56 protein-coding genes and 5 pseudogenes (2 of these 61 only partly in view) are annotated in these 54,667 nt (G+C 68.0%); 29 read left to right on the top strand and 32 right to left on the bottom strand.

The genetic code is table 11. The annotated features are described in order from the left end of the window. The 3 genes from gcvPB to ACP7AI_RS06835 form a co-directional block, all read left to right on the top strand. Positions 1 to 991: the 3' portion of an aminomethyl-transferring glycine dehydrogenase subunit GcvPB gene (gene gcvPB, locus ACP7AI_RS06845; protein ID WP_426165456.1), read on the top strand. 566 nt of this gene lie to the left of the window's left edge; 991 of the gene's 1,557 nt are visible here — the last part of the coding sequence; its start codon lies off the left edge, out of view; the stop codon is at positions 989 to 991. An 86-nt stretch (positions 992 to 1,077) separates the two neighbouring features. Continuing rightward, entirely contained in the window at positions 1,078 to 1,443 is a 366-nt protein-coding gene (locus tag ACP7AI_RS06840) for a BlaI/MecI/CopY family transcriptional regulator (RefSeq protein WP_426165454.1), read from the top strand. Then, a complete protein-coding gene (locus ACP7AI_RS06835) occupies positions 1,440 to 2,753 on the top strand; it encodes a M56 family metallopeptidase (protein ID WP_426165452.1) in 1,314 nt (437 codons plus the stop codon). Before ACP7AI_RS06840 ends, ACP7AI_RS06835 begins: the two co-directional genes overlap by 4 nt. A gap of 13 nt (positions 2,754 to 2,766) precedes the next feature. Here ACP7AI_RS06835 and thpR read toward each other — a convergent pair whose 3' ends face one another. Both thpR and ACP7AI_RS06825 read right to left on the bottom strand, forming a co-directional pair. Further along, positions 2,767 to 3,318, bottom strand: a complete 552-nt coding sequence (gene thpR / locus ACP7AI_RS06830; RefSeq protein WP_426165450.1) for an RNA 2',3'-cyclic phosphodiesterase — start codon at positions 3,316 to 3,318, stop codon at positions 2,767 to 2,769. Beyond that, a complete protein-coding gene (locus ACP7AI_RS06825; protein ID WP_426165448.1) occupies positions 3,315 to 3,971 on the bottom strand; it encodes an arylesterase in 657 nt (218 codons plus the stop codon). The genes thpR and ACP7AI_RS06825 overlap by 4 nt, the downstream gene beginning before the upstream one ends. Positions 3,972 to 3,993: 22 nt before the next feature. Here ACP7AI_RS06825 and ACP7AI_RS06820 point away from each other — a divergent pair, with 22 nt between their 5' ends. The 4 genes from ACP7AI_RS06820 to ACP7AI_RS06805 all read left to right on the top strand — a co-directional run bounded on the left by ACP7AI_RS06820 (position 3,994) and on the right by ACP7AI_RS06805 (position 8,764). Further along, positions 3,994 to 4,713 carry an ABC transporter ATP-binding protein gene (locus ACP7AI_RS06820; RefSeq protein ID WP_426165446.1) on the top strand — a complete coding sequence of 240 codons (720 nt, stop codon included), beginning with the start codon at positions 3,994 to 3,996 and terminating at the stop codon, positions 4,711 to 4,713. 15 nt (positions 4,714 to 4,728) lie between these two features. Further along, a complete protein-coding gene (locus ACP7AI_RS06815; protein WP_426165444.1) occupies positions 4,729 to 5,436 on the top strand; it encodes a dienelactone hydrolase family protein in 708 nt (235 codons plus the stop codon). After that, positions 5,433 to 7,916, top strand: coding sequence for an ABC transporter permease (locus ACP7AI_RS06810; protein WP_426165442.1), 2,484 nt, complete (start codon positions 5,433 to 5,435; stop codon positions 7,914 to 7,916). Before ACP7AI_RS06815 ends, ACP7AI_RS06810 begins: the two co-directional genes overlap by 4 nt. A gap of 101 nt (positions 7,917 to 8,017) precedes the next feature. Then, entirely contained in the window at positions 8,018 to 8,764 is a 747-nt protein-coding gene (locus tag ACP7AI_RS06805) for a Bax inhibitor-1/YccA family protein (protein WP_426165440.1), read from the top strand. A 59-nt stretch (positions 8,765 to 8,823) separates the two neighbouring features. Here the strand turns inward: ACP7AI_RS06805 and ACP7AI_RS06800 are convergent, their stop codons facing one another. The 10 genes from ACP7AI_RS06800 to ACP7AI_RS06755 form a co-directional block, all read right to left on the bottom strand. Beyond that, positions 8,824 to 9,408: a 2-hydroxychromene-2-carboxylate isomerase gene (locus ACP7AI_RS06800; protein ID WP_426165438.1), complete on the bottom strand. Its 585-nt coding sequence runs from the start codon at positions 9,406 to 9,408 to the stop codon at positions 8,824 to 8,826. Between the two features lie 12 nt (positions 9,409 to 9,420). Further along, positions 9,421 to 10,143, bottom strand: a complete 723-nt coding sequence (locus ACP7AI_RS06795; RefSeq protein ID WP_426165436.1) for an SDR family oxidoreductase — start codon at positions 10,141 to 10,143, stop codon at positions 9,421 to 9,423. Then, on the bottom strand, positions 10,140 to 10,625 hold the full coding sequence (locus ACP7AI_RS06790) for a PaaI family thioesterase (RefSeq protein ID WP_426165434.1): 486 nt from the start codon (positions 10,623 to 10,625) through the stop codon (positions 10,140 to 10,142). The genes ACP7AI_RS06795 and ACP7AI_RS06790 overlap by 4 nt, the downstream gene beginning before the upstream one ends. Next, on the bottom strand, positions 10,622 to 10,921 hold the full coding sequence (locus ACP7AI_RS06785) for a CC_3452 family protein (RefSeq protein ID WP_426165432.1): 300 nt from the start codon (positions 10,919 to 10,921) through the stop codon (positions 10,622 to 10,624). Before ACP7AI_RS06785 ends, ACP7AI_RS06790 begins: the two co-directional genes overlap by 4 nt. Before the next feature lie 15 nt (positions 10,922 to 10,936). Next, complete coding sequence (locus tag ACP7AI_RS06780; RefSeq protein WP_426165430.1) at positions 10,937 to 11,407, bottom strand: MarR family winged helix-turn-helix transcriptional regulator; 471 nt, start codon at positions 11,405 to 11,407, stop codon at positions 10,937 to 10,939. Positions 11,408 to 11,454: 47 nt separating this feature from the next. Beyond that, the gene (locus tag ACP7AI_RS06775; protein ID WP_426165428.1) at positions 11,455 to 12,399 is read right to left on the bottom strand and encodes an ornithine cyclodeaminase family protein; all 945 of its coding nucleotides are present in this window, start codon (positions 12,397 to 12,399) and stop codon (positions 11,455 to 11,457) included. A 9-nt stretch (positions 12,400 to 12,408) separates the two neighbouring features. After that, complete coding sequence (locus ACP7AI_RS06770; protein ID WP_426165426.1) at positions 12,409 to 13,305, bottom strand: dienelactone hydrolase family protein; 897 nt, start codon at positions 13,303 to 13,305, stop codon at positions 12,409 to 12,411. Positions 13,306 to 13,666: 361 nt separating this feature from the next. Then, positions 13,667 to 15,265 carry an NTP transferase domain-containing protein gene (locus ACP7AI_RS06765; protein WP_426165424.1) on the bottom strand — a complete coding sequence of 533 codons (1,599 nt, stop codon included), beginning with the start codon at positions 15,263 to 15,265 and terminating at the stop codon, positions 13,667 to 13,669. Beyond that, positions 15,262 to 16,212 (bottom strand): XdhC family protein, encoded by a 951-nt coding sequence (locus ACP7AI_RS06760; protein ID WP_426165422.1) that lies wholly within the window; start codon positions 16,210 to 16,212, stop codon positions 15,262 to 15,264. The genes ACP7AI_RS06765 and ACP7AI_RS06760 overlap by 4 nt, the downstream gene beginning before the upstream one ends. Beyond that, positions 16,212 to 16,826 (bottom strand): CoxG family protein, encoded by a 615-nt coding sequence (locus tag ACP7AI_RS06755; RefSeq protein ID WP_426165420.1) that lies wholly within the window; start codon positions 16,824 to 16,826, stop codon positions 16,212 to 16,214. Before ACP7AI_RS06755 ends, ACP7AI_RS06760 begins: the two co-directional genes overlap by 1 nt. Before the next feature lie 209 nt (positions 16,827 to 17,035). Here ACP7AI_RS06755 and ACP7AI_RS06750 point away from each other — a divergent pair, with 209 nt between their 5' ends. The 6 genes and pseudogenes from ACP7AI_RS06750 to ACP7AI_RS06725 form a co-directional block, all read left to right on the top strand. Further along, the gene (locus ACP7AI_RS06750; RefSeq protein ID WP_426165418.1) at positions 17,036 to 17,599 is read left to right on the top strand and encodes a cold-shock protein; all 564 of its coding nucleotides are present in this window, start codon (positions 17,036 to 17,038) and stop codon (positions 17,597 to 17,599) included. Next, positions 17,596 to 18,048, top strand: coding sequence for a DUF192 domain-containing protein (locus ACP7AI_RS06745; protein WP_426165416.1), 453 nt, complete (start codon positions 17,596 to 17,598; stop codon positions 18,046 to 18,048). The genes ACP7AI_RS06750 and ACP7AI_RS06745 overlap by 4 nt, the downstream gene beginning before the upstream one ends. Before the next feature lie 74 nt (positions 18,049 to 18,122). Next, positions 18,123 to 20,072 carry a TonB-dependent receptor domain-containing protein gene (locus ACP7AI_RS06740; RefSeq protein ID WP_426165414.1) on the top strand — a complete coding sequence of 650 codons (1,950 nt, stop codon included), beginning with the start codon at positions 18,123 to 18,125 and terminating at the stop codon, positions 20,070 to 20,072. A gap of 57 nt (positions 20,073 to 20,129) precedes the next feature. Continuing rightward, a complete protein-coding gene (locus tag ACP7AI_RS06735) occupies positions 20,130 to 20,519 on the top strand; it encodes an NADH:ubiquinone oxidoreductase subunit NDUFA12 (protein WP_426165412.1) in 390 nt (129 codons plus the stop codon). After that, entirely contained in the window at positions 20,519 to 21,037 is a 519-nt protein-coding gene (gene mlaD / locus ACP7AI_RS06730; RefSeq protein WP_426165410.1) for an outer membrane lipid asymmetry maintenance protein MlaD, read from the top strand. Before ACP7AI_RS06735 ends, mlaD begins: the two co-directional genes overlap by 1 nt. Further along, a pseudogene (locus ACP7AI_RS06725) lies at positions 20,997 to 21,431 on the top strand (DUF2155 domain-containing protein); the annotation flags it as partial. The gene mlaD and the pseudogene ACP7AI_RS06725, both read left to right, overlap by 41 nt. 35 nt (positions 21,432 to 21,466) lie before the next feature. Here the strand turns inward: ACP7AI_RS06725 and aat are convergent. From aat to aroQ, 4 genes are all read right to left on the bottom strand, one after another. Continuing rightward, the gene (aat, locus tag ACP7AI_RS06720; protein WP_426165408.1) at positions 21,467 to 22,174 is read right to left on the bottom strand and encodes a leucyl/phenylalanyl-tRNA--protein transferase; all 708 of its coding nucleotides are present in this window, start codon (positions 22,172 to 22,174) and stop codon (positions 21,467 to 21,469) included. Between the two features lie 61 nt (positions 22,175 to 22,235). Beyond that, on the bottom strand, positions 22,236 to 23,585 hold the full coding sequence (gene accC / locus ACP7AI_RS06715; protein ID WP_426165406.1) for an acetyl-CoA carboxylase biotin carboxylase subunit: 1,350 nt from the start codon (positions 23,583 to 23,585) through the stop codon (positions 22,236 to 22,238). 8 nt (positions 23,586 to 23,593) lie between these two features. Then, positions 23,594 to 24,070, bottom strand: coding sequence for an acetyl-CoA carboxylase biotin carboxyl carrier protein (gene accB / locus ACP7AI_RS06710; protein ID WP_426165404.1), 477 nt, complete (start codon positions 24,068 to 24,070; stop codon positions 23,594 to 23,596). Positions 24,071 to 24,102: 32 nt separating this feature from the next. After that, positions 24,103 to 24,546 (bottom strand): type II 3-dehydroquinate dehydratase, encoded by a 444-nt coding sequence (gene aroQ, locus ACP7AI_RS06705; RefSeq protein ID WP_426165402.1) that lies wholly within the window; start codon positions 24,544 to 24,546, stop codon positions 24,103 to 24,105. Between the two features lie 71 nt (positions 24,547 to 24,617). Here aroQ and thiS point away from each other — a divergent pair, with 71 nt between their 5' ends. From thiS to ACP7AI_RS06685, 4 genes are all read left to right on the top strand, one after another. After that, positions 24,618 to 25,595 (top strand): sulfur carrier protein ThiS, encoded by a 978-nt coding sequence (thiS, locus tag ACP7AI_RS06700; RefSeq protein ID WP_426165400.1) that lies wholly within the window; start codon positions 24,618 to 24,620, stop codon positions 25,593 to 25,595. 133 nt (positions 25,596 to 25,728) lie between these two features. Beyond that, positions 25,729 to 26,913, top strand: a complete 1,185-nt coding sequence (locus tag ACP7AI_RS06695; protein WP_426165398.1) for a ScyD/ScyE family protein — start codon at positions 25,729 to 25,731, stop codon at positions 26,911 to 26,913. Positions 26,914 to 27,051: 138 nt separating this feature from the next. Further along, the gene (locus ACP7AI_RS06690; RefSeq protein WP_426166570.1) at positions 27,052 to 27,738 is read left to right on the top strand and encodes a nitroreductase; all 687 of its coding nucleotides are present in this window, start codon (positions 27,052 to 27,054) and stop codon (positions 27,736 to 27,738) included. 128 nt (positions 27,739 to 27,866) lie between these two features. After that, positions 27,867 to 28,523, top strand: coding sequence for a PEPxxWA-CTERM sorting domain-containing protein (locus ACP7AI_RS06685; protein WP_426165396.1), 657 nt, complete (start codon positions 27,867 to 27,869; stop codon positions 28,521 to 28,523). On the opposite strand, the gene ACP7AI_RS06680 is transcribed toward ACP7AI_RS06685, so the two are convergent. Genes ACP7AI_RS06680 through ACP7AI_RS06650 form a run of 7 tightly spaced genes read right to left on the bottom strand, consistent with a single transcriptional unit; the run spans position 28,520 to position 33,999 of the window. After that, entirely contained in the window at positions 28,520 to 28,933 is a 414-nt protein-coding gene (locus ACP7AI_RS06680) for a DUF1810 domain-containing protein (protein WP_426165394.1), read from the bottom strand. The genes ACP7AI_RS06685 and ACP7AI_RS06680 overlap by 4 nt on opposite strands. Beyond that, positions 28,930 to 29,421 (bottom strand): RNA pyrophosphohydrolase, encoded by a 492-nt coding sequence (locus ACP7AI_RS06675; protein WP_426165392.1) that lies wholly within the window; start codon positions 29,419 to 29,421, stop codon positions 28,930 to 28,932. The genes ACP7AI_RS06680 and ACP7AI_RS06675 overlap by 4 nt, the downstream gene beginning before the upstream one ends. Further along, entirely contained in the window at positions 29,418 to 30,395 is a 978-nt protein-coding gene (locus tag ACP7AI_RS06670) for an alpha/beta hydrolase (RefSeq protein WP_426165390.1), read from the bottom strand. Before ACP7AI_RS06670 ends, ACP7AI_RS06675 begins: the two co-directional genes overlap by 4 nt. 55 nt (positions 30,396 to 30,450) lie before the next feature. Further along, positions 30,451 to 31,053 carry an ABC-type transport auxiliary lipoprotein family protein gene (locus ACP7AI_RS06665; RefSeq protein ID WP_426165388.1) on the bottom strand — a complete coding sequence of 201 codons (603 nt, stop codon included), beginning with the start codon at positions 31,051 to 31,053 and terminating at the stop codon, positions 30,451 to 30,453. Beyond that, positions 31,050 to 32,012: an MlaD family protein gene (locus ACP7AI_RS06660; RefSeq protein WP_426165386.1), complete on the bottom strand. Its 963-nt coding sequence runs from the start codon at positions 32,010 to 32,012 to the stop codon at positions 31,050 to 31,052. The genes ACP7AI_RS06665 and ACP7AI_RS06660 overlap by 4 nt, the downstream gene beginning before the upstream one ends. Then, positions 32,012 to 32,857, bottom strand: a complete 846-nt coding sequence (locus ACP7AI_RS06655) for an ABC transporter ATP-binding protein (RefSeq protein ID WP_426165384.1) — start codon at positions 32,855 to 32,857, stop codon at positions 32,012 to 32,014. The genes ACP7AI_RS06660 and ACP7AI_RS06655 overlap by 1 nt, the downstream gene beginning before the upstream one ends. Continuing rightward, positions 32,857 to 33,999, bottom strand: a complete 1,143-nt coding sequence (locus ACP7AI_RS06650; protein ID WP_426165382.1) for an ABC transporter permease — start codon at positions 33,997 to 33,999, stop codon at positions 32,857 to 32,859. Before ACP7AI_RS06650 ends, ACP7AI_RS06655 begins: the two co-directional genes overlap by 1 nt. 90 nt (positions 34,000 to 34,089) lie before the next feature. Here ACP7AI_RS06650 and ACP7AI_RS06645 point away from each other — a divergent pair, with 90 nt between their 5' ends. After that, a complete protein-coding gene (locus ACP7AI_RS06645; protein ID WP_426165380.1) occupies positions 34,090 to 34,794 on the top strand; it encodes an HAD family hydrolase in 705 nt (234 codons plus the stop codon). Positions 34,795 to 34,917: 123 nt separating this feature from the next. Here ACP7AI_RS06645 and ACP7AI_RS06640 read toward each other — a convergent pair. The 6 genes and pseudogenes from ACP7AI_RS06640 to acnA all read right to left on the bottom strand — a co-directional run. Continuing rightward, positions 34,918 to 35,013, bottom strand: a pseudogene (locus ACP7AI_RS06640) (PEPxxWA-CTERM sorting domain-containing protein); the annotation flags it as partial. A 72-nt stretch (positions 35,014 to 35,085) separates the two neighbouring features. Next, positions 35,086 to 36,126, bottom strand: a pseudogene (locus ACP7AI_RS06635) (NF038122 family metalloprotease); the annotation flags it as partial. 238 nt (positions 36,127 to 36,364) lie between these two features. Then, a pseudogene (locus tag ACP7AI_RS06630) lies at positions 36,365 to 36,463 on the bottom strand (PEPxxWA-CTERM sorting domain-containing protein); the annotation flags it as partial. Between the two features lie 471 nt (positions 36,464 to 36,934). Next, a pseudogene (locus ACP7AI_RS06625) lies at positions 36,935 to 37,537 on the bottom strand (trypsin-like serine peptidase); the annotation flags it as partial. 346 nt (positions 37,538 to 37,883) lie between these two features. Then, complete coding sequence (locus tag ACP7AI_RS06620; RefSeq protein WP_426165378.1) at positions 37,884 to 39,104, bottom strand: NF038122 family metalloprotease; 1,221 nt, start codon at positions 39,102 to 39,104, stop codon at positions 37,884 to 37,886. A 103-nt stretch (positions 39,105 to 39,207) separates the two neighbouring features. Next, positions 39,208 to 41,892 carry an aconitate hydratase AcnA gene (gene acnA, locus ACP7AI_RS06615; protein WP_426165376.1) on the bottom strand — a complete coding sequence of 895 codons (2,685 nt, stop codon included), beginning with the start codon at positions 41,890 to 41,892 and terminating at the stop codon, positions 39,208 to 39,210. 108 nt (positions 41,893 to 42,000) lie between these two features. Here acnA and recR point away from each other — a divergent pair, with 108 nt between their 5' ends. After that, on the top strand, positions 42,001 to 42,597 hold the full coding sequence (gene recR, locus ACP7AI_RS06610) for a recombination mediator RecR (protein WP_426165374.1): 597 nt from the start codon (positions 42,001 to 42,003) through the stop codon (positions 42,595 to 42,597). Between the two features lie 66 nt (positions 42,598 to 42,663). After that, on the top strand, positions 42,664 to 43,230 hold the full coding sequence (gene def, locus ACP7AI_RS06605) for a peptide deformylase (RefSeq protein ID WP_426165372.1): 567 nt from the start codon (positions 42,664 to 42,666) through the stop codon (positions 43,228 to 43,230). 51 nt (positions 43,231 to 43,281) lie between these two features. Here the strand turns inward: def and ACP7AI_RS06600 are convergent, their stop codons facing one another. From ACP7AI_RS06600 to purF, 3 genes are all read right to left on the bottom strand, one after another. Beyond that, a complete protein-coding gene (locus tag ACP7AI_RS06600) occupies positions 43,282 to 43,863 on the bottom strand; it encodes a hypothetical protein (protein WP_426165370.1) in 582 nt (193 codons plus the stop codon). After that, positions 43,863 to 44,543 carry an SDR family NAD(P)-dependent oxidoreductase gene (locus ACP7AI_RS06595; protein WP_426165368.1) on the bottom strand — a complete coding sequence of 227 codons (681 nt, stop codon included), beginning with the start codon at positions 44,541 to 44,543 and terminating at the stop codon, positions 43,863 to 43,865. Before ACP7AI_RS06595 ends, ACP7AI_RS06600 begins: the two co-directional genes overlap by 1 nt. Before the next feature lie 184 nt (positions 44,544 to 44,727). Further along, on the bottom strand, positions 44,728 to 46,185 hold the full coding sequence (purF, locus tag ACP7AI_RS06590) for an amidophosphoribosyltransferase (protein ID WP_426165366.1): 1,458 nt from the start codon (positions 46,183 to 46,185) through the stop codon (positions 44,728 to 44,730). 100 nt (positions 46,186 to 46,285) lie between these two features. On the opposite strand from purF, the gene hisI reads away from it, so the two are divergent. The 9 genes from hisI to ACP7AI_RS06545 form a co-directional block, all read left to right on the top strand. Further along, on the top strand, positions 46,286 to 46,645 hold the full coding sequence (gene hisI / locus ACP7AI_RS06585) for a phosphoribosyl-AMP cyclohydrolase (protein WP_426165365.1): 360 nt from the start codon (positions 46,286 to 46,288) through the stop codon (positions 46,643 to 46,645). Between the two features lie 13 nt (positions 46,646 to 46,658). Beyond that, positions 46,659 to 47,432 (top strand): SDR family NAD(P)-dependent oxidoreductase, encoded by a 774-nt coding sequence (locus ACP7AI_RS06580; RefSeq protein WP_426165363.1) that lies wholly within the window; start codon positions 46,659 to 46,661, stop codon positions 47,430 to 47,432. Further along, positions 47,429 to 48,058 (top strand): hypothetical protein, encoded by a 630-nt coding sequence (locus ACP7AI_RS06575; protein ID WP_426165361.1) that lies wholly within the window; start codon positions 47,429 to 47,431, stop codon positions 48,056 to 48,058. The genes ACP7AI_RS06580 and ACP7AI_RS06575 overlap by 4 nt, the downstream gene beginning before the upstream one ends. Continuing rightward, the gene (locus ACP7AI_RS06570) at positions 48,055 to 48,630 is read left to right on the top strand and encodes a hypothetical protein (protein WP_426165359.1); all 576 of its coding nucleotides are present in this window, start codon (positions 48,055 to 48,057) and stop codon (positions 48,628 to 48,630) included. Before ACP7AI_RS06575 ends, ACP7AI_RS06570 begins: the two co-directional genes overlap by 4 nt. A 9-nt stretch (positions 48,631 to 48,639) precedes the next feature. After that, entirely contained in the window at positions 48,640 to 49,089 is a 450-nt protein-coding gene (locus tag ACP7AI_RS06565; RefSeq protein WP_426165357.1) for a MerR family transcriptional regulator, read from the top strand. Between the two features lie 8 nt (positions 49,090 to 49,097). Next, positions 49,098 to 50,891 (top strand): acyl-CoA dehydrogenase C-terminal domain-containing protein, encoded by a 1,794-nt coding sequence (locus ACP7AI_RS06560; RefSeq protein ID WP_426165355.1) that lies wholly within the window; start codon positions 49,098 to 49,100, stop codon positions 50,889 to 50,891. A gap of 115 nt (positions 50,892 to 51,006) precedes the next feature. Then, positions 51,007 to 52,218, top strand: a complete 1,212-nt coding sequence (locus tag ACP7AI_RS06555; RefSeq protein WP_426165353.1) for an acetyl-CoA C-acetyltransferase — start codon at positions 51,007 to 51,009, stop codon at positions 52,216 to 52,218. Between the two features lie 128 nt (positions 52,219 to 52,346). Further along, entirely contained in the window at positions 52,347 to 54,542 is a 2,196-nt protein-coding gene (locus ACP7AI_RS06550) for a 3-hydroxyacyl-CoA dehydrogenase NAD-binding domain-containing protein (protein ID WP_426165351.1), read from the top strand. Then, positions 54,542 to 54,667, top strand: the start of a protein-coding gene (locus tag ACP7AI_RS06545; protein ID WP_426165349.1) for an NADH:flavin oxidoreductase/NADH oxidase family protein. The gene runs 1,158 nt beyond the window's last position; only the first 126 of its 1,284 coding nucleotides appear in the window; its start codon is at positions 54,542 to 54,544; its stop codon lies off the right edge, out of view. The genes ACP7AI_RS06550 and ACP7AI_RS06545 overlap by 1 nt, the downstream gene beginning before the upstream one ends.

The raw sequence follows: 54,667 nt of genomic DNA, 5'->3' as shown, positions 1-54,667 counted from the left end.
GCCCGAAAGCGCCCATGGCACCAACCCGGCGACGGCGGCCTTTTGCGGCTATGCGGTCGAGAACATTCCCGCGAACGCCCGCGGCCGCGTCGATGTCGCGGCGCTGCTGGCGCGGCTGGGGCCGGACGTCGCCGCGGTGATGATCACCAACCCCAACACCTGCGGCCTGTTCGAACCCGACCTGGTCGAGATCTGCGCCGCGGTCCATGCCGCCGGCGGTTTCGTCTATTGCGACGGCGCCAATTTCAACGCCATCGTCGGCCGCGTTCGCCCCGGCGATCTCGGCGTCGATGCCATGCACATCAATTTGCACAAGACGTTCAGCACGCCCCATGGCGGCGGCGGACCTGGCTCGGGTCCGGTGGTGTTCTCGGCAGCATTGGCGCCGTTCGCGCCGCTGCCGTTCGTCCGCAAGACCCGCGACGGGCTCGAACTCGTCGAGGAAATGCAGGCCCGCGACAGCCGCGACCATGACCAGTCGTTCGGCCGCATGGTCGCCTTCCACGGCCAGATGGGCATGTTCGTCCGCGCGCTGGCGTACATGATGAGCCATGGCGCCGACGGGCTGCGCCAGGTCGCCGAGGATGCGGTGCTCAACGCCAACTACATCCTCGCCAGCCTGAAGGACGTCTATACCGCGCCGTTCGCCGCCAGCGGGCCCTGTATGCACGAGGCGCTGTTCTCGGATGACTTCCTCCACGACACCGGACTGACGACGCTAGACCTCGCCAAGGCGATGATCGACGAGGGTTTCCACCCGATGACGATGTATTTCCCGCTCGTCGTCCATGGCGCCATGCTCGTCGAGCCGACCGAGACCGAGAGCAAGGCCAGCCTCGACCAGCTGATCGGCGCGATGCGCTCGATAGCGGAGCGAATGCTCGCCGACCCCGACGCCTATCGTAGTTCGCCGCATCTCGCGCCGCGCCGCCGCCTGGACGAGACGGCCGCGGCGCGCAAGCCGGTGCTCAGCTACAAGGACGCCGCCTAACGCACTATGCCGGCCACCGACACGGCTTGACCACAATTGTAGTTGTGATAACTACAACTGTAGTTCAAGTCGAAGAGGATGGCGGAATGGAACGGATCAGCGACGCCGAAGCTGCCGTCATGATGGTGTTGTGGGATCACAATCCAGCGACGGCACAGGATGTCGCCGACCGCGTCCCGGCGAAGCGTGCCTGGTCGGCGAATACGGTCAGGACGCTGCTGGCCCGGCTGGTCGCCAAGAAGGTCGTCGCTCATGAGGCCGACGGCCGGCGCTATCTCTACCGCCCGCTGATTGCGCGCGGTGATTATGTCGCCGGTGAATCGCAGCGGCTGATCGATCGTTTCTTCGGCGGGCGCCTGACGCCGCTGGTCGCGCACCTGGCCGAGCGCGACAGCCTGGGCGCCGACGAGATCGCCGAGATCCAGGCCTTGCTGAAGGACCTGAAGCCATGACCGCGCTGATCGCCTGGGGGCAGGGGACGCTGCTCGCCAGCGCGGTGCTGATGGTACTTGTGCTGGTCCTGCGGAGGCCGGCGCGGTACCTGATGGGGCCGCGGCTTGCCTATCTGCTGTGGGTATTGCCGGCGCTGCGCCTGGTGCTGCCGCCGCTGCCGGCCGTTATCTGGGGCAGGCTGCCGGTTGGCGGTGTTGCCGACATGACGGTGCTGTTCGCCGGCCCGCAGTCCGACGGCGTCACCGGCGCGGCTTCGTCAGGTTCGGTCGGCCTCACGCTCGCCGCGATCTGGCTCACCGGCGCCTTGGCCCTGCTCGCGACCTATGCGGTGCGCCATGCCTGGTATTGCCGCAGCTTGTTGGCAAGCGCCGCGGACTATGGTCGCATCGACGGCATCCGCATCGTAACCGCGGATGTCGCAGGGCCGCTTGCATTCGGCGTTCTCCGCCGCTGCATCGCCGTGCCGCGCGACTTCAACCGGGACTATACTCCTGCCGAACGGGCGCTCGCGCTGGCGCATGAGCGCGCGCACCACGCACGCGGCGACCTCCTCGCCAACTGGCTGTCGCTGGTCGTGCTGGCGGCGCACTGGTGGAATCCGATCGCCTGGGCCGCTGTCGGCGCCTTCCGCGAAGACCAGGAGATCGCCGCCGATGCCCATGTGCTCGGCGGCCGCCCGCGCGCGACGCAAGCGCTCTATGCCCATGTTCTCGCCAAGGCTGCGGGGGTCGGCGCGCTCCCCGCCTGCAACTTCAACGCGCGCTCCAACCTGAAAGGACGACTGCTGATGATCGGTCAACATTCCAAGTCGCGCCGCCGGCTTGCCCTTGGCGCCGTGCTGCTGCCGTTGTTCGGCGGCGCCGCTCTCGCCGCCACCGCCGCTACCTCGCCCGCCACCAGTGGCCGCCAGGCGGTGACGATCGGTGTCAAGCCCGATGGTGCCGGCAGCTATATGTTGATCGTCGGCGCCGCTGCCGTCGCGCCCGGCGCGCCGCTGCCCGGCGGTATGGTGCTGCCAGCCGACTTTTCAGCCGCGGGCGGCTGTGACTTGAAGGCTGGTGCCAGGCCCCATGCCATGGCCATCAAGGGCAGCGGCACGACGCAGACCTACACGGTCATGTGCGGCAGCACCGGCCCGGCACCGGTGCGCGCGACGCTGTCCGAAGGCATGACCAGCCTGCAGGCCATGCGGGCGTCGGTGGCGTCGCAGCCGGCCTCGGCGGTGTTCCCCGAGGCCGAACGGACCCATGCCCTGGGTGCCATCGACCGCTCGATCGCGGAAGTCCGGCAGTCGATCGCGACGCTTTAGACCGCGGAGCGCCCTACCGTATCTCCCGTCCGCTGCCGGCGGGCGGGAGATAGCGGTCGACGACACTATACTCCGACCCATCCCGGCCCATCCGGCTTTCCCAAAGCGCAAACCCGGTCACGTCGAAGGGCGCCACCGGCAGCGGCAGCAGTGGAAAGCCGCCCATCGGCCCGGCGTCACGGCCGAAGCGGGCGACGGTGATGTGGGGGACAAACGCGCGTGTTTCGGGCGACACGCCCACCCGGACCAGCGCCTGGTCGACGCGCCTTGCCAGCGCCGCCACCTCGGCCTGCGGCGTCACCCCGACCCAGAGCGTGTCGATCCGCCCGCGCCGGTCGAAGGTGCCGATATCGCCCAGCGCCAACTTGAACGGCACGACATGGACGCTGCCCAGCGCCGCGGCGATATCGCGGGCCTGGTGGCGATCGACCTCGCCGATGAAGCGCAGCGTCAGGTGCAACTGCGCATCGGTCTGCCAGCGGGCGCCGCTGACGCCGCCCATCGCCCCCAGCAGCCGGTCGCGGACCGGCGGCGGCAGCTCCAGCGCGACGAAAAGGCGGATCATTTGATCTTGGCGAGCTCGCGCTCGACGGTCGGCAGGATGCGCCTGACGATGACCTTCACCCCGGCCGGCGTCGGGTGCAGGCCGTCGCCCAGCTGCATGCCCGGCACCGCGGCGACGCCATCCATGAAGAACGGGTACAGCGCGACGCCCTGCGACTTGGCCAGCGCCGGGTAGATGGCGTTGAACTCGCGTGCATAGGCAGCGCCCAGGTTGGGCTGTGCCAGCATGCCGGCCAGGATGACGCGAATGCCCTTGGCCTTGAAGGCGCTTATGGTCGCGTCGAGATTGGCCTTGGCCGTCGCTGGCGATTGCCCGCGCAGCATGTCGTTGGCACCGAGTTCGAGGATGACCACGTCGGGCTTGGCCTTCGCACCCGCCAGCACCCAGTTGACCCGCGCCTTGCCTTGCGCGGTCGTGTCCCCGGAAACCCCTGCCGGGATGACGGTGATGGCATGGCCCTTGGCCTTCAACGCCGCCTGGAGCTGCGGGGCAAAGCCTTCGCCGGGGCGCAACTGGTAGCCCGCCATCAGGCTGTCACCGAATGCCAGCACGGTCTTCGCCGTCGCCGCCTGCGGCAACGTCGCCAGCCCCAGCAGCAATGCCGACTGGTAAAGCCTGCGCAAAATGCCATATCGGCGAACAGTCGAACGCATCCGTCACTCCTTCAGGACCAGCATGACAGACCATATCGTCATCGATGCCCAGGATGTCACCCTCCGCTTCGGCGTCGGCGATGCCGCAGTCGAAGTGTTGCGCGGGGTCAGCCTGATGGTCCGGTCAGGCGAACGCGTTGCGATCCTGGGGCCATCGGGGTCCGGCAAGTCGTCGCTGATGGCGGTGCTGTCGGGCCTTGAAAAGGCGACGTCGGGCAAGGTGATCGTCGCTGGCGCCGACTTTTCGGCGCTCGACGAGGATGGCCTGGCCCGTGCCCGTCGCGGCCGCATCGGCATCGTGCTGCAGGCGTTCCACCTGATCCCGACGATGACCGCCGAGGAGAATGTCGCGGTGCCGCTCGAACTTGCCGGCATTGCCGACCCCGAGGCGAGGGCGCGTGCCGAACTGCAGGCTGTCGGACTCGGCCATCGCATGGCGCATTATCCGACGCAATTATCCGGCGGTGAGCAGCAGCGCGTCGGCCTGGCGCGGGCGATCGCCGCGCGGCCGGCGCTGATCTTTGGTGACGAGCCGACCGGCAACCTCGACGAGGCGACCGGTGATGCGGTGGTCGAACTGCTGTTCGGGCGGCTGGCCGAGACCGGCGCGACGCTGATCCTGATCACGCATGACGCCGCACTGGCGCAGCGCTGCGACCGCATCATCGAGATGAAGGACGGCCATATCGTCGCCGACCATCCGACCGCGGCCGCCACGGCGCTCCGTGCCATCGCCGAATAACCGGAGCCTGCGCCGATGCCGACCTTCAACTATTTCGACGACGATGCTGAATGCGAGGGCTTCATCGCGCTTCCCGAGGGTGCCGGCCCGCGCCCGGCGGTGCTGATCGGGCATAACTGGGCGGGGCAGGGCCAGGCCGATATCGAGATCGCCGATCGGCTGGCGGCGATGGGTTATGTCGCCGTCGCGATGGACGTCTATGGCAAGGGCGTGCGCGGCGGACTCACCGACGACAACAGCGCGCTGATGATGCCGTGGATGGTCGACCGGGCGGCGCTGCGCCGGCGCCTGCTGGCGGCGGTTGGCGCGGCCGCAGCGCACCCGGCGGTCGATGGCGACCGGATAGCCGTCATCGGCTATTGCTTCGGTGGCTTGTGCGCGCTCGACCTGGCGCGGTCCGCCGACCCGCGGGTGAAGGGTGCGGTCAGTTTTCACGGCAGCTACGCGCCGCCCGCCATCGGCGAACAGGCCCCGATCACCGCCAAGATACTCGTCCTCCATGGCTGGATCGACCCGATCACGCCGCCCGACGCCACCGTGGCGCTGGCGCATGAGCTGGAGGCGGCCGGCGCCGACTGGCAGATCCATGCCTATGGCCGGACCGCCCATGCCTTCACCTTCCCGGGCGCCAACAACCCCGCCGGCGGCATGATGTACAATGCCGACAGCGATCGGCGCTCGTGGCGCTCGCTGACCGATTTCCTCAGCGACCTCTTCGCTTGAGCCTGCCGCTGCGCTTTGCACTGCGGGAGCTGCGCGGCGGCCTGTCTGGGCTGCGGCTGCTTGCCGTCTGCCTGATCCTGGGCGTCGCGGCGCTGGCCGGCGTCGGCAGCCTGGCCTCGGCCATCACGCAAGGGCTGTCGGAGCGCGGCCAGCTGGTGCTGGGCGGCGATGTCGAGGCCGACCTGACCAGTCGCTTTGCCACGCCTGCCGAGCGGGCGCTGCTGGAACGCCAGGGCATCGTGTCGGAGGTCGTACGGCTGCGCGCCATGGCGGCGCGGGTCGGCAGCGACGATCGCCTGCTGGCGGAGGTCAAGGCGGTCGACGGCAACTGGCCGCTCTATGGCGATTTCCGGATCGAGGGTGGTGCCCGGCTGTCGCCCGGAACCGCCGCGATCGCGGCGGCGCTCGGCGACAAGCTGGGGCTGAAGGCCGGCGACCGGCTGACCATCGGCGCGGGTGAATTCACCGTCGCCGGCGTCGTCGCCGAAGAACCCGACAAGGCCGGGGAGGGTTTCGGTTTTGGCCCCGGCGTCATCATCCGCCGCGCCGACCTCGATGCCACCGGCCTGCTGGCGCCGGGCAGCCTGTTCCGCACCCATTATCGCCTGAAGCTGCCGCCCAACATCGCGCCGCCCGTGGTCGTCGAAAGGCTGCGCAAGGCCGCCCCCGACGCCGGCTTTCAGTACCAGGACCGCAGCAACGGTGCGCCGGGGACGCGGCGGTTCGTCGACCGGCTCGGCCAGTTCCTGACGCTGGTCGGGCTGACAGCGCTGGTCGTGGCCGGGGTCGGCGTCGCCGGCGGAGTCAGCGCCTATCTCGGTGCCCGCACCCGGACGATTGCCACGCTGAAGACGCTCGGCGCCGATACCGCGACGATCCGCGCCGTCTATCTGTGGCAGATCGGCCTTGTTACGCTGGGTGCCGTCGTCATCGGGCTGGCCATCGGCGCGGCAACGCCGTGGGTGGCGGTGCAGTTCGCCGCCGACAGCCTGCCGGTGCCGCCGTCGCTGCGCCCGCAATGGGCGGCGCTGGCGAGTGCTGCGGCCTATGGCGTGCTGATCGCGCTGGCCTTTGCACTATGGCCGCTGGCGCAGGCGGCGCGCATGCCGGCGGCGCGGCTGTTCCGCAGCCTGACCGAACGCCGCGATCGCCCCGGCATCGGCATCGTCGCGGTGATGGCTCTGGCGGCGGCGGCGATTATCGGCATCGCCGTGGGCAATGCCACCGACCGGCTGTTCGTGCTCGGTTTCATCGGTGCGGCGCTGGGGTTGATCGCGCTGCTGTGGGGGCTGGCGGCGCTGGTCGCCTGGGCGGCGGCCCGGGCGCCGCGGCCGCGCGGCACGCTGGCCCGGCTGGCGCTGGCCAATCTCCACCGCCCCGGCGCCCCGACCCGGCAGCTGATCGTGGCGCTCGGCCTTGGCCTGACCTTGTTCTCGACGCTGGCCGTGATCGAGACCAACTTTAACGGCCAGATCAACCGCACGCTGCCCGATCGCGCACCCAGCTTCTTCGTCATCGACATTCCCAACCAGGATCTGGCGGCGTTTCGCGCTGTCGTGGCCAAGGCGGCACCCGCTGCCGAGATCACCACGGTGCCGTCGCTGCGTGGGCCGGTGACCGCGGTGAAGGGCGTGCCGGTGGCGCAGATGAATGTCCCGCCGGATGCGTGGATCCTGCGCGGCGATCGCGGGCTCAGCTATGCCGCAGATTTCCCGCCGGCGAACACGTTGGTGACAGGGAAATGGTGGCCGCGCGATTATGCCGGGCCGCCGCTGGTTTCCATCGACCATGACGCCGCCACGGCGCTGAACCTGAAGATCGGCGACGAGCTGACGGTCTCGGTGCTCGGCGTTGACGTGACGGCCAGGATCGCCAGCACCCGCAAGATCGACTGGCAGTCGCTGGGCTTCAACTTTGCCATCCTGTTCGCGCCCGGCACGCTGGAGGCGGCGCCGCACAGCTGGATGGCGACGTTGGCGGTGCAGCCCGCCGAGGAACGCGCCGTCCAGGGCGGCATCGGCCGCGCCTTTCCGACCGCATCGATCGTCCGCGTCAAGGACGTGATCGGCCAGGTCGGCGACTTGCTGCGGCAATTGTCGGCGGCGATCCGCGCCGCGGCGTCGGTGACCGTGGCGGCCGGGATCGCGGTGCTGGTCGGTGCGCTGGCGGCGGGCGCCCGGGCGCGGACCTATGACGCGGTGCTGCTGAAACTGCTCGGCGCGACCCGTGGCCAGGTAGCGCGGGCGACGCTCGCCGAATATGGCCTGCTGGCGCTGATGGTGGCCGGGCTGGCGCTCCTGCTTGGCGGCTTTGCCGGCTGGTATACGGTGACGCAGGTCTTCAAGCTCGAATGGCAGCCCGACTGGTGGCCGGTGGTGGCGACCGTCCTCATCGGCGGCGCGGTGACGGTGCTGCTCGGGCTGGCCGGCTCATGGCCGGCGTTGTCGGCCCGGCCCAACGTTGTGCTGCGGGACCTGTAGCCGCGGATTACAATTGCGTCATGCGCCGGCATTGAAAAGCATCGGGCAATGAACGATATTGGTGGCATACCCGGCGATGGTGCCGGTCTCAGGAGGAATTGATGGCCAACCAGGTCGATCCCCGTTTCGCCAGCGCGCGGCCGACCGCCGACGCGGCGAGCTATGACGAGGGCCTGCGTTCGTACATGCTCTCGATCTACAATTACATGGCGTCGGGCGTGCTGCTCACCGGTATCATTGCGCTGCTGGTGTCGAACAATCCGGCGCTGATGTCGGTGTTCTTTGCCGAAGGCGCCAACGGCCGTGTCGGCCCGACCATCCTTGGCTGGGTCGCGATGCTGTCGCCGCTGGCGATCATCCTGGTGATGAACTTCGGTGTCAACAAGCTGTCGGAAACCTCGCTGAAGGCGTGCTTCTTCGGCTTTGCCGCGCTGATGGGCGTGTCGATGTCGACGATCTTCGTCGTCTACACCGGCACCTCGATCGCGCAGACCTTCTTCGTCACGGCCGCCGCTTATGGTGCGCTCAGCCTTTATGGCTACACGACGAAGCGGGACCTGTCGGCGATGGGCAAGTTCCTGATGATGGGCCTGATCGGGCTGATCGTCGCGATGCTGGCGAACTTCTTCTTCAAGTCGGGTCCGCTGCAGCTTGGCATCAACATCATCGGTACGCTGATCTTTGCCGGCCTGACTGCCTATGACACCCAGCGCCTGAAGAGCCTGTATTTCGAGATCCAGGGCTCGGAGATGCTTGGTAAGTCGGCGATCCTCGGCGCGCTGACGCTGTACCTGAACTTCATCAACCTGTTCCAGTTCCTGCTCTCCTTCATGGGCGATCGTCGCTGATCCTCCGATAGCGGAACGCAGATTGGCCCGGCGGAGCAATCCGCCGGGCCTTTTCTTTGTCAGGCCGCTGCCGCCTCGACCCAGTCGAGCCGGTCCTGGCCGAAGAAGAACTCGTCACCCACAAAGAAGGTCGGCGCACCGAACGCGCCGCGTGACACCGCATATTCGGTGGCCTTGGCCAGCGCGCCCTTTATCTCCGGATCGTTGGCGCTTGCCAGCCACGGCGCCGGATCGAAGCCGCCGGCCGCCAGCGCTGCCGCCAGCAACGCCGGATCGCCCATGTTGCGCGGCGCCTGCCACATCGCGGCGAAGATGGTCTCCAGCAGCGGCGCGAAGTCCGCCGTGCCGCGCGCGGCTGTCAGCATCCGCATCATGGTGATGGTGTTGATCGGGAAATCGGGATTGTGGTTGAGCGTGATGTTCTCGCGCGCCGCATAACGCGCCATGTCGATGCCCATCCAGCGGCCGCGCGCCGCGACCATGCCCGGCGGTGCATTGCCCGTCGCCTTGAAGATGCCGCCGAGCAGCACCGGGATGTGCTCGACCGTCGCCCCGGTACGGGCCGCGATCGCCGGCAGGCGGCGGTGCGCCAGATAACTGGTCGGCGAACCAACATCGAACAGGAACTCGATGGTCTTGGGCATATTCGCCTCCCTTCAGAATTTTTCCTGCCACGGCCGCAGGTCGATCTCGTGCGTCCAGGCGCTGCGCTCCTGATGATGGAGCATCACATAGGTCGCGGCGATCGCTTCCGGGTCGAGGATGCCGTCCTCCGCCTTCAGCGCATAGCGTTCGGGGAACTGCGTGCGGATGAAATCGGTGTCGATGGCGCCGTCGATGACGACATGGGCGACATGGACGCCCCGGGGCCCCAGCTCGCGCGCGCAGCTTTGGGCCAGGGCGCGCAACGCATGCTTGCCGCCGGAGAAGGCGGCAAAGCCGGCACCGCCGCGGATGCTGGCGGTGGCGCCGGTGAACAGGATGGTGCCGCGGCCGCGCGGCACCATACGCCGTGCCGCCTCGCGGGCGGTCAGGAAGCCGCCGAGCGCGCACAGCTCCCAGATCTTGCGATAGCGGCGGCTGGTTTCGTCGAGGATGCCCATCGGAGAGTTGGCGCCGATGTTGAACACCGCGACCTCGACCGGGCCGACGTCGGCCTCGACGCGGTCGAACAGTGCCACCATCTGGTCCTCGTCGCGGGCGTCGGCGCCGATGGCGAGGCATTGCCCGCCTTCCTCGCGGATGCGCGCCGCCAGCGGCTCCAGCGCGTCGGCGGTGCGGCGCACCGGGACCGCGGTCAGGCCGTCGCGGGCAAAGGCTGCCGCGATGGCGCCGCCGGTGGCATCGCCGGCGCCGATGACGATCGCGGCGCCGCTCACTTGGCCGACTCCAGCGGGAAGACCAGGCAGGTCGTCGTGCCGGTGGCGATGGTGCGGCCCTGGCTGTCGGACAGCGTCCCGCGCGCCGTGGCGATGCGGCGGCCCGACGAGATGACCTCGCCGCGCGCCGTCACTTCGCCGGTCGCGATGGTCATCGCCCTGAGGTAGGTGATGTTGAGGTCGACGGTCGTGTAGCCGATCCCGGCGGCGAGGCTGGTGTGGACGGCGCAGCCCATGCAGCTGTCGAGCAGCGTCGCGGCATAGCCGCCATGGACGGTGCCGATCGGGTTGTAGTGCTGCAGGCCCGGGGTCGCCAGGAACTCCACCCAGCCGGGGCCGGCGCTGCCACCCTTGCTGCCCATCAGCAGCGCCATGGGGGCGCCCGGCAGCTGGCCGCCGAGCATGCGCTGCATCAGCTCCAGGCCCGACAGGTCGGTCATCCGCGCCAGATCGGCCGGCGCAGCCGGCGCCTCGGCGGTCATTTCTTGTGCCGGTTGCAGCGGGTCAGCTCGGCCTCGCCAAAGCTGGTGTCGCCGGCGGTAAAGGCTGTCACTCGCCCGGCCTTGTCGGCGACGACGGTGCAGGCGGCGACGGCGATGCTGGTCACCGTGTTGGCGGGGCCGGTACAGCTGGTGCCGGTGCAGCGCCAGACGCCGGCCTCGCCGGTGACGCTGGCAGCCTCGGCCGGAGCAGCCAGTGTCGCCGTGCCGGCAACGGGCGCGGCGAGGGCGGCAGTGCTCCAGATGGCTGCAATTGCAAGTAGTGAAACGCGAAACATGCAGTGTCCTTCGGGTCAGAGATGGGTGTAGGCGTCGTCGAGAATGAAGCGGAGCGCCGCGAGCCGGCCCTCGCCGAGCAAATGCTGCACGCGGGCCTGGGCGGCTTCCCATCCGGCAATGGCCTCGCGGCGCTTCGCGGCGCCGGCGTCGCTGATGACGACAAGCTTGGCACGGCCGTCACGGGGATCGGGCTCGAGCGCCAGATAGCCGGCGGCTTCCAATGGCTTCAGCAGGCGGGAAACGGTCGAGGCATCGGCCGACAGCCGCTCTGCCAGTTCGCCGACCCCGACCCCCTGCCGCCGTCGCAGGCTGGCGAGCAGGCCGACCTGCCCGACCGTCAGCCCATAGGGCGCCAGCGCTTCGTCGTAGATCTGGGTGATGCGCCGCGCCAGGCGCCGGACCTTCAGCGCCGTGCAGGCCAGCGTCTCCGTCGCGGCCGTGCCGGAGTCGCCTGCGGGCAGGTGGGAAGGATCGGGTGCGACCATGCCGCAAAACCTCGCATTGATTGCATATGCAGGCAAGTGAAGTTCTTCTATCCATCCTGATAGAGCGCCCAGCCGCAGGCGAGGTCCTGCACGACATGGCCCAGTGACTTGTAGGCGGTGATCTGGCCGGCGTGCTCCCGGCCCGCCAGCCGCCCGGCGAGCACCTCGCCGATCTCCCCCACGACATGGCTGTCGTCGACCAGCCCGGCGTCGCGGGCATGCAGGAATTCACCGCCCTGGACGAGCACGCCGGCGCGATAGTCGGCGATGAAGCGCGACCGCAGCACCAGCGCATCGTCAATCTCGCGCGGGCCGGCACGGCTCGATCCGACGAGGTTGATATGGGTGCCGTCGGCGACCATGTCGCTGAACAGCACCGGGTCATGGGTGCCGGAGACGGTGCAGATGATGTCCGCGCCTGCCACGGTGTCCGCCACCCCGGCATGGGCCGTTGCCGCCACGCCGAGTTCCGCCGCCAGCGCCGTCGCCAGCGCCTCGGCCTTGGCATGGCTGCGGCCCCAGATGCGGATGTCGGCGATCGGCCGCACCGCCGCCATGCCGCGGGCATGGGTATGCGCCTGTTCGCCGGTGCCGATGATCGCCAGCCTTGTGGCATCGCGGCGGGCCAGCACATCGGTGGCCAGCGCGCTCGCCGCGGCGGTGCGGATCGCCGTCACCTCGGCGGCGTCGATGCCGGCGACCGGCACGCCGGTCTCGGGGTCGAACAGGATGATCAGGCCCTGGTGCGATTGCAGGCCGCGATCGGCATTTTCGGGGAAGATGCCGAGCAGCTTGGCGCCGAACGTCCGCCCCGGGCCCATCGCGCCGGGCATGATGCCGAACATGCGGCCGGCGTCCAGGTCGATGATGCTGCGCAGCGTCTGCCGGGTCTCGCCGTTCGACAGCGCGATCATCGCCTCCCGCACGATGGCGATGGCGCGCGGCATGGTCAGCCGCTGCGCCACGGCGGCGCCGTCGATCAGCCGGATCATTTCAGCCGGTCACTTCAGGGCGTCAAGCGTGCGCTGCCAGGCCAGCCTGGCCGCCGCGGCATCGTAGCGGGCCGCCGATGTGTCGTTGTTGAAGGCGTGGTTGACGCCCGGATAGGTATAGGCGGCGAAATCAACGCCCGCCGCCCGCAGGGCTGCCTGCCAGGCCGGTCCACCGGCGTTCACCCGCTCGTCGAGCCCGGCATAATGCAGCACCAGCTTCGCCTTGACGCGCGCCGCCTCGGCGACATCGGCGGGTGCCACGCCATAATAGGCGATGCCGACGCGCAGGCGCTTGCCGGCGGCGACGGCGAGGTTGTTGACCAGCCCGCCGCCCCAGCAGAACCCGACCGCCCCCGGCACGCCGGAGCCGACGCTGTAGCCGTCGAACCATTCCAGGGTGGCGACGCCGTCGGCGATGGTGGCGCCCTTGTCGAGCCGGCCGATCAGTTCGCGGGCGATGTCGTCGGCGCTATGGGTGGCGTCGCCGGAGCGCGGAGTCTCCCCCAGCGGCGACAGGAAATCGGGCGCCAGCGCGACGAAGCCCGACAGCGCCAGCCGCCGGGTCACGTCGCGGATATGTTCGTTGAGGCCGCGGTTTTCGTGGATCACGACGACCTTGCGGGCCCGGTCCGGCCGGCGCGTCGGCGTCGCCAGATAGGCGGACATGGCGTGGCCGTTGGCGCCGGCATAGCGGATGGTCTGCGTGGTGATCCGTGAGTCGGTGTCGGACGTCAGCGAGGCGGCATCGGCGCGCGCCTCGATCAGCGGCAGGATCGCCGCCGCCGCCGCCACGCCGCCGGCGAGCCGCGCCAGGCCGGTCATCAGTTCGCGCCGGGTGCCGCCGCTGTGGGTGAAGCGGTCGTACAGGTCGATCATGGCCTGAGTGATGCCGGCGTTGTCGCTCATCCTGTGGCTCCCGAGGTTTCTGCGGCCAGCGTATCGATTCGCGGGGCGGGCGGCTAGGTGGGCCGTGGGGCGACGCCGCTGTTGTGTTCATGTTGGAAAGAGGAGGATAATCTACAAGTAAAACCAACGTTGTCACGCTTAAGGCTACACTAAGGCTACACCATTGACGGCGATGCCGCGGGCTTGGTCCTGGCCGGCCGAAAGTCTCGAAAGTCACCGTGATTGCAGTTGCGAAACTTTGGCCGGTCGAAGACGTGGGCCTGGACGTTTCTGAAGATGGCGAAGACCGACATATTCGCATCTTTAACCATATCGGTAAAAATGTCAACCCATCTGCCGCATGCGGTAGCGGCGCGCGACCTCAGCCGCGGGCGCGGAGGGCGGCGAGCGCTTCCGGCGTATCGATGTCGTCGAGGACGGCATCGCTGGGGGCCGAAACCTCGGTGAGGGTCGCAGCGTCGGCGAGCACCGCCTTGCCGCCGACGTCACCTTCCAGTGCCATCAGCAGCGCGAAGTGCGGGCGCGACCAGCGGACCGGGTTGCCGCGCTTGCCGTTCCACACCGGCACGGCGACGTCGCCGGGGGCGGCGGCGAGGGCGGCGAGGAGCTGGGGTTCGAGGCGCGGCATGTCGCCGAGGCAGACGAGCGCGGCGCTCCAGTCGGACGGCACCGCGGCGATGCCGGCGCGCAGTGAGCGGCTGAGGCCGTCTTCGTAATCCTCGGCGACGACATAATGCGCCGGGCGATCGGCGAGAGCGGCGCGGACTTCGGCGGCGCGGGCGCCCAGCACCACGACGGGTGCCGGCAGGCCGGCGGCGGCGATGGCGTCGGCGACATGGGCGACGAGCGGCTTGCCTTGCCAGGCGGCGAGCAGCTTGTGCTCACCGCCCATCCGGCTCGAGCGGCCGGCGGCGAGGATGATGGCGCCGACCGGGCCGGGGGCCGGGGCGGCCATCATGGTCGCGCGGGGCTCGGGGCGTTCGGCCTCGGGCAGCAGCCCGCCGGCACCCATGGCGGCGATGTCGGCGCTGGTCACGGCGAGACCGGCGACCAGACGTTCGAGGACGATGTCGAAGCCGTTGCGTTTCGGCGATCGCGCACAGCCGGGCAGGCCGATGACCGGGCGGCCGGGCAGGTCGATGACCGGGCTGTCGCCCAGGCGGCCGAGGCAGAGAAGATTGCCGGGATCGACCGGCATGCCGAGCCGTTCGACCTGCCCGCCGGCGGCGACGATGGCGGCGGGCACGACATCGCCGCGGTCGACGGTGGCCGAGGCGCCGACGATGAGGATGATGTCGGCATCGCTGGCTGCTATGGCCCCGGCAAGGGCAGTTTCGTCGTGGCGGCAGCTGGGGGCTTCGATAAGGCGGCAGCCGAGCGCTTCCACCCTTTCGCGGGTGATGCGCGCGGTCTTGGCCAGGCCTTTCTCGCTGGTGCCTTCGAGCGTCGTCGCGATCAGCGCGATGTCGAGCGGGCGGAACGGCGCGACGGCGATCGGGGCGGCGGCGGCGCGCGCGGCGGCGAGCGCTTCGGCGGCGACGGCGTAGCGGATGACCTTGACCGTCGCGACGATCTCCCCGGCGGCGACGCGGGCGCCGGGTGCAAGGGTGGCGAGGGTCAGGGCCTCGTCGATGGCGTTGATCGCGGCGACGGCACCGGGGTCGATAACCGCGATGCCGGCGTGGCGGGCGGCGAGGTTGGCGCGGCCATGGGCGGCGGGCAGGGCAGCGACGCCGGTGCCGGCGAGTGCGGCGGCGAGCGCGGCGGCGGCGGCGTCCTCGGCGACGTCGCTGGCGGCAAGGCGGGCGACGGTAAGGCCGGCGATGCCGGCGGCGGTGGCGGCGGCGATGTCGGCGGCGGAAAGGAAGCGGCCTTTCGACCAGCGCGTCGTGCCGACCAGTTGCGAATGGGCGAGAATGGCGCCTTCGGCTTCGGCGGTGGGCAAGGTGCCGAAGATCATGCCCTCGGCGCCAGGGCCCCTCGCCAGGCCGCCGTCATCTCGGCGGCGATGCTGAGCGCGATTTCGGCCGGGTCGGCGGCGCCGATGGCGAGTCCGGCGGGGCCGCGGACGCGGGCGAGCGTGTCGGCGTCGAAACCCAGCGCGCCGAGGCGTTCGAGCCGGCCGGCGTGATTCTTCCGGCTGCCGAGCGCGGCGATGTAATAGGCCGGCGAGCGCAAAGCCGCGGCCAGCGCCACGTCGTCGAGTTTCGGATCATGGGTCAGCGCGACGACGGCACTGGCGGCGTTGGGTTGCCATTCCGCGAGCGCCTCGTCGGGCCAGCGGCGGTCGAGCTCCAGCCCGGCGAAGCGCGCATCGGCCGCGAACAGCCCGCGCGGGTCGATGACCGTCGGCGTCACGCCGAGGCCGAGCGCCAGCGGCACCAGGGCCTGGGCGATATGGACGGCGCCGATGATGGCGAGGCGGCGCGGCGGCGGATAGGCGCGGGTAAGGGGACCGTCGTCGCCCTCGTGCGTCGCGCCGGTGGCGGGATCGGTGGCGAGAGTTACCGCCTCGCCGGTTTCGGCGGCGGCGGAAAGGCGGTCGATCAGCGTCGGCGGGAAGCCGTCGTCGGCAAGGCGTTGGACAAGCACCTGGATGCGGCCGCCGCAGGCCAGCCCGACCTGCCAGGCGGTGGCATCGGCGACGCCGTAATCGAGCGTCGCGACACCGGTGCCGGCATCGAGGAGGGCCTGCGCCTCGGTGATGACATCGCCCTCGACGCAGCCGCCGCTGACCGAGCCTTCGAACAGGCCGTCGTCGCGGATGGCGAGGTGGCTGCCCTTGCGGCGCGGCGCCGAGCCCCAGGTGTCGACGACGGTGGCGATGGCGACGCGGTGGCCGGCGCGGTGCCAGCCGAGCGCGGCGCGCAGCGTGCCGAGGTCGTCGGCGGTTCTCGGCTCCGCCATCAGCCCCACTGCCAGACGAGAAAGATCAGCACGGCGACAACGAGGCCGCCGCCCCAGACCAGCGGCGACACGCCGGTCGGCAGCTCGGGCAGGGTGCTCTGCGGGGCGGCGACGGGGGTGATCGGGGCGTCGGTGATCACCGGCTCGGGGGTCGCGGTCACGGGGGTTTCGAGTTCGGCCTTCAGGCGGGCGAAGAAGCTTTCGGCATAGCCTTTGGCGGTGCCCTCGATCAGCCGGGCGCCGAGCTGCGCAAGCTTGCCGCCGACGCTCGACTTGACCTGGTAGCTGAGGTCGGTGGTGTCGGGGCCGGGTGCCGCCAGCTGCACCGCCGCCTCGCCCTTGGCAAAGCCGGCGACACCGCCCTTGCCTTCGCCGACGAGGACATAGCTTTCGGGGGCGTTGACTTCGGTCAGCGTGACCTGGCCGGTGAAGGTGGCGCGCACCGGGCCGACCTTGGCGTTCATCTTGCCCTCGAAGCGTTCGCCGGCGTCGCCGGTGACGCGAGTCAGCGTCTCGACGCCTTCGATGCAGCGCGCCAGCACATCGGGATCGTTGAGCGCCGCCCAGACCCGGTCGCGCGCGGCATTGATCGTCACGTTGCCCGAAAGTTCCATCGCCCTGCCTGCCACGCTGCTGTCTCGACTGCCCATAGCCGGGCTTTTGCCGCGCCGCCACCATGACGCGCGGCAACTATCGGCCGGGGTGCAGCAATATGTCGCGTTTCCGCCGGCAGCATTAGTTATGACACTTGGCGTGACGGCAATCATGCAGTTATAGTTTCAGCACGCTGCGTGCGTTTTGTTGCGTTCGGGGGGACGGGGTCGTGGAACAAACTATCGTCGATACTGTTGCGGCCGTCGATGAGACCATCGTGCATGGCACGGTGAAATGGTTCGATCCGGTCCGCGGCTATGGCTTCATGGTGCCGTCCGATGGGGTCGGCAGCGACATTCTCGTGCATTTTACCGTGGTGCGCGATCTCGGCCGCCGCAGTCTGCCGGAAGGCGCGACGCTGACCTGCGCGGTCGTCGCGCGCGATCGCGGGCGCCAGGCGCGTCGCATCATCGCGCTCGACCTGTCGACGTCGATCGGTCCCGACCCGGAAACCGCCGCAGCGCGCGCCGCGGACCGGGTCGATCCGCAGGTCATGCTGGCCGCCGCCGGCAATGCCGAGGATGTCATCGTCAAATGGTTCAACCGGCTGAAGGGCTATGGCTTCGTCGTGCGGCCGGGGTCGGCCGAGGACATTTTCGTCCACATGGAAACGGTGCGCCGCGCGGGGCTCGTCGAACTGCTGCCCGGCCAGGCCTTGCGCGCCAGGGTCGCGCCGGGGCACAAGGGCCCGTTGGCGGTTGTCATCGAAATGCCCGAGGGTCCGGACGCGTGAAGTTGCTTCTTGCCGCCACGGCGGCGCTGTTGTCGGCCCAGGCGCTGTTGGCGGTGCCCGCGGCGGCGGCCTGTCCCAATGTCGGCCTCGCCACCGAATCCGTGACTTTCGTGACCGCCAAGGGCCGCCGCACCTACCGGATCGAGGTCGCGGCGACGCCGGCGCAGCAGGAATGCGGGCTGATGTATCGCAAGGCGATGCGGCGCAATGTCGGCATGATGTTCCCGTTCGATCCGCCCAAGGCGGCGACGTTCTGGATGGAGAACACGCCGCTGCCGCTCGACCTGGTGTTCGTCGGGCCCGACAATCGCGTGATCAACGTGGCGCCGGGCAAGCCCTATTCGCGCGACATCATCGCGTCGGAGGGCATTGCCGCCAGCGTCATCGAGCTCAACGCCGGCGAGGCGAAGCGCATCGGGCTGAAGCCCGGCGACCGGGTGCGCCGCTGACGCTGCCGTAGACGCGCAACACACTCGTCTGCTAGCATACCGACAAGGGTCAGGATTGTCGGGGGAAGACGGGGATGTTGCGCGGCTGGGGTGTCGGGATGCTGGCCATGCTGGCGACAGGAACGGCGACCGGCGCGCAGGTGAAAAGCGGCAGCCCGGTGGCCCCGGTCCCCGGCGGCAACACGGCGAACAACGCCACCACCCAGGCCGATGACGCGTTCGGCAAGAGCATCGGCAACGAGCGCACCGGCATCTACAACCCCAACGACGTGCGCGGCTTCTCGCCGTCGGCGGCGGGCAATATCCGGCTGGAGGGGCTGTATTTCGACCAGCAGGGCTCGCTGACCGACCGGCTGGCGAACGGCTCCACGGTACGCGTCGGGCTGTCGGCGCAGGGCTATCCGTTCCCGGCACCCACCGGCATCGCCGAATTCGCGCTGCGCAAGGCGGGCGACACGTTGCTGCTCAGTCCGCAGCTCAACTATGGCCCGTTCGGCGGCTGGAGCGTGTCGCTCGATAGCGAAATCCCGATCATCGCCGGCCGGCTGGGGGTCGCCGCCGGCATCGGCTACACCGAGGAACAGAGCAATTTCGGCGGCACCCCGCGCTTCCTGTCGATCGCGGTGATGCCGCGCTGGCGGCCGGCGCCGGGCATCGAGATCCTGCCCTTTTATTCGCGCATCGACTATCGATCCGAGGAGGCACAGCCGCTGGTGGCGCCGGCCGGCGCGTTTTTCCCGCCGGAGGTGGCGCGCAAGACCTATTACGGCCAGAGCTGGGCGGTCGCCAACGGCACGGTGACCAACTTCGGCGTGGCCGCCAGCCTGTTGCGGGGGCCCTGGACGCTGCGCGGCGGCATCTTCCGATCGGTCAACGATGCGCGCGAGGGCTATGCCGACCTGTTCGTCGACGCCCGGCCCGACGGTACGGCGAACGAGATCATCGTGGCCAATGCGCCGTCGAAGTTTGCCTCCACCTCGGGGGAACTGCGGCTGTCGCGCGACTTCATCGAGGGCGACCGCCGCCACACGATCATCGCCATGATCCGCGCCCGCGAACAGACCCGCGCCTTTGGCCAGGATGTCGTCGAGCTGGGCCCCCGGCTGATCGGCGTGCCGCGGCCGGTGGCCAAGCCGTTGTTCGAATTCGGCATCGAATCGCATGATCGCATCAACCAGACGACGGCGGGGGTCGCCTATGCGATGACCTGGCGCGATGTCGGTGAATTCAGCGTCGGTGTGCAGAAGACCGATTACAGCAAGGCCAGCGACCGCGGCGGCAGCCAGCGCCCGACCGCGAAGGATGCGCCGTATCTGCCCAATGCGACCGCGGCGCTGCGCTTCGGCGATGATGTCATCGTCTATGCCGGCTTCACCCGCGGGCTGGAGGAAAGCCCGCTGCCGCCGAGCAACGCCGTCAACATCAACGAGGCACCGCCGGCGATCCGCACCCGCCAGCTCGACGCCGGCATCCGCTGGGCGATCAGGCCGAACCTGAAGTTCGTCGCCGGCGTGTTCGAGGTCACCAAGCCCTTCTTCGATCTCGATCCGGCCAACGAGTTCCGCGAGGTCGGCGAGGTCCGCAACCGCGGCGTCGAGCTGTCGCTGGCGGGCAATGTCGCCGCCGGCCTCAACATCGTTGCCGGTACCGTGTTCCTCGATCCCCAGGTCAGCGGCGAGGCCCGCGACCGCGGCGAGATCGGCCGCCAGCCGGTGGCGGCGATCCTGCGCAACAGCTTTGCCAGCGCCGATTATCGCTTCCCGAACAGCGGCTTTTCGATCGATGCGGTGTTCGAATCGACCGGCCGCCGCGTCGCCAACCAGGACAATACGCTCTATGTGCCGCCGCGCTCGGTGGTGAGTCTCGGCGGTCGCTATCGCTTCAGGGTCGGTGATGCGCCGGTCACGGTGCGGGCGCAGGTCGGCAACATTTTCGACAACTACGGCCTCGGCGTCTCCGGTGGCGGGCTGCTCGTCTACAACCTGCCGCGCCGGGTGCTGATCAACATCGCCGCCGATATCTGAGGCGGGGTGCGCGCATCGCCCCTTGCACTTCGCGGCCGATTGGGGCTGTAGGAGGCCATGGGTTTGCTCAGCAACATCTTCACATGGTGGAACGGCCCCGGCTATGGCACCCGCATCACGACGCGGCGCACCGGTCGCGAGGTCGGTCGCGACGACCAGGGCAACATCTATTATCGCAGCGGCACCGGCCGCGATGAACGGCGCTGGGTGATCTACAACGGCATTCCGGAGGCGACGCGGGTGCCGCCCGAATGGCATCTGTGGATGCGCAAGACGGTGGCGCTGCCGCCGAGCGAGCGGCCGATGACGCCGCGGGTGTGGGAGCAGCCGTGGCTGCCCAACCAGACCGGCACGGTGACCGCGCATGTGCCGTCGGGCAGCCTCGATGCCGGCGGGCGCCGGGCACGCGCCACCGGCGACTATACCGCCTGGACGCCGGAAGACTGATGCGCGCGCTGTTCAAGGATAACATCGTCGAGGCGCTGGTCGGGCTGATCGTGGTGCTTGTCGCCGTCGGTTTCGTGCTGTTCGCCTATCAGCGCACCCAGGCCGGCGCGACCGTCGACGGCTATGTGCTGAAGGCGCGCTTCCCCAATGTCGCCGGCGTGTCGGCCGGCACCGACGTGCGCATGTCGGGCATCCGCGTCGGCCGCGTCCAGTCGCAGAGCCTCGATCCGGCATCGTACGAGGCCGTGCTGCAGATCAGCATCGACAAGGCGCTGAAGCTGCCGATCGATTCGAGCGCGGCGATCACCACCGAGGGCATATTGGGCGGCACCTATGTGCAGCTGACGCCCGGCGGCGATTCGACGATGCTGAAGCCCGGCGAGGAAATCACCGAGACCTCGGGCGCCGCCGACCTGATGGGGCTGATCGGATCGTTCGTGAACCGGTCGGGCGACAGCAAGGGCGGCGACAGCAAGGATGGCGCGGCGCCCGCAGCGGCGGAACCGGCGGCGCAATAGCATGCGCGTGATGCCGGCTCTGGCGGCGCTGGTGCTGGCCGCGCCGCTGGCGGCGCAGACAAACACGCCGCTGGCGGCGCAGACGGGTGCGCCCGCCGCACCATCGGCTCTCGCCGCACCGAAGGCCGCGGCGCCGAAGCGTGCCGTCACCGGCGTCACGCCCAACGCCCAGCGCGACGTCACCATCGGTGCCATCAACAAGCGAACCGGCGAGACCCGCTTTTTCGTCGGTCACCCGGGTGACATGTTCGATTTCGGCAGCCTGCATGTCGTGGTGCGGACGTGCGAGACGACCCCGCCCTGGGAACAGCGGCTGACCGGCGCCTTCCTGCTGATCGACGAGCGGCTGGCGCGCGGGCCGGTGCGGCGGGTCTATTCGGGCTGGATGTTCGCCGAAAGCCCGTCGCTCCACCCGCTGGAGCACCCGCGCTACGATATCTGGGTCAATAGCTGCACGATGCGCTTTCCCGAAACCGGCCCCGACACCGTGTCGGCCGGGCGCATTCCCGGCGACAAGCCGTCGAGCGCGAAGAAATCCGCGGCGACGCCGAGCGCCGTCGACAATTGAGCGCGATAGGCGCGCGCGGTCAGCTCCTGGCCGCCGAAGCTGGCGAGATGATCGGTCAGGAATTGCGTGTCGAGCAGGGTGAAGCCGCCGACCTTTAGCCGTGCCACCAGCGCCGCCAGCGCGGCCTTTGACCCGTCGCGGACCCGGGTGAACATCGATTCGCCGAAGAACGCCCCGCCGAGCCGGACGCCGTAGAGCCCGCCGGCGAGCGTGCCGTCCTCGCTCCAGGCCTCGATCGAATGGGCCTGGCCCATGCGGCGCAGCTCGCGATAGGCGTCGGCGATCATCGGGTTGATCCAGGTTTCGGTGCGCCCGGGCACCGGTTCGGCGCAGCCGGCGAGCACGGCATCGAAGGCGCGATCGGCGGTCAGTTCGAAGCGTTCGGATTTCAGCACCTTGGCGAGGCTGCGCGACAGGTGGAAGCGGTCGAGCGGCAGCACGCCGCGCCGGCGCGGTTCGACCCAGAACACGTCGGGGCTGTCGGACCGATCGGCCATCGGGAAGATGCCGCTGGCATAGGCCCGCAGCAGCACGTCCGGGTCGAGCCGGGATTTGAGGGGCGGACTCATCGCCGCTATCGCACTCCAGTTTGGGGCCGACGACAAGCCTCGCGGTTGCGGCCTGCCGCTGTCAACTGTCCTGGCGCGACGCCAGCCAGCGCTCCAGCCACTTGATCGAATAGTCGCCGTCGATGAAGTCGGGTGCCTCGATGATCGCCTGCTGCAGCGGGATCGTGGTCTTCGGCCCGTGGATGACGAACTCCTCCAGCGCGCGCCTGAGGCGCATCAGCGCGTCGTTGCGGTTGGCGCCATAGACGATCAGCTTGGCGATGAGGGAATCATAATAGGGCGGGATGCGATAGCCGTCGTAGAGCGCCGAATCGACACGGACATGGAGCCCGCCGGGGGCATGGAAATCGGTGACGCGGCCAGGGGAGGGCGCGAAGGTCACCGGGTCCTCGGCGTTGATCCGGCATTCGATGGCATGGCCTTCGAAGCGGATGTCGGCCTGGGTGACCGACAGCGGCAGGCCGGCGGCGACGCGAATCTGTTCGCGGACAAGGTCGAGGCCAGTCACCGCTTCGGTCACCGGATGCTCGACCTGCAGCCGGGTGTTCATCTCGATGAAGTAGAATTTGCCGTCCTCGTAGAGGAATTCCATCGTGCCGGCGCCGCGATATTTGAGCGTCGCGACGGCCTGGCGGACGATCTCCCCCATTTCGGCGCGCTGGTCGGCGTTGAGCCCCGGGGAGGGGGCTTCCTCGAGCACCTTCTGGTGGCGGCGCTGCAGCGAGCAGTCGCGCTCGCCCATGTGAACGGCGCCGCCCTTGCCGTCGCCGAAGACCTGGAATTCGATGTGGCGCGGCTCGCTGAGGTACTTCTCGATATAGACGGTGTCGTCGCCGAACGCGGCCTTCGCTTCGTTCTGGGCCTGGCGCATCAGGCCGGGCAGGCTGGCGGCATCGGGGATGACCTTCATGCCGCGGCCGCCGCCGCCGGAAGCCGCCTTGATCAGCACCGGATAGCCGATGTCGTTGGCGACCTGGATGGCTTCCTCGGGCGTCGCGACCGGGCCGTCGCTGCCCGGCACCAGCGGCAGGCCGAGCTTGGCAGCGGTGCGCTTGGCCTCGACCTTGTCGCCCATCTTGCGGATATGTTCCGGATCGGGGCCGATCCAGACGATCTTGTGCTGCTCGACGATCTCGGCAAAGCGCGCGTTTTCGCTGAGGAAGCCATAGCCCGGGTGGATGGCATCGGCCTGGGCGATTTCGGCGGCGGAGATGATGGCGGGAATGTTGAGATAGGAGTCGGTCGCCGATGGCGGCCCGATGCAGATGGCCTCGTCGGCGAGGCGGACGTGCATGGCGTCGGCATCGGCGGTCGAATGCACGGCGACGGTGCGGATGCCCATCTCGCGGCAGGCGCGATGGACACGGAGGGCGATTTCGCCGCGATTGGCGATGAGAACCTTGCCGAACATGGCCACGCCTATTCGATGACCACGAGGGGTTCGTCGTATTCGACCGGCTGTTCGCTCCGGATGAGGATCTTGAGGACCTTGCCGGCCTTGGGCGCGGTGATCGGGTTCATCACCTTCATCGCCTCGATGATCAGCAGCGTCGCGCCGACGGCGACGGTTTCACCCTCGGAAACATAGGGCGCGGCGCCGGGCTCGGGCGTCAGATAGGCAGTGCCGACGATCGGCGACTTGACGAGGCCGGGATGGGTTTTCCAGTCATCTGGCGCGGCGGCGGCCGGTGCTGCGGCTGCGGCTGCCGGCGCGGCGGCCGCCGGCGGCGCATAAGCCGGGGCATAGCCGGCGGTGACCGCGGCGGCGGTGCGGGCCACGCGGATGGTGCGGTCGCCGTCCTTCACCTCGATTTCGGTGAGGTGGCTCGATTCGAGCAATTCGGCCAATTCGCGCACCAGCGCCGTATCGACCTGAATTCCGCTGCCCTCTGGCATATTATGTCCTTGGCTTTACCCCGAGGGCTGTTTCATTGCCGCAAGCGCGCCGCCGCGTCCAGCGCCAGCGCATAGGATTGCGCGCCGAATCCGCAGATGCTGCCGCGCGCGACGGCGCTGATCGTCGAATGATGGCGAAATGGCTCGCGCGCCTGGGGATTCGACAGATGCACCTCGATGACCGGCACCGGGATCGCCTTGATCGCGTCGTGCAGCGCGATCGAGGTGTGGGTCAGCGCGCCGGCGTTGAGGATGACCGCCCGGCAGCGCCGCGATCCGGCCTCGTGCAGCCAGTCGACGAGATGGCCCTCGTGGTTGGACTGGCGCAGGTCGATCTCCAGCCCCAGCGCGGTCGCCTGGTCCTCCAGCATCACCGCAATGGTGTCGAGCGTGTCATGGCCATAGATTTCGGGCTCTCGCGACCCGAGCAGGTTGAGATTGGGCCCATTGAGGACGAGGACGAGATTTGCCGACATGGGCAGACTATACGGCGGGCCGCGACAAACGCCACCTTCCGCTCCCCGCCGCGAGAGGCCATATGCAGGCGATGATCGAAGTGACCCTCAATGGCGAGCCGCGCCGCCTGGCCGCCGGTACCAGCATCATCGGCCTGCTCGGCGCGCTGGCGCTCGATGCGACCAAGGTGGCGGTGGAGCGCAACCTGGAGATCGTGCCGCGGTCGACCTTCGATGCGGTGACGCTGCATGACGGCGACCAGCTGGAGATCGTGCATTTCGTCGGCGGCGGCCAGGATGATGACGACGGCTGGGAGGTTGCCGGGCGCAAGTTCAAGTCGCGGTTGATCGTCGGCACCGGCAAATACAGGGACTTCGCCCAGAATGCCGCGGCGCTGGAGGCATCGGGGGCTGAAATCGTCACCGTCGCCGTGCGGCGGGTCAATGTCATGGACAAGGGCCAGCCGATGCTGACCGACTTCATCGACCCCAAGAAATTCACCTATCTGCCCAACACCGCCGGCTGCTTCACCGGCGACGATGCCGTGCGCACGCTGCGGCTAGCGCGCGAGGCGGGGGGCTGGAACCTCGTCAAGCTCGAGGTGCTCGGCGAGGCGCGGACGCTCTATCCCGACATGGCCGAAACGCTGCGGGCGACCGAAATCCTGGTCAAGGAGGGCTTCGACGTCATGGTCTATTGCGCCGACGACCCCATCGCCGCGAAGAAGCTTGAGGATCTGGGCGCCTGCGCGATCATGCCGCTCGGCAGCCTGATCGGCTCGGGGCTGGGTATCCAGAACCCGGTGACCATCCGCATGATCATCGAAGGCGCGAAGGTGCCGGTGCTCGTCGACGCCGGCGTGGGCACCGCGTCCGATGCCGCGGCGGCGATGGAGCTGGGCTGCGCCGGCGTATTGATGAACACCGCCATCGCCGAGGCCAGGGACCCGATCTTGATGGCGCGGGCGATGAAGCTGGGCGTCGAGAGCGGCCGGCTGGCCTATCGCGCCGGGCGGATGGCAAGGCGGCGCTATGCCGATCCGTCCAGCCCGCTGGCGGGGCTGATCTAAAGAGCTGCCTCCTTCCCCATAAGATCGGCTCGGCGGCGCTTGCCGGCTGCGCGGCAGCCGTGATAATCTATTGACATCACTACGTTTGCGCGCCCGGAATGACCGGGCCGTGTCTGTTCGAGGGAGAATGGCCATGGGCGTGACCTGCATCCAGCGTATTGCCGTCGCCGCATCTGCCGCCCTCGTCTCCGCCAGCCCGGCACTCGCCGGCTATGCGGCATCGGCGATCGTCAGCGGGCTCAACAATCCGCGCGGGCTCGCATTTGGTGGCGACGGTGCCTTGTATATCGCGGAGTCGGGCTTTCTCGATCCTGCCGGTACCGGGCCGACGGTCGATATCCGCGGCGCCACCTATCGGTTCGGCGAAACCGGCTCGATCACCCGCTTTGCCGGTGGCAGCCAGAGCCGCATCGTCGTCGGCCTGCCGTCGCTGTCGGCGATCGTCACCGGTGAAACCGCCGGGCCGCAGGACATCGCCTTTGGTGCCGACGGCACCGGCTATGTCGTCATCGGCCTGGGCGCCGACCCGGCGGTACGCGCCGGCGCACTGGGCTCGGCGCCGGCGGCGCTGAACCTTGGCCGCGTGATGTCGTTCACCGGCGGGTCGCCCGCCAGCATCGCCGACATTTCCGCCTATGAAGGCGCCAACAACCCCGCCGGCGGCCCGGTCGACAGCAACCCCTATCACATGGCCCGCCTGTCGGACGGTTTCCTGGTGACCGATGCCGGCGCCAATGCGCTGCTGCGCGCCGGCGATGACGGCAGCGTGGCGCTGGTGGCGACGTTCCCCGGCCGCGACATCGGCGGCGGCTTTCCGAGCGATTCGGTGTCGACGGGCGTCGTCGTCGGGCCCGACGGCAGTTATTATGTGGCGGAGCTGACCGGGTTTCCGTTCACCCCCGGGGCGGCGCAGGTCTATCGGGTGACGCCGGGCGGCGATGTGTCGGTGTTCGGCACCGGCTTCACCAACATCACCGACCTGGCGTTCGGCGCCGATGGCAATCTCTATGTGCTCGAACTCGATGCCGATGGCCTGCTCGGGCCGGGGACCGGCGGCGCGCTGGTGCGGCTGGCGGCCGACGGCACGCGGTCGACGATCTTCAGCCGCGGGCTGGTGACGCCGACCGGGCTTGCCATCGGCGACGATGGTGATTTCTACATCGCCAATTTCAGCGCGGCGGCCGGGCGTGGCGAGGTGCTGCGCATCAGCCTGGTGCCCGAGCCGGAAAGCTGGGTCATGCTGATCGCCGGTTTCGGCCTGGTCGGGGCGGCGGCGCGGCGGCGGCGGGGCTTTACGCTGGCGGCGCCGCGCGCCTAGGTCGTGAACTCGCAAATGTCATTCTCCGGACCGCCCTGCGGGTGGCGCCAGGCGGCGCCATGACGGGGCATGACATTTGCGAGTTCACGACCTAACTGCGGCAAAGGCGTGCGTGCGCCGCCGCTGCAGGATGATGCGATGACCGATGCCAGCTATGACGCCGTCGTGACCGGGCGGCGCAGCATCCGCGGCTTCAGGCCCGATGCGGTCCCGCAGGCGCTGATCCGCGAGGTGATCGCGCTCGCCATGCGGGCGCCGTCGTCGCTGAACACCCAGCCGTGGAACTTCACCGTCGTCACCGGCGAACCGCTCGATCGGATCCGCGCGGGGAATACCGAGCGCAACCTCGCCGGCGTACCGTCGTCGCGCGAATTCCGTGGTGGCGGCGAATATGCCGGGCCGCACCGCGAGCGCCAGATCGAGATCGCCAAGCAGCTGTTCGGCGCCATGGGCATCGAGCGCGACAACAAGGACAAGCGGACCGACTGGGTGCTGCGCGGCTTTCGCCAGTTCGACGCCCCGGTGTCGATCGTCGTCACCTATGACCGGTCGATCCACGGCAGCGACATCGGGCCGTTCGACTGCGGCGCGGTCACCAACGCGCTGGTCAACGCCGCCTGGTCGCGCGGGCTCGGCTGCGTGATCAACAGCCAGGGCATCATGCAATCGCCGGTGGTGCGCGAACATGCCGGCATCGCCGACGACCAGGTCATCATGATCTGCGTGGCGATGGGCTGGCCGGATGAGGAATTTCCGGCCAATGCGGTGGTGTCGCGGCGGAAATCGGTGGACGAGGCGGCGGTTTTCGTGGGGTTCGAGGAGTAGCTGCGAGCGCCACCCCCAACGCCGTTGGCTAATGAAATTAATAATGCCGAAACCTTGGTTGCGCCGGCGTCGTATCTGCTGGCGGGGGTTAACACGGTCGTGGGGGCGACTGCGCCAGGGATCACGCCATGCAGCCAGCAATTTTCGCCGTTCTCGCTCTTGCCATTGCCGCGCCGGCGAGTGCCGCCACGGTCTTCCAGTCGCTACCCGACCTGACCGTCGCGCCGGTCGTCGCCGGCTATTGCAGCAGCTGCAATGCATTCCTGCCGTTCCGGATCTATGACAGTTTCTCGCTGGCCAGTGCCGCGACGATCAACACCGTCACCTTCGCGATCGACACGACCTTTTATGCCGGCAATTCCGTCAACCTGGGATTTTTTGCCCGTGATGGCGCGCTGCCGGGTGCCGGCATAGCCAGCTATGACTTTGCGCCCGCGCAGTTCACCAACGTGCAGTCGCTGATGACGGGCGAGCGCACCCGGGCGCTGGTCACCGTCGATATCGGCAGCCTGGCGCTGGCGGCCGGTGATTATGCGATCAGCTTCTTCAATCCGGCCGGCCTGTCGATCCCTGCCTACGCCAATCCTGGCGGCTCGCTTTACCAGTCGGGCAATTTTTTCAGCCCGTCGACCTTCTACCCCGACCGTTCGGCCGCCTTCTCGCTCGATGCCGCCGACGGCGCCGGCGCCACCGTGCCCGAGCCAGCCAGCTGGGCGATGCTGATCGTCGGCTTCGGCCTCGTCGGGGCCGCGCGGCGGCGTCGCCGTACTTTCGTGGCGGCCTAGGGGGCTAGCAGTCGCACGGTGCTCGCGTCTGCCTCGCCTGCGTAAAACAGGTCGAGCAGGTCCGCGAACACCGGCGGAGCGCCGGGTACCCGGGCGAACAGCGTCAGGCAGGATCGGAACTTCGCCGCATCGACGTCGCCGAGGACGAAGGCCGCGCCGACATCGGCGTGGGGGCGCATGGCTTCGCAGCAGCGGATGAGGCGTGGTCCCAGCAGCGGATGGGCGAGATAGGCGGTCGCCTCGTCGAGCGATTCCAGCCCGTAGAAGCGTGCCTTCTCGCTGTACCCCAGCCCGCGCAACTGCGGGAAGATGAACCACATCCAGTGGGTGACCTTGTCGCCGAAGGTCAGCTCGCGCAGCACCCGGACATAGACCGGCGCCTGGGCGTCGACGAAGCGCTGCAGTGTCACCGGCAGAGGGCGGCGATCACATCGGCATAGAGGTCGCGCTTGAACGGCACTGCCAGCTCCACCAGCGTGTCGATCGCGGTCCAGCGCCAGGCCTTGAATTCGGGATGCGGTGTGTCGATCGCGACATCGGCGTCGGTGCCGCGGAATGCCATGCGGAACCATTTCTGGCGCTGGCCGGCATATCTGCCCTTCCAGATGGTGCCGACCATGTCGTCGGGCAGGTCGTAATAATGCCAGTGCGGCGTCTCGGCCTCGATTTCGACGAGGTGCGGCTTGATGCCGGTTTCCTCTTCGAGCTCGCGCAGCGCGGTGGTTGCCGGTTCCTCGCCGGGGTCGATGCCCCCCTGCGGCATCTGCCAGGCCTCCAGCTTTGAATCGAGGCGCTGGCCGACGAAGACCTTGCCCTCGGCATTGACGAGGATGATGCCGACGCAGGGGCGATAGGGCAGGCCCGACGGGTGCTCGCGCGGGGTGGTCGTGTCGGTCATGCGGCCTGCTGCTGGGCCGGAAGGGCGGCGATGGCTTCGTCGATCAGGGTCTTCAGGTCGCGCAGATTGGCGTGGAGATCGTCCTGGGCGCTCGGGATGCCGCCGCGCAAGGTCACGGAGCCGTGGATCTGGCCGTCGGCCTCGCGGAAGATGGTGCGGACGCCAGCGGCGATCAGCTTGGCGGCATAGGCACGGCCCTGGTCGCGCAGCGGGTCGAGGCCGCAGGTGAAGACCAACGTTGCCGGCTGGCCGGCGAGCGACGAGGCGTGCAGCGGCGAGGCGCGGGGGTGCAACAGGTCGGCGTCGCCCATGTAATGTTCGGTGAACCACTGCATGCCGCCGGCAGTGAGCAGATAGCCATCGGCGAAATCGACCATCGAGCCGGTGTTCGCCGTCATGTCGACGCCGGGGTAGATCAGCCATTGCGCCAGGATCGGCACCGGCAGGCTGGCGCCGAGTTCCTGGCTGACGACGGCGGCGAGGTTGCCGCCGGCGCTGTCCCCGGCCGGGACGACACCGGTGACGGCATGGCCGATCTCCGCCGGGCTGCGCGCCAGCCATTCGGTGGCGGCCAGGCAATCCTCGGTGGCCGCCGGGAACCGATGCTCGGGGGCGAGTCGATAGTCGATCGACACGACGGTCATGTTCAGCACGCGGCATATCTCGGCGCAGAGCGAATCATAGACATCGAGATCGCCGATGACCCAGCCGCCGCCGTGATAGAAAATCACGACCGGTGCCGGATCGGTGGCGAGCGTGCTGCGGTACAGCCGCGCCGGGATAGCATGGCCGTGCGGGCTGGCGATGCTCAGGTCCTTGATTTCGGCAATGTCGGGCCGCGGCGCCTCGACCATCGCCCCCATCATCTTCATCATCGCGCGGGCGGTTTCGGCATCGCCGTCCTCCATCCTGGGGCCGGGCTGGGCGGCGAGCATCGACAGCAGGTTCTGCACGTCGGGACGGACATAGGGCATCGTCGGGTCTCCCAAGGTTTTTTCTTATTCTACGCCGCTGCCGTTGGCTCGCAAGTTACCTGCGGGTCCAGCCTGCGACATCGGCGGCAACGCGGTTGGCGGCGCGGTTGAGCGCGGCGGCGACGGTGACCGGATCGCTGCTGGCGACGGCTTCGCTTGCTTCGAAACGCCGCAGCGCGACCTCGGTGGCGCGCGGCGCGGCGATCTGAGCATCGTAGCGGACGCGGACGACCATGGCAGCCGGGTCACGGGCATCGAGACCGAAGTCGCGCAGCGTGCCGGTCAGCGTGCGGGCCGGGCTGATGTTCGACTGGCGGGTGTCGACCACGGCCTGGCCGCCGGCGGTCAGCGTGTCGGCGAGCAGGCGCTGGAACTGGCGCGCCGGCTGTTCGGCCCAGATGGCGCCGACGAGATAGGTGACTTCGGTGGCGCTGGTGGTGACCGGCAGGCGCAGCGTCTGCAGCGCGGCGGGCACGGCCGGCACCTCCACGGCGAGCGTGCCGCTGCTGGCGACGGGGCCGGTCGGCGCACCCGGCGTGGCGGTCGCGGTCAGCGTCAGCAGCGATCCCGGTGGCTTGGCGTTGCCGCCGATCTGGACGAGCGGGCCACAGGCCGTCAGCGCAAAGGCTGCCGCCATGGCGACATAGGGTGGCTTCATTTCGTTTCTTTCGCTTTAGGCGGCACATAATCGGGCAGGGTGCGGCCGCCGACCAGCGCGCCGGCGGGATCCTCGTCGAGCTTGGCGGCGATGGCGCCCAGGTTGCCGGTGACTTCGCGCAGTTCGCGGATGAGCTGGCCGGCGGCGGGCAGGGTCTGGGTGCTGAGCGTTTCAAGGCCCGGCTGGGCACTGGCGGTCAGCGCATCGATCCGCGACAGGCTGGTTTCCGCCGATTTGATGGCGCGGCGCAGGTCGCCGACCAGCGGCTTGCCATCCTCGTTGAGCAGCGCGTCGGTCGATGCCGCCAGCTTGTCGATACGCTGCAGCGTGCCGGTGGCGGCCTTCAGCGTGGCGCGCGCCTCGGTGATCGTGGCGGCGATTTCCGGTGCGCGATCGGCGAGCGCGCCGGCGGCGCGGTCGGTGTTGCGCAGGATGCCGGCGATGCTCTCGCGATTGGCGGGGTTGAGCACTTCGGCCAGGCGCTCCGTCAGCTTGGACACGTTGTTGAGCAATTCCGGCGCATTGGCGAGCAGCGCGCCGAAGCCGCCGACCCGCGGCGGGATGACAGGGACGCCATAGGGGCCAAGCTCGGTGATGCGCTCGGCGCCCTGCATGGCACCCGAGAGCTGGATCTGGCTGACGCCGGTGAAGCCGACGCCTTCGACGGTGGCGGTGGTGCCCTTCAGCACCGGCACGTCCTCGGCGACGGCGATGCGGACACGCACAAACTGCGGCGTGTCGGGCAGCAGCTTGATCTGTTCGATCTTGCCGACCGGCACGCCGTTGAAGGCGACCGGCGAACCATTGGCGAGACCGGTGATGGACTGCTTGAAGAAGATGTCGAAATGCTGGTCGTCGGAACCGGTGAAGCGCGCCAGCCAGATGACCGCGCCGAACATGGCGATCGTCAGCGCGACGACGACGGCGCCGACGATGGCGTTGTTGCTGCGGGTTTCCATCAGGTGTTTTCCATTGCGGGCTTGGGCGCCGCGGCGGGCGCCGGCTTGCCATCGGGCTTGTTCGCGGCTCTCCCGCGCGGACCGGAGAAATACTCACGCACCCAGGGATGATCGAATTCGAGCAGTTCGGGGATGGTGCCGACGGCGAGCACTTTCTGATCGGCGAGCACGGCCACCCGGTCGCAGATCGCGTGCAGCGTGTCGAGGTCATGGGTGATGAGAAACACCGTCAGGCCGAGCGTCTGCTTCAGCACCTTGATCAATTCATCGAACGCCGCTGCCGAGATCGGGTCGAGCCCGGCGGTCGGTTCATCGAGGAACAGCAGTTCGGGATCGAGCGACAGGGCGCGCGCCAGGCCGGCGCGTTTTTTCATGCCGCCCGACAGTTCCGACGGGAATTTCGGCCCGGCCTCCGGCGGCAACCCGACCATGCTGACCTTGAAGCCGGCGAGTTCGTCCATCAGCGCCACCGGCAGGTCGAGGAATTCGCGCATCGGCACCTCGATATTCTCGGCAACCGTCAGCGACGAGAACAGCGCGCCTTCCTGGAACAGCACGCCCCATTTGCGGCGCAGGTCCTTGGCGGCGGCGGCATCCATGTGGCTGACGTCGGTGCCGAAGATCTCGACCGTGCCCGCCACCGGCGTCTGCAGCCCGATGATGGCGCGCATCAGCACCGATTTGCCGGTGCCCGAGCCGCCGACGACGCCGAGGATCTCGCCGCGCGCGACGTCGAGATCGAGGCCGTCGTGGATGACCTGGCTGCCGAAGGCGCTCTTCAGGCCGCGGACGCGGATGACGACATCGGCATCGTCGGCGAGAGTCGGGGACAGTGCGGGCGCCATCAGTTATACCCCAGCGCCGAGAAGAACACCGCGAAGAACGCATCGAGCACGATAACGATGAAGATCGATTCGACGACTGCCTGGGTGGTGCGCTGGCCGACCGATTCGGCGTTCCCGGTGACCTGCATGCCCTGGTAGCAGCCCATCAGCGCGACGATGAAGCCGAAGACCGGTGCCTTGACGAGGCCGATGACGAGATCGGACAGCGGCGTCGCCTCCTGCAGGCGCTGGATGAACGACACCGGTGGGATGCCGAGCGAGACCCAGCAGAACAGGCCGCCGCCGATCACCGCCATGACCGAGCCGTAGAAGCCGAGCAGCAGCAGCATAATCGCCATGGCGATGACACGCGGGATGACCAGCACCTCGATCGGCGACATGCCGATGGTTTCGAGCGCGTCGACCTCCTGGTTCAGTTTCATCGAGCCGATCTGCGCGGCGAAGGCCGAGGCGGAGCGGCCGGCGACCATGATCGCCGTCAGCAGCAGGCCGAGCTCGCGGAAGGTGCCGCGGCCGATCAAATTGACGACGAAGACCTCCGCTCCGAACTGGCGCAGCTGCACGGCGCCCTGCTGGGCGACGACGATGCCGACCAGAAACAACAGCAGCCCGACGATGGCCAGCGCGTTGACTCCAATGGCCTCGCATTGGTGAATGACGGCGTGCCAGCGCAGCGGCCGGCGGCCGACGAGCGTTTGCGCCAGCACGATCAGCGTCTGGCCGAGAAAGGCGAGGATTTTCCCGATGTTTTCGGTGATGACGAATACGGCATTGCCGATGCGGACGAGCTGGTCGAGCGCGCTGTTGCCGCGCGGCACATGGCATGGCACCGGGCGATCATTGGCGGCGACTTCAGCGATCAGCCGATCGGCATCGGGCGAGGCATTTTCGACCCGCGCGGGCACGCCTGCGGCGCCCCAGTCCTGCACCATACGGTGGATCAGCCAGGCCCCGGCGGTATCGATGCGGTCGATGCCCGACAGGTCGATGGCGAGGTCGTGCCCCGCCGGCGGGATGGCGCGCAGCGGGCCGGCGATCGCGCCGACATGGGCCATCGTCAGGTCGCCGCGCACCGCCAGCCGCCGGGCCTCTCCGGCGGTGCCGGTGCCTTGGCCAGAGTCTTCGAGTGTCGGGATGGTCATGCCGCGCCATAGGTGCGGGATTGCCGCGACGGGAGCAAGTGATAAGGCCGGGCAGGGAACGCCGGACAGGCAGTGGGTATAGTGGCAGGCATGGCGGATATCAGCATCTATGACATGGACAGGACGATAACGCGCAGCGGCACCTGGACGCCCTGGTTGCTGTTCTGGGCGCGGCGCGAGGCGCCGCTGCGGCTGCTGCTGGCGCCGCTGCTGGTGGTGGCGCTGACCGCTTATGCGACGCGGCTGATCACCCGCGGCCGATTGAAGGAGATCGGCCACCGGTTGTTCATGGGGCGGCACGTGTCGCGGGCGCGGTTGCAGGCGGCGGCCGAGGCCTTTGCCGACCGGACCATCGCCGACAATGTCTTTCCGGGCGCCATCGACCAGATCGCCGCCGATCGCGCCGAGGGGCGGCGGCTGGTGGTGGCGACGGCGTCGAACGAATATTATGTCCGTGCCATCGCCCAGAAACTCGGCTTCGACGACGTCATCGCCACGCCGTCACGCTGGGACGAGGACCGGTTGCACAACCGGCTTGGCGGCGAGAACTGCTATGGCGATGCCAAGCGCCGGCTGATCGACGCCTGGCTGGCCCGCGCCGGCGCGCCGGACGGGCACATGCGCTTTTATTCCGACCATATTTCCGACCAGCCGGTGTTCGAACTGGCGGAAGCGACCGGCGGCGAGGCGGTGGCGGCCAACCCGTCCCCGGCGCTGCGGGCGCTGGCGACGGCGCGCGGCTGGCGGATCGTCGTGTGGGGCGAGCCGGTGAAATCGATCTTCGAGCGCGCCTGAGCCGTTACCGGCAGCGGACCAGCTTGATCCGCGGACCGCGTTCCAGGGCGTCGTACTCCGCCCAAGACGCCGAAAAGCCGGCCGCATTGCTGCGACCGGCTTTTCCGTGTCGCTAAGCCTGGATCAGGCGGCGACGGCAGTCCGCCGGCGGCGCATGGCGGCGCCGGTGAGGCCGAAGCCGGCGATCAGCATCGCCCAGCTCGACGGTTCCGGGACGTTGGTCAGATCAAAGGCAATCTGCGCCGTCGTCTTGTTGTAGGTAAGCAGATTGACGTTGGTGTTGTAGCCGATGGCATCGAACGCAGCGAGGTCGAGGCCGGTGAGCACGCCTTCGCGGCCGCTGCAGATATAGGGGTTCATGATACCCTTTTTGTCGCGGGCGCAGCTGAAGAACAGTTCACCGTCGACCTCGACCTGCGGTGCCTTCCAGTGCGAGGCCTGCCAGCCGTCGCCGTTGAAGCTGCCCGTCGACAGGAGACCATCCTGATAGGCGGTGACGCCGCCATCGATCGAGAAATAGCTGGCGGTTTCGGTCGTCCAGTCGAGACGCCCGGCTTCGGAATAGCGGAACAGGTCGAGCGTCGTGCCCCACCAATCCTCCTGGGCCAGATAATCCTGGCACTGGAAGCCGCCGCAATCCTCGGTTGCCGCTGGGCCACCGGTGCCGAGAAAGTCGTAATCGTCGACGCCGCTGACGAAGCCGAGCGCATGGCCGATCTCGTGGATGGCGACGGCGTAGAAGTCGGTAGTGCCGGCCATGATGCCGTTGCGCGGGTTGAAGTCGAACTTGAAGTCCGAGCTGAACTGGATCGTGCCGTCGATCGTGCTGCCGAGGTCGTAGCCGATGGCGCGGGCGTTCGCGGTATTCACCGCGATGAAGGTGGCATTGTATTTGCCGTCGGTGTCGTAGACCTTGGTCTCGTTATTGATGCCGAACGGAACGCCGCCATCTTCGCCGGTATACCCCGGCGTGTACATGTTGAGCGCGGTGCCGGCGCCATATTCACCATCGTAAAGGGTCGGGCGAACCAGGGCAGCATCGAGACTGGTGTTGCCGAAGGTGGCGATGCGGTTCGAAACGTTGACCGCCGCCCGGATCGTGCGCGCACTGCCGGTCGAACCGAGGATCCCCGGCCCGAGCGACTGGAAGCCGACCTGGAGGTTGATCGTGATCGGCGCCGCCGACGTCGTCGTCAGCACACTCGACCAATAGTTGGCGGCGGCAGTGAAGCCCTTGTAGGCGTTGGTGCCGGGATCGACGCCGCCGATGTTGATGAGATTGAACTGGATCGGTGTCTGGACCGCGAGCGCCGCACCAGACGAGAGCAGCATGGCCGTAGCCGCTGCAAGATAGCCCAAACGCATGCTGTCCCCCTGTGCCGTGACGACCGCAACCCTTGCAATCGATCCGTTAACCAAAACTGTCGGTAATGACTGTTGAAGTCAACAGCATCTCGCGGTGCAGCACGAATAAAATTGCGGCATGGAAACGATGGCCGCGCGCACGGAAAGGCCGGCCGTGTCGCCACGGCCGGCCATCCTGTCGAACGTCACGTCCGGCGGTGGTCGATCAGGCGATGGTGGCGACCCGGCGGCGGCGCATGGCGGCGCCCGTCAGGCCGAAACCGGCAATGAGCATCGCCCAGCTCGACGGTTCGGGAACCACGCCGCGGATGAAGTCGGCATGGATGAAAATCGGCACATAGCCGCTGAATTCGCCCCAGCCGGCATTCAGGCCGCCGCCGAAATCGCCGAATGGCGCGCCGAAGGTCAGGCCATAGGAATTGATCGATGCCAGCTTGCCGTCGATAAAGCCGGGGCCGCCCGAATCGCCGCCGGCAATGCCGACTTCGCGGGCGCCAAGGCCGAGGTCGCAGCCGAAGCCGGCCGGGGCACCGACGGCCCCGGCGATGTTGCACGACTGGTCCTGTGCCGCGAGGCCGTTGTCGAAGTCGGAGACATAGCTGAATTCGACGTCGGCGGTGCCGAAGAAGTTTTCGCCATTGGCGTCGCGATCGGTGAAAAAGCCACCGAATGCGGCATCACCCCAGGCATAATCGTACAGATTGTCGCCTTCGCGCAGCCAGCCGGTGCGGGCGCCGGCGGGCGGCGTGTTGCCGGCGGCGCCGCCGACGGTCGAGCGCGTGCCATAGCCGGCGACATTGAACTCGCTGCCGCCGATGTCACCGAGGTAAAGGTCGTAGACATTGGCGAATTCCGGCGCGGCTTCGGCCAGGCGCAGGATGGCGATGTCGTTCTGGTCGATGACTTCGCCGGTATAGCCCGGATTGACGTAATAGCGGGTGATGTCGATGGCGACGCCTTCGGTCTGGAACGGGGTGCGTTCATCGGGGTCGCCTGCGAAGAAATAGGCCGTGGTGCGGATCGGGTTGGCGGTGCCGAAGCCGTCGCTGACGCAATGGCCGGCAGTGGCGATGGAAAGCCCGCCGCCGATGACGCTGCCCGAGCAGATGAACAGGCCTTCGGGCCGCTCGATGATCAGCGCGACGGTGCCACGCTTGTTGGCGCCGGGAAAATAGATCGGGTCGCCGCCGCCGATGCTGTTGGCGGGGGTGCCGGGCAGGGCGTCGGAAGTCGGGGTCTGGCCGATGATGCGGCTGACCGCTGTCCAGTTCAGGCCGTTGCGCGAACCGCTGGCGGATTTCAGCGCCGGCACCACCGGGGCGCTGGGGCCGGGCCGGCCGAAGCCGTCGTCGGGACCGGTGACCGGCTCGATAGCCATTGCGGGCGCCGTGACGAGCACTGCGGCGGACACTGACGTGGACAGTGCAAGAACAATCTTCTTCATAAACTACGCAACCCCACTAAGTAATGAACCAGTGATGGCAACGTATGCTGACTTGTCTTTACAAATCGCTAACGGGAAAGTCGGATCGCGCGGTCGGCGGTCGCTCGCACAATGGTGGCAGGGCCGCTGCGACAAATTATCTTCGTGCCCGTCTTGCGACGCAGCCGGACGGATCGCCTGGTCGGCACGATGCCCTGTTACCGGCGCGTATCGTTACGGAATTGTACGGTGACGCCGCCGGCTTGGGGCCGACGGCGTGACTCCAGGCTATTCGTGCTTTTCAAGCGGCAACGGCGCGACGGCGGCGCATCACGGCGCCGGTCAGGCCGAAACCGGCGATCAGCATCGCCCAACTGCCCGGTTCGGGCAGCGCGCCGATGCCGGCGGTCGAGAAATAGCGGCCGGAATTGGCCAGGACGTCGTATTTGATGTCCCAGCCGATGGCGTCATAGGCGGCGAGGTCGAGGCTGGTGATGATGCCCTGCTGGCCGCGCGCCGCAGTCGGATCGAGCAGGCCGAGCTGGAATGCGCCGGGGGCAGCGTCCTTCCAGTGCGAGGCCTGCTGGCGATCGCCGAAGGTGCGGCCGGTGGAAAAGGTATTGCCGAACAGCGCGGTCGCGCCGCCGTCGATCGAGAAATAGGGCGCATAGCCATCGACAAGCGTGCCGCCGATACCCCAGTCGAGGACCGGCCCGCCGCCGCCCAGGCCGAGCGGATCGGCGCTGTAGCGGAACAGGTCGAGCTGGGTCATGAAGACGAAATTATTGAGATTGTTGGCGAAGTTCGTGTTGGTATCGTAAACGTCGACGCCCGAGCGGAAGCCCAGAGCATGGCCGATCTCGTGGATGGCGATGGCGACGAAATCGAACTGGCCGGCGGTGATGCCGTCGGTCGGATCGAAGTCGAAGCTCGACGCGAAACCCGTCGAAAAGCTGATCGAGCCGTCGGCCTGGATGGCGGCATTGGCGCCGGTATAGGTCGGCGTCAGACCCACCGCCTTCATCAGCGACGTGTTCATCGAGATGCCGGTGTTGTTGGTGCTGCCGTCGGCATCCCAGACGCGGGTCAGCGGGCTGGTGTTGACACCGTTGCCATCGACCTTGGGCCCGGAAATGATGGCGTCGACGGCGCCGCGGCCCGGCGCGAACGTGCTGGCGACCAGCGGGCTGAAATTGGCGACGGCGCTGGCGTCGAGCGCCGAGGTCCGGTCGCCGGCGAGCGACGAGCGATAGGAGTCGATGAAGATGCTGTTGGTTATCGACCCGGTCGAACCGAGAATGCCGGGGCCGAGGGCCGCATAGCCGACATTGAGCTTTACCGTGATATCGTCGCGCAGGATCTGTTCCCAGAAGTTGGCGGCGGCAGAAAAGCCCCGATAGGCATCGGTGCCGACCTCGACACCGCCGGTGTTGCGCAACTCGATCGTCACAGCCGTGGCCGGCAGTGCCGACATGCCGAGAACGCCGGCCAGCATGGCCGTGCGGAAATGTGCCAACGTCATGGAAGTCCCCCGTGAATCGCCCCTGTCGCACCAATAGATACGCAGGGTTAACGAGTCATGGGGTTTCTCGCATTCCGCCGATGTGCGACAACTTGCCGGCGGGTCAGGCCGCCAGCTTGCGCAGCACATAGGGCAGGATGCCGCCGGCGTAGAAATATTCCAGCTCCTGCTCGGTATCGATCCGGCACAGCGTCGAAAAGCTGCCGGTGGTGCCGTCGGCGCGGGTGAAGGCGACCTCCAGCATCTGGCGCGGCTTCAGCGAGGCGACGCCGGTGATGTCGAAGGTCTCGGTGCCGTCGAGGCCGGCGGTCTTGCGGTCGACGCCGTCCGCGAACTGCAGCGGCAGCACGCCCATGCCGACGAGGTTGGAGCGGTGGATGCGCTCGAAGCTTTCGGCGATGACGGCGCGGACGCCCAGCAGCGTGGTGCCCTTGGCGGCCCAGTCGCGCGACGAGCCGGTGCCATATTCCTTGCCGGCGACGACGATCAGCGGCGTGCCTTCGGCCTTGTAGCGTTCGGCGGCATCGAAGATCGCCAGCTGCTCGCCCGACGGGATATGCTTCGTCACGCCGCCCTCGACGCCGGGCAGCATCTCGTTCCTGATGCGGATGTTGGCGAAGGTGCCGCGCATCATCACCTCATGGTTGCCGCGGCGCGCGCCATAGGAGTTGAACTCGGCACGGCTGACCTGGCGTTCGTTCAGATAGACGCCGGCGGGCGACGCCTGCTTGATCGAGCCGGCCGGGGAAATGTGGTCGGTGGTGATCGAATCGCCGAAAATGGCGAGCGGACGCGCGCCGGCGATGTCTTCGGTCGCCCTGGGCGTCATCGTCATGCCTTCGAAATAGGGCGGATTCTGCACATAGGTGGAGCCGGAATTCCACTTGTAGGTGGCACCGCCTTCGATCTTGATCGCCTGCCAGCGTTCATCGCCCAGGAAGACATCGGCATAGCGTTCACGGAACATGCCGGCGGTGACCGAGGACAGCACCATTGCGGCGACTTCCTGGTTGGTCGGCCAGATGTCCTTGAGGTAAACCGGCTGGCCATCGGCACCGGTGCCGAGGCTCTCGGTGGTCAAATCGGTGCGGATGCTGCCGGCGATGGCATAGGCGACGACCAGCGGCGGCGAGGCCAGGTAGTTGGCCTTCACATCGGGCGACACGCGGCCTTCGAAGTTGCGGTTGCCCGACAGCACGGAGGCGGCGACGATGTCGTTGCTGTTGATGGCGTCCGAGATCGGCTCGGGCAGCGGGCCGCTGTTGCCGATGCAGGTCGTGCAACCATAGCCGACAAGGTTGAAACCCAGGGCGTCGAGGTCGGTCTGCAGGCCTGATTTTTCGAAATAGTCGGTGACGACCTTGGAGCCGGGCGCGAGGCTGGTCTTGACCCAGGGCTTGGCCTTCAGGCCCAGCGTATTGGCCTTGCGGGCCACCAGCCCGGCGGCGACGAGGACGTTGGGGTTCGACGTGTTAGTGCAGCTGGTGATGGCGGCGATGACCACGTCGCCATGGCCGATGTCGTAATTGGCATTGGCGACGGGCACGCGCTGGGCCATCGCATCGGCCTTCTTGTAGCCGCCCGACAGCTCTCCCTCGAAGGCCTGCTTGGCGTTCGACAGCAGCACCTTGTCCTGCGGCCGCCGCGGCCCGGCGAGCGACGGCAGCACGGTGCCGAGGTCGAGCTCCAACGTGTCGGTGAACACCGGGTCGGGAGTGTCGGTCTCGCGCCACAGGCCCTGCGCCTGGCAATAGGCCTTGACCAGCGCGATGCGGGCATCGTCGCGGCCCGACAGGCGCATGTAATCGAGCGTCGCCTCGTCGATCGGGAAGAAGCCGCAGGTGGCGCCATATTCGGGCGCCATGTTGGCGATGGTGGCGCGATCGGCGAGCGTCAGCGCGTCGAGGCCGGGGCCGTAGAATTCGACGAAGCGCCCGACGACGCCCTTGGCGCGCAGCATCTGGGTGACGGTGAGGACGAGATCGGTGGCGGTGATGCCTTCGGACATGGCGCCGAACAGCTTCATGCCGACGACTTCGGGGATCAGCATGGACACCGGCTGCCCGAGCATGGCGGCCTCGGCCTCGATGCCGCCGACGCCCCAGCCGAGCACGCCGAGGCCGTTGATCATCGTCGTATGGCTGTCGGTGCCGACGACGGTATCGGGGTAGGCGATGGTGGCGCCGCTTTCGTCTTCCGACGTCCACACCGCCTGGGCGAGATATTCGAGATTGACCTGGTGGCAGATGCCGGTGCCCGGCGGCACGACGCGAAAGCCCTTCAGCGCCGACGAACCCCAGCGCAGGAACTCGTACCGCTCGATATTGCGGCGATATTCCAGGTCCATATTGTCTTCATAGGCGGTGGCGTTGCCGAATTCGTCGACCATGACGCTGTGATCGATGACGAGGTCGACGGGGACCAGCGGGTTGATCTTCTGCGGGTCGCCGCCGAGCGCGGTCATCGCGTCGCGCATCGCGGCCAGGTCGACGACGCAGGGCACGCCGGTGAAATCCTGCATCAGCACGCGCGCCGGACGATAGTTGATCTCATGGGCGGACTTGCCGGTGCCGAGCCAGGCGACCATCGCCTTCAGATCATCGGTCTTGACGGTGAAGCCATCCTCGAAGCGCAGCAGGTTTTCGAACAGCACCTTCATCGAATAAGGGAGCCGGCTGATGTCGCCGAGCGTCGCGGCGGCGGCCTCCAGGCTGTAATAGGCATAATCCTTGCCATCGACGTTCAGCGTGCGACGGGTGTTCAGGCTGTCCTGTCCGATGGCGGTCATGCGGTTCGATCCCTTATGCGGCGTTGCAGCACGCTCTAGACCAGGGACTCCACGGCTGTGAAGGGCAGGAGTTGCCGCCTTGCTGCCAAAGCGCCATATCTTGCCGCGATGGCTTCTCCCGAAATCGATGCGCTGACGCAGGCCCTGGCGAGGCTGCCGGGCCTTGGGCCGCGGTCGGCGCGGCGGGCGGTGCTGCACCTGATCAAGAAGCGCGAGACGGCGCTGGCGCCGCTGGTCGCCGCGCTGCAGGCAGTAGAGCGGGGGCTGGTGACCTGCGGCACCTGCGGCAATGTCGATACCCGCGACCCTTGCGCCATCTGCACCGACCCGCGCCGCGACCCGGCGTCGCTGTGCGTGGTGGAGGAAGTCGCCGACCTGTGGGCGCTCGACCGGGCACGGCTGTTCGCCGGCCGCTATCATGTGCTCGGCGGCAAATTGTCGGCATTGGACGGCGTGCGGCCCGAGGACCTGGCCATCGACACGCTGGTGGCGCGGGTGGCGGGCGGCGGCATTTCGGAGGTCGTGCTGGCGATGAACGCGACGCTGGAAGGCCAGACGACGATGCATTATGTCGCCGAACGGCTCGCCGGGCTGGGCGTGCGGGTGATGCAGCTGGCGCACGGCCTGCCGGTGGGGGGCGAGCTGGACTATCTCGACGAGGGGACGCTGGCGCTGGCGCTCAGGGCGCGGCGGCTGGTGGAGTAGGCATTCCTCCCCCCTCGGGAGGGACGAAATCTTGACCCTTTCCGCCGCAATCCCTACCTCACCACCATGGCCATTCTCGACATCATCGAAACCCCCGACGCGCGCCTGCGTGTCATCTCGAAACCCGTCGAGACCGTTACGGACGCACATCGCGCGCTGATCGCCGACATGTTCGAGACGATGTACGACGCGCCGGGCATCGGCCTCGCCGCCATCCAGGTCGGCGTACCGGAACGCATCCTGGTCATCGACCTGCAGCGTCCGGAAGACCCCGATGCGCCCGAGCCGGAGAGCGACGAAGACGCCAAGACGATCAAGTGGGTGCGCGACCCCAAGGTGTTCATCAACCCCGAGGTCGTCTGGGAATCCGATGAGCTGACCGTCTATAACGAAGGCTGCCTGTCGGTGCCGGAAATGTATGCCGACGTCGACCGGCCCTCGCGCATCCGGGCGAAATGGCTCGACGAGACCGGCCAGGCGCACGAGCAGGAGATCGACGGCCTGCTGGCGACCTGCCTGCAGCACGAGATGGACCATCTCAATGGCGTGCTGTTCATCGACCATCTGTCGAAGCTGAAGCGCGACATGTTGTTGAAGAAGCTGGAGAAGCAGCGGCGGTCCAAGGCGGCTTAGGCGCTGCCCCTTGCCGTTCATTCCCGCGCGGGCGGGGATGACGCCGAAACATCAAGGTGTCGGATTTGCCCTTGCCCACTTTGCATCCAGCCGCGCCTGCAGCTTTGCGCCGCCGCGGCTGACCAGCGTCATGCCCTCCATGCCCGGCACGTCGCTGCCGATCAGGCGCGAGCGCCAGCGATAGCCGATCTCGTAGATGGCGCTGTCCTCCCGCGCCACGCCGTCGTCGAGATACTGGGTGACGATGGCGACCGGCAGCCGGCCGGGCCTGCCCGATTCATGCGGCAGCTTGTTGAGCGCGCCGGCGAACCAGCCCGCTTCGATGCGCGGATTGCCGACGGTATCGACCTTGTCGATGGCCAGCGGGGTCGGGAACAGGATTGTCTGGGTCTGGATGACGCGATCGGGGTTGGGGCTGGCGATCGACAGCAGGCGACCGTCGTCGCCGGCGAAGCTGGTCAGCATCAGCGGCTTGATGGCGGCCTTCACCGCCGGCGCCGGCTTGCGTTCCTCGGCGCGCTGCTGGTGCGAATCCCAGAAACTCGCCGCCGAGATCAGCAGCGCCAGCACGCCGATCGTCTCGCCGATGGTCAGCCAGCGGCGGCGGCGTTGGGCAGGCGTCTCGTCGGCCATCAGCCGCGCGGGCGCGTGATGGCGGCGAGGATCAGCGCCGCGGCGTCCTCGGGCGGCTTCACCGTCGTCGGGTCCTCGCCCGGATAGGCGCGCGCGCGCATCGCCGTGCGGGTGGCGCCGGGATCGATGATGTGGGTGCGGATGGCGGTGACCGCGCCGACCTCGGCACCATAGGCGGTGATCAGATTGTCGAGCGCCGCCTTCGATGCCGCATAGGCGCCCCAATAGGCGCGCGGCCTGGCCGACACCGACGAGGTGACGGTGACGACATCGGCGGCCTGGCTCTGCCGCAGCCAGGGATCGAAGGCGCGGATCAGCCGCCAGTTGGCGGTGAGGTTGAGGCCGATGATGCGGTCCCAGTCCTTGGGATCGATATGCGGCACCGGCGCCAGGCTGCCGAGCTGTGCCGCGTTGAGCACCAGCACGTCGAGCCGGCCCCAGCGCCCGCCGACGGCGGCGGCGAGGCGGTCGATGGCGTCGTTGTCCTTGAGGTCGAACGGCGCGATCGTCGCGGTGCCGCCGGCGCCGTGGATGCGGCCTTCGGTTTCGGCGAGGCGATTTTCGTCGCGCGCGGTCAGGATGACATGATGGCCACTGGCGGCGAGCGCCTCTGCCGTGGCGGCGCCGATACCGCGGCTGGCGCCGGTGACGAGGGCAACGGGTTTGGTGGTGTCGGTCATCGGGCCTCGGCTAGTCATTGCGAGTCGGAAAGGCAATCGTGCTGCGGGGGATCGGGAAAGCGGCAAGGCAGCGGGCAAAGCCCGCCGCCGACGTCAGACGGGATCGCCGAGCAAAAATCGCCCGGCGCCCCGCTGGCCGAGCTTGCGCCTGCCGGCGCGCGGCCCGCGCGCCCGCGGCGCTGCGCTAGATCACCCGCTCCGCCAGCAAACTCAACTGGTCGGGGACCTCGATCTCCTCCTGGTCGGTCAGCCGCGTCGGGTAATCGCCGGTGAAGCAGGCGTCGCAATGCTGCGGGGCATCGTCGTTGCGGCTGGTCTCCCCGAGCGCACGGTAGAGGCCGTCGATGGTCAGGAACGCCAGGCTGTCGACCTTGATGTAGTCGGCCATGCGGGCGACATCCATCTGGGCGGCGAGCAGCTTCGATCGTTCGGGGGTGTCGACGCCGTAATAGCAGCTGTGCTTGGTCGGCGGGCTGGCGATGCGCATGTGCACCTCCTCCGCGCCGGCATCGCGCAGCATCTGGACGATCTTCAGGCTGGTGGTGCCGCGCACGATCGAATCGTCGATGAGGACGATCTTCTTGCCCTGGATCATGGCGCGGTTGGCGTTGTGCTTCAGCTTGACGCCGAGGTTGCGGATCTGGTCGCCGGGCTGGATAAAGGTGCGGCCGACATAATGGCTGCGGATGATGCCGAGCTCGAACGGGATGCCGCTTTCCTGGGCATAGCCGATCGCCGCCGGGGTGCCGCTGTCGGGGACCGGCACGACCATGTCGGCCTCCACCGGGCTTTCGCGCGCCAGTTCGGCGCCGATGGCCTTGCGCACCTGGTAGACGCTTGAGCCGTCCACGACTGAATCGGGGCGGCTGAAATAGACATGCTCGAAGATGCAGGGCCGCGGGCGCTGCTCGGCGAAGGGCCGCAGCGAGCGCAGCCCGCGCGGGGAGATGATGATCAGTTCGCCCGGCTCGACGGCACGCAGGAAGGTGGCGCCGACGACATCGAGCGCGACGGTTTCGGAGGCGAGGATATAGGTGTCGCCGAGACGGCCGAGCACCAGCGGTCGCACGCCCAGCGGATCGCGGCAGGCGAGCATGCCTTCGGACGTCAGGCAGATGAGGCTGTAGGCGCCTTCCACACGCTTCAGCGCATCGATGAAGCGGTCGAGCAGGGTGCGATAGGCGGAGGTGGCGACGAGGTGGATGATGACCTCGGTATCGCTCGTCGACTGGAAGATCGAGCCGCGGCGGACGAGATCGCGGCGCAGCGTCATCGCATTGGAGATATTGCCGTTGTGGCAGACGGCAAAACCGCCCGACGACAGCTCGGCGAACAGCGGCTGGACGTTCCTGAGCGCGGTCTCGCCGGTCGTCGAATAGCGATTGTGGCCGATGGCGATGTCGCCTTTCAGCTTGCGGATCACCTCGTCGCTGTCGAAATTGCCGGCGACATGCCCCATGGCGCGATGGGTGTGGAAATCCCTGCCGTCGAAGGTGGTGATGCCGGCGGCCTCCTGGCCGCGATGCTGCAGGGCGTGGAGGCCGAGGGCGGCGAGGGCGGCAGCGCCGTCGGCGCCGTAGACGCCGAACACGCCGCATTCTTCATGCAGGTGATCGTCCTCCCACGGGTCGGTGGTCAGCATGTCTTGCATTGGGTAAGGAGCCTCGTCAGCGCCGCGCTTGGGCGGCATATAGGGACTGCGGGCGATGTTGTCGCCCCCGAAACCGACGCAGGATTGTCATATGAGCGATGCGCGTGATGCAGGGCTGCACCTCGACCCGTGCTGGGACGCGCAGGGGTTGATCACGGCCGTCGCCGCCGATGCTGCCTCGGGCCAAGTGTTGATGGTGGCGCACATGAACGCCGATGCGCTGGCGGCGACACTGGCGACGGGGGAAGCGCATTACTGGAGCCGGAGCCGCAAGGAACTGTGGCACAAGGGCGCCACCTCGGGCGCCATCCAGCGCGTCGTCGAGATGCGCATCGATTGCGACCAGGACGCGATCCTGATGAAGGTCGAACCGGCCGGCCCGGCATGCCATACCGGCGAACGGTCGTGCTTTTACCGCAAGGTGACCACGGTGGGGCTGGTGCGGGATTGATGAGGAATTTGCGATGGACCTGAAGCTGAACGGCCGCGTCGTTTTTGTTGCCGGCGGCAGCCGCGGCATCGGGCTCGGCATCGTCGAGGCGTTGCTCGCTGAAGGCGCCAGGGTGGCGATGGCGGCGCGCGGGGCCGAGGCGCTGGCGGCGGAGCATGCGCGGCTGGTTGCCATTCACGGCCCCGACCGGCTGTGGAGCACCGCCGGCGACATGCGCGATACGGCGACGATCGATGCCGCCATCGCCGGGGCGGAGGCGGCGCTGGGTCCGATCTGGGGCGCGGTCGCCAACGTCGGCCTGCATCCGTGCCCGCCGGGCTTCGATATCGATGACGAGACATGGGATGCCGGCGTCTCGCAGAACCTCGATTCGGCGTACAAGCTGGCGCGCGCCGCGCTGCGGGTGATGACGCCGCGGGGCGAAGGCGCGTTGCTGATGATCAGCTCGATCGCCGGGCTGGGGGCGCTCGGCACGCCGCTGACCTATGGCACGTCCAAGGCGGCGATGAACCATCTGGCCAAGGAGCTGGCGCGGGTTTCGGGCCGCCACAACATCCGCGTCAACGTCATCGCGCCGGGCAACATCATCTTCCCGGGCGGCGACTGGGAAAAGAATTCGACTGGTGACAAGGCCGCCGACTGGGCACGCTGGATCAAGCGCGAGGTCCCGCTGCGCCGCTATGGCAAGCCCGAGGAGATCGGCGCGATGGCGGCATTCCTGCTGTCGCCGCTGGCGAGCTTCGTCACCGGCGCGGTGGTTCCGGTGGATGGCGGCCAGACGCGGTGACGGTGCTGCTCGCCGGCGCCACCGGGCTGGTCGGTTCGCGGGTGCTGGCGCTGCTGCCGGGGGCTATCCCGGTCGGGCGGCGCCCGACGGGGCGCGCGGGGGAGATCGTCGCCGCGTTCGACGTGTTGCCGCCGCTGCCGCCGGCCGATGTCGCCATCTGTGCGCTCGGCACGACGATCCGTGCCGCCGGCAGCCAGGCGGCGTTTCGCGCGGTGGATTTCGAGGCGGTGCTGGCGTTTGCGCGGGCGGCCCGGGCGGCGGGGGTGACGCATTTCATCCTCGTGACGGCGGTCGGTGCCGATGCCGGATCGAAAGTCTTCTATTCGCGGGTTAAGGGCGAGGTGCAGGATGCCGTTGCAACGCTCGGCTTTGCCCGGCTCGACCTCATCCAGCCGGGACTGATCCTCGGTCCACGACACGACCGCCGGCCTGTGGAGGCGTTCCTGCAGCGGGTGACGCCATGGCTTGACCCACTGCTGGTCGGCGGGCTCGACCGCTATGGCGCGATCGACGCGAGCGTCGTCGCTGCAGCGCTTGTCGCCTTGGTCGATCTTGGTGCGTCGGGTCGGTTCGTCCATCAGAACCGGGCCTTGCACAAGCTTTCGGCGAGTGGAGGCGCGGCTTGAACAATGGGCTGGCACCGACCGCAGCGCCGGTCGGGCCGACCTTTGATGCCGCGCGTGGGCGTGCAGCGAATGGCCTTGGCGCGACTGGGTGTGCGGGGATCGCGTGCATCGCCTTCTGGATCGCCGGACGCGGCTTTTCGGACGCGATGACTGCGGGACCGTTGTTCAGCCCGATGTTCGACCTTGCCGTGCCGCTGGTCTTTGGGGCGATGGGCATCCTGGCGGCCTGGATGTCGCTGGTGGCGGTATACGCCCTCGTATTTGCCGCAGTGCCCTGCCTGACGCTCACTGATGCCGGCCTTGCGATGCCATTGGCGGTGACGCGCCTGGTTGCCTGGCGCGACATCGCTTGCGCGAGACATGTACAGGTGGAGCGCCGTTCGCGGGTCGTGATCGAGCTTGTGCCCGGCAGCATCTATCACCGACGCTTCTGGCCTTTCTGGCGGGCACGAACCATCGATCTGGCCGTGCGGGACCCGGCGTCGGCAACCGCCGCGATTAGCGCCCATCCCTGCTATCGCGGCACAGTCCAGGCGCTCGATGCGCTTGACCCTTACGTTAACGTCAACTAGATCGAAGGCATGTCGTCGCAAGCTTCCGATCCGTCGCACAGCTTTGCCACCGTGGCGGTGCCGCCGCCGCCGTGCGGGGCCGAAAGCTTCACCATTACCGAGCTGGCGCTGGCCTTCAACGTGACGCCCCGGGCGATCCGTTTCTATGAGGACCAGGGCCTGATCGCGCCGGAACGGCAGGGCCAGAACCGCGTCTATTCGCGCCGCGATCGGGCCCGGCTGGCGTGGATCCTGCGCGCCAAGAATGTCGGTTTTTCGCTCGCCGAGATCCGCGAGATGATCGACCTCTACGATCTCGGCGACGGCCGCGAGATGCAGCGCCGCGTCACGCTCGACAAATGCCGCGCCCGCATCGCGGCGCTCGCCGAACAGCGCGCCGACATCGACGCGACGATCGAGGAATTGCAGGCCTTTTGCGCGCTCGTCGAGACCGTGGCGCCTAAGGCGGCCAACCAGTAGGATTATCGATGCCCATTTATCGCGCCCCGGTGAAGGACACCCAGTTCGTCCTCGACGCTGTCGTCGGCCTCGACAAATATTCCAACCTGCCCGGCTTTGCCGATGCCACCCCCGATGTCGTGCGCGCCATCCTGGAGGAAGGCGGCAAGTTCTGCGAAAACGTCATCGCGCCGCTGAACCTGTCGGGCGATATCGAGGGCTGCACCCGTCACGATGACGGCAGCGTGACGACGCCGGCGGGCTTCAAATCGGCCTATGACCAGTTCGTGGAGGCGGGCTGGGGCACGCTGATGGCCGACACCGAATATGGCGGCCAAGGGTTGCCCTATGTCGTCGGCACCGCCTTCAGCGAATATATGTCGAGCGCCAACATGGCGTTCGGCATGTACCCCGGCCTCAACGAAGGCGCCCAGGCGGCGATCGAGGCGGTCGGCAGCCACGAGCAGAAGGCAAAGTTCCTGCCCAACATGGTCAAGGGCCAGTGGACCGGTACGATGAACCTTACCGAGCCGCATTGCGGCACCGATCTCGGCCTGATCCGCACCCGCGCCGCCCCGCAGCCCGACGGCACCTATGCCATCACCGGCACCAAGATCTTCATTTCGGCCGGCGAGCACGACCTTTCCGACAACATCATCCACCTGGTGCTGGCGAAGACGACCGGCGCGCCCGACAATGTGAAGGGCATCAGCCTGTTCATCGTGCCCAAGGTCATCGTCAACGACGACGGGACGCTGGGCGCGCGCAACGCCGTCAAGTGCGGCTCCATCGAGCACAAGATGGGCATCCACGCCAATTCGACCTGCGTGATGAATTACGACGGGGCGACCGGTTACCTGATCGGCGAGGAGAACAAGGGACTGCGCGCCATGTTCATCATGATGAATGCAGCGCGCCTCGGCGTCGGCGTGCAGGGGCTGGCGATGGGCGAGGTCGCCTATCAGAATGCCGTCATCTACGCCAAGGACCGTATCCAGGGCCGCGCGCTGAGCGGCCCGGCCCATCCGGAGGCCAAGGCCGACCCGATCATCGTCCACCCCGACGTGCGGCGGATGCTGATGGACGGGCGGGCATTCAACGAGGGTGCACGGGCGCTGATCCTGTGGGGGGCGCTGCAGGTCGATCTCGCCAAGAAGGCGCCGACACCCGAGGAGCGGCAGCTTGCCGACGATCTGATCAGCCTGCTGACGCCGGTCATCAAGGGCTATTGCACCGATCTCGGCTATCGCATCGCCACCGAAAGCCAGCAGGTTTTCGGGGGACATGGCTATATCCGCGAATGGGGCATGGAACAGTTCGTCCGCGATGCCCGCATCGCCCAGATCTATGAGGGCACCAACGGCATCCAGGCGATGGACCTGGTTGGCCGCAAGCTGGGCCAGAACGGCGGGCGCGGGACGCAAGCCTATCTGGCGTTGGTCGGCGAGGCGCTGAAGGATGCGGCCGAGGATGATCGCCTGGCGGTGATCGCGACGCCGCTGTCTGCGGCGCTCGGTGATTTGCAGACGGCGACCCTGTGGCTGTTGCAGCACGGCATGGCCAGGCCCGACAATGCCGGCGCCGCGGCGACCGCCTATCTGCATTTGATGGGTATCGTCGCGCTCGGCCATATGTGGCTGGTGATGGCGCGGGCGTCGCATGCCGCCCTCGATGCCGGCACCGCGGACCCCGATTTCTACACGGCGAAGCTGGTGACGGCACGCTATTTCGCCGAGCGCTATTTCCCCGATGCGGCCGCGCTGCGCGCCAAGCTCGAGGCCGGCAGCGAGGCGATGATGGCGCTGCCGCTGGAGGCTTTCTAAGACTCCCCTCCCGCTTGCGGAAGGGGCTGGGGGTGGGGGAGTGGGCCTCCGACCCGGATCGAGTCACCCACCCCCGACCCCTCCCTTGCCGGGAGGGGAGAAGAAGGATGAGACCATGGTCGAAGCTTATATCTACGACGCCGTCCGCACGCCGCGCGGCAAGGGCCGCAAGGACGGCAAGCTGCACGAGATCACGCCGATCCAGCTCGGCACCCAGGTGCTGCAGGCGGTGCGCGACCGCACCGGCATCGACACGTCGGACGTCGACGATGTGATCTTCGGCTGCGTCGCGCCGGTGGGCGAACAGGGCAGCGACATCGCCCGCGTCGCCGTGCTCAACGCCGATTATGCGGAGACCACCGCCGGCGTGCAGATCAATCGCTTCTGTGCCTCGGGCCTGGAGGCCGTCAACATGGCGTCGGCCAAGGTGATGACCGGGGAAGCGATGTTCGCCATCGGCGGCGGCGTCGAAAGCATGAGCCGGGTGCCGATGGGTGCCGATGGCGGCGCCTGGGCGATGGACCCGGCCGTGGCCTACAATACCTATTTCGCGCCGCAGGGCATCGGCGCCGACCTGATCGCGACGAAATACGGTTTCAGCCGCAGCGACGTCGATGCCTATGCGATGGAATCGCAGAAGCGGGCGGCGCGGGCCTGGGCGGAAGGGCGGTTCAAGAACAGCGTCGTCGGCGTGCGGGATGTCATCGGCGAGGTCGTCCTCGACCATGACGAGCATATGCGCCCGCAGACCGACATGCAGTCGCTGGGCAGCTTGGCGCCGGCGTTCGCCGCTATGGGCGAGTCCATGCCGGGCTTCGATGCCATCGCGTTGATGCGCTATCCCGAAGTCGAAAAGATCGATCACGTCCACCATGGCGGCAATTCGAGCGGAATCGTCGACGGCGCATCGGCCGTGCTGATCGGCAACAAGGCGATGGGCGAAAAATACGGGCTGAAGCCGCGCGCCCGCATCCGCGCCATGGCGAGCATCGGTTCTGAGCCGATGATCATGCTGACCGGGCCGGAGTTCGTCGCCGCCAAGGTGCTGCAACGCGCCGGCATGACCAAGGACGACATCGACCTGTTCGAGCTGAACGAAGCCTTCGCCAGCGTCGTGCTGCGCTACATGCAGGCGATGAACATCGACCATGACCGCATCAACGTGAACGGCGGCGCCATCGCCATGGGCCACCCGCTGGGGGCGACCGGCGGCATGATCCTCGGGACCGTGCTCGACGAGCTGGAGCGGACCGGCAAGGGGACGGCGCTGATCAACCTGTGCGTCGGTGCCGGCATGGGCACCGGGACTATTATCGAGCGGATTTAGTGTCACCCCGGCGAAGGCCGGGGCCCATGAACCACGATCGATGACACAATAGCCCAGACCGCCCGCCTGATCCGACAGGCAGTGGTTCATGGGCCCCGGCCTTCGCCGGGGTGACGAAGGAGAGACACATGACCGACCTCGCAATCCGTTCCGAACTCGATGCCGACGGCATCCTCCTCCTCACCATCGATGTGCCGGGCCAGTCGATGAACGTCATCACGCCGGAAGTGCAGCGCGACCTCGCCGCCGCCATCGAGCGGCTGAAGACCGACGACGCCGTCAAGGGCGCCGTCCTGACCAGCGGCAAGGCCAGCGGCTTCATGGCCGGCGCCGACCTGAAGGGCATGGGTGCGCTGTTCGGCCAGAACGCGCCGGCGGTCGATGACGGCAAGTCGAAGATGGCGGCGCTGTTCGACGGCGTGTTCCAGCTCAATCGCCTGCTGCGCGACCTCGAAACCTGCGGCAAGCCGGTGGCCGCCGCGGTCAATGGCCTGGCGCTCGGTGGCGGCCTCGAATTCATCCTCGCCTGCCATTATCGCGTCGTTGCCGACAGCCCCAAGATCACGCTCGGCCTGCCCGAGGTGATGGTCGGCCTGTTTCCGGGGGCCGGCGGAACCCAGCGGCTGCCGCGCCTGATGGGCATACAGCCGGCGCTGATGTACCTCCTCCAGGGCAAGAACATGTCGCCGCAGGAAGCGCTCGGCTTCGGTGTCGTCCAGGCTGTCGTGCCGGCCGCCGATGTGGTCCAAACCGCCAAGGCCTGGGTCAAGGCCAATCCGACCAAGGGTGTGCAGCCCTGGGACGAAAAGAGCTTCAAATTCCCCGGTGGCCCGGCCTCGGGCCTCAACCCCGGTTTCGCCCAGGTCTTTGTCGGCGGCACCGCGATGACGCACGTCAACGCCGGCGACAACATGAACGCGCCGCGCGCCATTCTCAGCGCCGTCTATGAAGGCACCCAGGTGCCGATGGATACCGCCATCCGCATCGAGAGCAAGTATTTCGCCAAGGTCGTCGCCGACCCGCAGGCCGGAAACATGATCCGCAGCCTGTTCGTATCGAAGCAGGCCGCCGAAAAGGGGGCGCGCCGCCCCGCCGGTGTGCCGCCGATGCCGACCAGGAAGATCGGCATGCTCGGCGCCGGGCTGATGGGGGCAGGGGTCGCCATGGTAACGGCGCAAGCCGGCATCGAGGTGGTGCTGCTCGATCGCGACCAGGCCGCCGCCGAGAAGGGCAAAGCTTATACCGCCGACCGGCTGGCCAAGAAGCGCACCGACCCGGCCAAGGCGCAGGCCATCCTCGATCGCATCCACGCGACGTCGGACTATGCCGACCTCGCCGGCTGCGACCTGATCATCGAGGCGGTGTTCGAAACCCGCGAGATCAAGGCCGATGTGACCAAGAAGACGGAAGCCGTCGTCGGCGCCGATACCATCTTCGGTTCCAACACCTCGACACTGCCGATCACCGGCCTGGCCGAAGCCTGGTCGAAGCCTGCCAATTTCATCGGCATCCACTTCTTCTCGCCGGTGGAAAAGATGCCGCTGGTCGAGATCATCGTCGGCAAGCACACCGGACCGGACGCTATCGCCAAGGCGCTCGATTATGTCGCGGCAATCCGCAAGACGCCGATCGTCGTCAATGATTCCCGCGGTTTCTACACCTCGCGTTGCTTTGGCACCTATGTGCAGGAAGGGCTGGCGCTGCTGAGCGAAGGCACCACCCCGGCGCTGATCGAAAATGTCGGCAAGCATATGGGCATGCCGGTCGGGCCATTGGCTGTGAACGACGAGGTCGGGCTCGACCTGTCGTACAAGGTCGGCCAGCAGACCAAGGCCGATCTCGGCGACAAGTATATCGAGCAGCCGGGCAGCGCCGTAATCGAGACGATGCACGAACTCGGCCGCATGGGCCGCAAGAACGCCAAGGGCTTTTACGTCTATCCGGAGGGCGGCAAGAAGTATCTCTGGCCCGATCTGGTCGCCTCGGTGACCGATGGCGCCGCAGCGACTCAGCCGACGCCGGAGGCGGTGCGCGAGCGGCTGCTGTATCGCCAGCTCGTCGAATGCGCCCGCTGCTTTGCCGAGGGCGTGCTCGAAACGCCCGAGGACGGTGACCTCGGTGCCATCTTCGGCTGGGGCTTTGCGCCGTTCACCGGCGGGCCGTTCAGCCATATGGACACCATCGGCCTGGCCAATGTCGTCGCCATCCTCGACGGCCTGGCGCAGCGCCATGGCGAGCGGTTCGCGTCGCCGCAGCTGCTGCGCGACATGGCGGCGGCCGGCGACACCTTCTACGGCCGCGCTGCGCAGAAAAAGGCCGCTTGATGGCGGCGCTCGGCGAGGCCTTCACGCTGCCGACCGGCGCCCGGTTCAAGAACCGGATCGCCAAGGCGGCAATGACCGAAGGACTCGCCGGGCGCGACGGCCTGCCGAATGACGATCACATCCGG

Source organism: Sandarakinorhabdus sp. DWP1-3-1, from assembly GCF_049896705.1.
Taxonomy (GTDB): domain Bacteria; phylum Pseudomonadota; class Alphaproteobacteria; order Sphingomonadales; family Sphingomonadaceae; genus Sandarakinorhabdus.
Note: the sequence above shows the minus strand (reverse complement) of the source record. Positions and strands in the feature narration are given on the sequence as shown.

Coding starts and splice junctions, on each gene's coding strand:
- ACP7AI_RS06840 (WP_426165454.1), top strand. CDS start 1,078: ATGGAACGGATCAGCGACGCCGAAGCTGCCGTCATGATGGTGTTGTGG.
- ACP7AI_RS06835 (WP_426165452.1), top strand. CDS start 1,440: ATGACCGCGCTGATCGCCTGGGGGCAGGGGACGCTGCTCGCCAGCGCG.
- thpR (WP_426165450.1), bottom strand. CDS start 3,318: ATGATCCGCCTTTTCGTCGCGCTGGAGCTGCCGCCGCCGGTCCGCGAC.
- ACP7AI_RS06825 (WP_426165448.1), bottom strand. CDS start 3,971: ATGCGTTCGACTGTTCGCCGATATGGCATTTTGCGCAGGCTTTACCAG.
- ACP7AI_RS06820 (WP_426165446.1), top strand. CDS start 3,994: ATGACAGACCATATCGTCATCGATGCCCAGGATGTCACCCTCCGCTTC.
- ACP7AI_RS06815 (WP_426165444.1), top strand. CDS start 4,729: ATGCCGACCTTCAACTATTTCGACGACGATGCTGAATGCGAGGGCTTC.
- ACP7AI_RS06805 (WP_426165440.1), top strand. CDS start 8,018: ATGGCCAACCAGGTCGATCCCCGTTTCGCCAGCGCGCGGCCGACCGCC.
- ACP7AI_RS06800 (WP_426165438.1), bottom strand. CDS start 9,408: ATGCCCAAGACCATCGAGTTCCTGTTCGATGTTGGTTCGCCGACCAGT.
- ACP7AI_RS06790 (WP_426165434.1), bottom strand. CDS start 10,625: ATGACCGCCGAGGCGCCGGCTGCGCCGGCCGATCTGGCGCGGATGACC.
- ACP7AI_RS06785 (WP_426165432.1), bottom strand. CDS start 10,921: ATGTTTCGCGTTTCACTACTTGCAATTGCAGCCATCTGGAGCACTGCC.
- ACP7AI_RS06780 (WP_426165430.1), bottom strand. CDS start 11,407: ATGGTCGCACCCGATCCTTCCCACCTGCCCGCAGGCGACTCCGGCACG.
- ACP7AI_RS06775 (WP_426165428.1), bottom strand. CDS start 12,399: ATGATCCGGCTGATCGACGGCGCCGCCGTGGCGCAGCGGCTGACCATG.
- ACP7AI_RS06770 (WP_426165426.1), bottom strand. CDS start 13,305: ATGAGCGACAACGCCGGCATCACTCAGGCCATGATCGACCTGTACGAC.
- ACP7AI_RS06765 (WP_426165424.1), bottom strand. CDS start 15,265: ATGATCTTCGGCACCTTGCCCACCGCCGAAGCCGAAGGCGCCATTCTC.
- ACP7AI_RS06760 (WP_426165422.1), bottom strand. CDS start 16,212: ATGGCGGAGCCGAGAACCGCCGACGACCTCGGCACGCTGCGCGCCGCG.
- ACP7AI_RS06755 (WP_426165420.1), bottom strand. CDS start 16,826: ATGGAACTTTCGGGCAACGTGACGATCAATGCCGCGCGCGACCGGGTC.
- ACP7AI_RS06740 (WP_426165414.1), top strand. CDS start 18,123: ATGTTGCGCGGCTGGGGTGTCGGGATGCTGGCCATGCTGGCGACAGGA.
- ACP7AI_RS06735 (WP_426165412.1), top strand. CDS start 20,130: ATGGGTTTGCTCAGCAACATCTTCACATGGTGGAACGGCCCCGGCTAT.
- mlaD (WP_426165410.1), top strand. CDS start 20,519: ATGCGCGCGCTGTTCAAGGATAACATCGTCGAGGCGCTGGTCGGGCTG.
- aat (WP_426165408.1), bottom strand. CDS start 22,174: ATGAGTCCGCCCCTCAAATCCCGGCTCGACCCGGACGTGCTGCTGCGG.
- accC (WP_426165406.1), bottom strand. CDS start 23,585: ATGTTCGGCAAGGTTCTCATCGCCAATCGCGGCGAAATCGCCCTCCGT.
- accB (WP_426165404.1), bottom strand. CDS start 24,070: ATGCCAGAGGGCAGCGGAATTCAGGTCGATACGGCGCTGGTGCGCGAA.
- aroQ (WP_426165402.1), bottom strand. CDS start 24,546: ATGTCGGCAAATCTCGTCCTCGTCCTCAATGGGCCCAATCTCAACCTG.
- thiS (WP_426165400.1), top strand. CDS start 24,618: ATGATCGAAGTGACCCTCAATGGCGAGCCGCGCCGCCTGGCCGCCGGT.
- ACP7AI_RS06695 (WP_426165398.1), top strand. CDS start 25,729: ATGGGCGTGACCTGCATCCAGCGTATTGCCGTCGCCGCATCTGCCGCC.
- ACP7AI_RS06690 (WP_426166570.1), top strand. CDS start 27,052: ATGACCGATGCCAGCTATGACGCCGTCGTGACCGGGCGGCGCAGCATC.
- ACP7AI_RS06685 (WP_426165396.1), top strand. CDS start 27,867: ATGCAGCCAGCAATTTTCGCCGTTCTCGCTCTTGCCATTGCCGCGCCG.
- ACP7AI_RS06675 (WP_426165392.1), bottom strand. CDS start 29,421: ATGACCGACACGACCACCCCGCGCGAGCACCCGTCGGGCCTGCCCTAT.
- ACP7AI_RS06670 (WP_426165390.1), bottom strand. CDS start 30,395: ATGCCCTATGTCCGTCCCGACGTGCAGAACCTGCTGTCGATGCTCGCC.
- ACP7AI_RS06665 (WP_426165388.1), bottom strand. CDS start 31,053: ATGAAGCCACCCTATGTCGCCATGGCGGCAGCCTTTGCGCTGACGGCC.
- ACP7AI_RS06660 (WP_426165386.1), bottom strand. CDS start 32,012: ATGGAAACCCGCAGCAACAACGCCATCGTCGGCGCCGTCGTCGTCGCG.
- ACP7AI_RS06655 (WP_426165384.1), bottom strand. CDS start 32,857: ATGGCGCCCGCACTGTCCCCGACTCTCGCCGACGATGCCGATGTCGTC.
- ACP7AI_RS06650 (WP_426165382.1), bottom strand. CDS start 33,999: ATGACCATCCCGACACTCGAAGACTCTGGCCAAGGCACCGGCACCGCC.
- ACP7AI_RS06645 (WP_426165380.1), top strand. CDS start 34,090: ATGGCGGATATCAGCATCTATGACATGGACAGGACGATAACGCGCAGC.
- ACP7AI_RS06620 (WP_426165378.1), bottom strand. CDS start 39,104: ATGACGTTGGCACATTTCCGCACGGCCATGCTGGCCGGCGTTCTCGGC.
- acnA (WP_426165376.1), bottom strand. CDS start 41,892: ATGACCGCCATCGGACAGGACAGCCTGAACACCCGTCGCACGCTGAAC.
- recR (WP_426165374.1), top strand. CDS start 42,001: ATGGCTTCTCCCGAAATCGATGCGCTGACGCAGGCCCTGGCGAGGCTG.
- def (WP_426165372.1), top strand. CDS start 42,664: ATGGCCATTCTCGACATCATCGAAACCCCCGACGCGCGCCTGCGTGTC.
- ACP7AI_RS06600 (WP_426165370.1), bottom strand. CDS start 43,863: ATGGCCGACGAGACGCCTGCCCAACGCCGCCGCCGCTGGCTGACCATC.
- ACP7AI_RS06595 (WP_426165368.1), bottom strand. CDS start 44,543: ATGACCGACACCACCAAACCCGTTGCCCTCGTCACCGGCGCCAGCCGC.
- purF (WP_426165366.1), bottom strand. CDS start 46,185: ATGCTGACCACCGACCCGTGGGAGGACGATCACCTGCATGAAGAATGC.
- hisI (WP_426165365.1), top strand. CDS start 46,286: ATGAGCGATGCGCGTGATGCAGGGCTGCACCTCGACCCGTGCTGGGAC.
- ACP7AI_RS06580 (WP_426165363.1), top strand. CDS start 46,659: ATGGACCTGAAGCTGAACGGCCGCGTCGTTTTTGTTGCCGGCGGCAGC.
- ACP7AI_RS06565 (WP_426165357.1), top strand. CDS start 48,640: ATGTCGTCGCAAGCTTCCGATCCGTCGCACAGCTTTGCCACCGTGGCG.
- ACP7AI_RS06560 (WP_426165355.1), top strand. CDS start 49,098: ATGCCCATTTATCGCGCCCCGGTGAAGGACACCCAGTTCGTCCTCGAC.
- ACP7AI_RS06555 (WP_426165353.1), top strand. CDS start 51,007: ATGGTCGAAGCTTATATCTACGACGCCGTCCGCACGCCGCGCGGCAAG.
- ACP7AI_RS06550 (WP_426165351.1), top strand. CDS start 52,347: ATGACCGACCTCGCAATCCGTTCCGAACTCGATGCCGACGGCATCCTC.